The sequence below is a fragment of the Halomonas sp. AOP7-B1-5 genome, assembly GCF_052353045.1.
Lineage (GTDB): Bacteria > Pseudomonadota > Gammaproteobacteria > Pseudomonadales > Halomonadaceae > Vreelandella > Vreelandella colorata.
Window position 1 is genome coordinate 1 of sequence record NZ_JBQTDC010000027.1, and the last position, 55,763, is coordinate 55,763.

61 protein-coding genes (1 of these 61 running past the window's edge) are annotated in these 55,763 nt (G+C 55.1%); 19 read left to right on the plus strand and 42 right to left on the minus strand.

The features are described 5' to 3' along the window. Positions 1-96: 96 nt before the first annotated feature. Positions 97-216, minus strand: coding sequence for a hypothetical protein (locus ACT3XD_RS13355; protein ID WP_412767947.1), 120 nt, complete (start codon positions 214-216; stop codon positions 97-99). Then, positions 204-494, minus strand: a complete 291-nt coding sequence (locus ACT3XD_RS13360; RefSeq protein WP_192538494.1) for a hypothetical protein — start codon at positions 492-494, stop codon at positions 204-206. The genes ACT3XD_RS13355 and ACT3XD_RS13360 overlap by 13 nt, the downstream gene beginning before the upstream one ends. Before the next feature lie 2 nt (positions 495-496). Here ACT3XD_RS13360 and ACT3XD_RS13365 point away from each other — a divergent pair, with 2 nt between their 5' ends. Then, positions 497-628 (plus strand): hypothetical protein, encoded by a 132-nt coding sequence (locus ACT3XD_RS13365; RefSeq protein ID WP_263974109.1) that lies wholly within the window; start codon positions 497-499, stop codon positions 626-628. 75 nt (positions 629-703) lie between these two features. On the opposite strand, the gene ACT3XD_RS13370 is transcribed toward ACT3XD_RS13365, so the two are convergent. Genes ACT3XD_RS13370 through ACT3XD_RS13380 form a run of 3 tightly spaced genes read right to left on the minus strand, consistent with a single transcriptional unit; the run spans position 704 to position 2,509 of the window. Next, complete coding sequence (locus ACT3XD_RS13370; protein ID WP_192538386.1) at positions 704-1,303, minus strand: glutathione S-transferase family protein; 600 nt, start codon at positions 1,301-1,303, stop codon at positions 704-706. 2 nt (positions 1,304-1,305) lie between these two features. Beyond that, positions 1,306-1,902, minus strand: a complete 597-nt coding sequence (locus tag ACT3XD_RS13375) for an MFS transporter (protein ID WP_263974110.1) — start codon at positions 1,900-1,902, stop codon at positions 1,306-1,308. A gap of 25 nt (positions 1,903-1,927) precedes the next feature. Then, positions 1,928-2,509 (minus strand): MFS transporter, encoded by a 582-nt coding sequence (locus ACT3XD_RS13380; protein ID WP_263974111.1) that lies wholly within the window; start codon positions 2,507-2,509, stop codon positions 1,928-1,930. A 167-nt stretch (positions 2,510-2,676) separates the two neighbouring features. Between ACT3XD_RS13380 and ACT3XD_RS13385 the strand changes: the two genes are divergently transcribed. Further along, a complete protein-coding gene (locus tag ACT3XD_RS13385) occupies positions 2,677-3,570 on the plus strand; it encodes a LysR family transcriptional regulator (protein WP_192538388.1) in 894 nt (297 codons plus the stop codon). A gap of 51 nt (positions 3,571-3,621) precedes the next feature. Here the strand turns inward: ACT3XD_RS13385 and ACT3XD_RS13390 are convergent, their stop codons facing one another. Next, the gene (locus ACT3XD_RS13390; protein ID WP_192538390.1) at positions 3,622-3,957 is read right to left on the minus strand and encodes a zinc ribbon domain-containing protein YjdM; all 336 of its coding nucleotides are present in this window, start codon (positions 3,955-3,957) and stop codon (positions 3,622-3,624) included. Positions 3,958-4,290: 333 nt separating this feature from the next. Continuing rightward, positions 4,291-5,541 carry an MFS transporter gene (locus ACT3XD_RS13395; protein ID WP_225736188.1) on the minus strand — a complete coding sequence of 417 codons (1,251 nt, stop codon included), beginning with the start codon at positions 5,539-5,541 and terminating at the stop codon, positions 4,291-4,293. Between the two features lie 61 nt (positions 5,542-5,602). On the opposite strand from ACT3XD_RS13395, the gene ACT3XD_RS13400 reads away from it, so the two are divergent. Then, positions 5,603-6,601: an AraC family transcriptional regulator gene (locus tag ACT3XD_RS13400; protein WP_192538392.1), complete on the plus strand. Its 999-nt coding sequence runs from the start codon at positions 5,603-5,605 to the stop codon at positions 6,599-6,601. Positions 6,602-6,625: 24 nt separating this feature from the next. On the opposite strand, the gene ACT3XD_RS13405 is transcribed toward ACT3XD_RS13400, so the two are convergent. Continuing rightward, positions 6,626-7,975 (minus strand): carboxylesterase family protein, encoded by a 1,350-nt coding sequence (locus ACT3XD_RS13405; protein ID WP_192538394.1) that lies wholly within the window; start codon positions 7,973-7,975, stop codon positions 6,626-6,628. 110 nt (positions 7,976-8,085) lie between these two features. Then, positions 8,086-8,655 carry a pyridoxamine 5'-phosphate oxidase family protein gene (locus ACT3XD_RS13410; RefSeq protein ID WP_192538396.1) on the minus strand — a complete coding sequence of 190 codons (570 nt, stop codon included), beginning with the start codon at positions 8,653-8,655 and terminating at the stop codon, positions 8,086-8,088. 196 nt (positions 8,656-8,851) lie between these two features. On the opposite strand from ACT3XD_RS13410, the gene ACT3XD_RS13415 reads away from it, so the two are divergent. After that, positions 8,852-9,820: a zinc-binding metallopeptidase family protein gene (locus ACT3XD_RS13415; protein WP_192538487.1), complete on the plus strand. Its 969-nt coding sequence runs from the start codon at positions 8,852-8,854 to the stop codon at positions 9,818-9,820. A gap of 133 nt (positions 9,821-9,953) precedes the next feature. Here the strand turns inward: ACT3XD_RS13415 and ACT3XD_RS13420 are convergent, their stop codons facing one another. From ACT3XD_RS13420 to trpB, 9 genes are all read right to left on the minus strand, one after another. Further along, positions 9,954-10,742, minus strand: coding sequence for a hypothetical protein (locus ACT3XD_RS13420; protein ID WP_192538398.1), 789 nt, complete (start codon positions 10,740-10,742; stop codon positions 9,954-9,956). A 98-nt stretch (positions 10,743-10,840) separates the two neighbouring features. After that, on the minus strand, positions 10,841-11,341 hold the full coding sequence (locus tag ACT3XD_RS13425) for a GNAT family N-acetyltransferase (protein WP_417421587.1): 501 nt from the start codon (positions 11,339-11,341) through the stop codon (positions 10,841-10,843). A gap of 128 nt (positions 11,342-11,469) precedes the next feature. After that, positions 11,470-11,784: a hypothetical protein gene (locus ACT3XD_RS13430; protein WP_018918674.1), complete on the minus strand. Its 315-nt coding sequence runs from the start codon at positions 11,782-11,784 to the stop codon at positions 11,470-11,472. Between the two features lie 92 nt (positions 11,785-11,876). Further along, positions 11,877-12,161 (minus strand): type II toxin-antitoxin system RelE family toxin, encoded by a 285-nt coding sequence (locus ACT3XD_RS13435; RefSeq protein ID WP_192538400.1) that lies wholly within the window; start codon positions 12,159-12,161, stop codon positions 11,877-11,879. Then, on the minus strand, positions 12,151-12,402 hold the full coding sequence (locus ACT3XD_RS13440; RefSeq protein ID WP_192538402.1) for a type II toxin-antitoxin system Phd/YefM family antitoxin: 252 nt from the start codon (positions 12,400-12,402) through the stop codon (positions 12,151-12,153). The genes ACT3XD_RS13435 and ACT3XD_RS13440 overlap by 11 nt, the downstream gene beginning before the upstream one ends. Before the next feature lie 53 nt (positions 12,403-12,455). Then, on the minus strand, positions 12,456-13,211 hold the full coding sequence (locus ACT3XD_RS13445) for a carbon-nitrogen hydrolase family protein (RefSeq protein WP_192538404.1): 756 nt from the start codon (positions 13,209-13,211) through the stop codon (positions 12,456-12,458). A 36-nt stretch (positions 13,212-13,247) separates the two neighbouring features. Continuing rightward, entirely contained in the window at positions 13,248-13,868 is a 621-nt protein-coding gene (locus ACT3XD_RS13450; protein ID WP_192538406.1) for a LysE family translocator, read from the minus strand. A gap of 611 nt (positions 13,869-14,479) precedes the next feature. Next, positions 14,480-15,319 carry a tryptophan synthase subunit alpha gene (gene trpA, locus ACT3XD_RS13455; RefSeq protein ID WP_192538489.1) on the minus strand — a complete coding sequence of 280 codons (840 nt, stop codon included), beginning with the start codon at positions 15,317-15,319 and terminating at the stop codon, positions 14,480-14,482. A 32-nt stretch (positions 15,320-15,351) separates the two neighbouring features. Continuing rightward, positions 15,352-16,557 (minus strand): tryptophan synthase subunit beta, encoded by a 1,206-nt coding sequence (gene trpB, locus ACT3XD_RS13460; RefSeq protein ID WP_192538408.1) that lies wholly within the window; start codon positions 16,555-16,557, stop codon positions 15,352-15,354. Positions 16,558-16,663: 106 nt separating this feature from the next. On the opposite strand from trpB, the gene ACT3XD_RS13465 reads away from it, so the two are divergent. Then, positions 16,664-17,566: a LysR family transcriptional regulator gene (locus tag ACT3XD_RS13465; RefSeq protein ID WP_192538410.1), complete on the plus strand. Its 903-nt coding sequence runs from the start codon at positions 16,664-16,666 to the stop codon at positions 17,564-17,566. Between the two features lie 30 nt (positions 17,567-17,596). Here ACT3XD_RS13465 and mmuM read toward each other — a convergent pair whose 3' ends face one another. Further along, positions 17,597-18,556, minus strand: coding sequence for a homocysteine S-methyltransferase (gene mmuM / locus ACT3XD_RS13470; RefSeq protein ID WP_225736190.1), 960 nt, complete (start codon positions 18,554-18,556; stop codon positions 17,597-17,599). Beyond that, positions 18,553-19,983, minus strand: coding sequence for an amino acid permease (locus tag ACT3XD_RS13475; protein WP_192538411.1), 1,431 nt, complete (start codon positions 19,981-19,983; stop codon positions 18,553-18,555). Before ACT3XD_RS13475 ends, mmuM begins: the two co-directional genes overlap by 4 nt. 330 nt (positions 19,984-20,313) lie before the next feature. On the opposite strand from ACT3XD_RS13475, the gene ACT3XD_RS13480 reads away from it, so the two are divergent. Then, positions 20,314-20,874, plus strand: coding sequence for a hypothetical protein (locus tag ACT3XD_RS13480; RefSeq protein ID WP_192538413.1), 561 nt, complete (start codon positions 20,314-20,316; stop codon positions 20,872-20,874). A gap of 72 nt (positions 20,875-20,946) precedes the next feature. Here ACT3XD_RS13480 and ACT3XD_RS13485 read toward each other — a convergent pair whose 3' ends face one another. After that, a complete protein-coding gene (locus ACT3XD_RS13485; RefSeq protein WP_318782760.1) occupies positions 20,947-21,984 on the minus strand; it encodes a DUF2235 domain-containing protein in 1,038 nt (345 codons plus the stop codon). 43 nt (positions 21,985-22,027) lie between these two features. After that, on the minus strand, positions 22,028-22,657 hold the full coding sequence (locus ACT3XD_RS13490; RefSeq protein ID WP_192538415.1) for a LysE family translocator: 630 nt from the start codon (positions 22,655-22,657) through the stop codon (positions 22,028-22,030). A gap of 129 nt (positions 22,658-22,786) precedes the next feature. Here ACT3XD_RS13490 and ACT3XD_RS13495 point away from each other — a divergent pair, with 129 nt between their 5' ends. Beyond that, positions 22,787-23,353: an adenylate kinase gene (locus tag ACT3XD_RS13495; RefSeq protein ID WP_192538417.1), complete on the plus strand. Its 567-nt coding sequence runs from the start codon at positions 22,787-22,789 to the stop codon at positions 23,351-23,353. A gap of 98 nt (positions 23,354-23,451) precedes the next feature. Further along, complete coding sequence (locus ACT3XD_RS13500) at positions 23,452-24,387, plus strand: glycerophosphodiester phosphodiesterase (protein ID WP_192538419.1); 936 nt, start codon at positions 23,452-23,454, stop codon at positions 24,385-24,387. A 23-nt stretch (positions 24,388-24,410) separates the two neighbouring features. On the opposite strand, the gene ACT3XD_RS13505 is transcribed toward ACT3XD_RS13500, so the two are convergent. Genes ACT3XD_RS13505 through ACT3XD_RS13515 form a run of 3 tightly spaced genes read right to left on the minus strand, consistent with a single transcriptional unit; the run spans position 24,411 to position 27,083 of the window. Continuing rightward, positions 24,411-25,304: a dihydrodipicolinate synthase family protein gene (locus ACT3XD_RS13505; RefSeq protein ID WP_192538421.1), complete on the minus strand. Its 894-nt coding sequence runs from the start codon at positions 25,302-25,304 to the stop codon at positions 24,411-24,413. A gap of 50 nt (positions 25,305-25,354) precedes the next feature. Then, a complete protein-coding gene (locus ACT3XD_RS13510) occupies positions 25,355-26,236 on the minus strand; it encodes an SMP-30/gluconolactonase/LRE family protein (protein WP_192538423.1) in 882 nt (293 codons plus the stop codon). Further along, positions 26,226-27,083 (minus strand): SDR family NAD(P)-dependent oxidoreductase, encoded by an 858-nt coding sequence (locus tag ACT3XD_RS13515; protein WP_192538425.1) that lies wholly within the window; start codon positions 27,081-27,083, stop codon positions 26,226-26,228. The genes ACT3XD_RS13510 and ACT3XD_RS13515 overlap by 11 nt, the downstream gene beginning before the upstream one ends. A 172-nt stretch (positions 27,084-27,255) precedes the next feature. Between ACT3XD_RS13515 and ACT3XD_RS13520 the strand changes: the two genes are divergently transcribed. Then, complete coding sequence (locus tag ACT3XD_RS13520; RefSeq protein WP_192538427.1) at positions 27,256-28,200, plus strand: LysR substrate-binding domain-containing protein; 945 nt, start codon at positions 27,256-27,258, stop codon at positions 28,198-28,200. A 6-nt stretch (positions 28,201-28,206) separates the two neighbouring features. Here the strand turns inward: ACT3XD_RS13520 and ACT3XD_RS13525 are convergent, their stop codons facing one another. Beyond that, positions 28,207-29,253 (minus strand): SDR family oxidoreductase, encoded by a 1,047-nt coding sequence (locus ACT3XD_RS13525; protein WP_318782761.1) that lies wholly within the window; start codon positions 29,251-29,253, stop codon positions 28,207-28,209. A 227-nt stretch (positions 29,254-29,480) separates the two neighbouring features. On the opposite strand from ACT3XD_RS13525, the gene ACT3XD_RS13530 reads away from it, so the two are divergent. From ACT3XD_RS13530 to ACT3XD_RS13550, 5 genes are all read left to right on the plus strand, one after another. Further along, a complete protein-coding gene (locus ACT3XD_RS13530) occupies positions 29,481-30,314 on the plus strand; it encodes an AraC family transcriptional regulator (RefSeq protein WP_192538428.1) in 834 nt (277 codons plus the stop codon). A 14-nt stretch (positions 30,315-30,328) separates the two neighbouring features. Next, the gene (locus ACT3XD_RS13535; RefSeq protein ID WP_192538430.1) at positions 30,329-30,937 is read left to right on the plus strand and encodes a LysE family translocator; all 609 of its coding nucleotides are present in this window, start codon (positions 30,329-30,331) and stop codon (positions 30,935-30,937) included. A gap of 211 nt (positions 30,938-31,148) precedes the next feature. After that, positions 31,149-31,331 carry a type II toxin-antitoxin system HicA family toxin gene (locus ACT3XD_RS13540; protein ID WP_192538432.1) on the plus strand — a complete coding sequence of 61 codons (183 nt, stop codon included), beginning with the start codon at positions 31,149-31,151 and terminating at the stop codon, positions 31,329-31,331. A gap of 38 nt (positions 31,332-31,369) precedes the next feature. Beyond that, positions 31,370-31,789, plus strand: a complete 420-nt coding sequence (locus ACT3XD_RS13545; RefSeq protein WP_192538434.1) for a type II toxin-antitoxin system HicB family antitoxin — start codon at positions 31,370-31,372, stop codon at positions 31,787-31,789. Positions 31,790-32,027: 238 nt separating this feature from the next. Beyond that, positions 32,028-32,339 carry a hypothetical protein gene (locus ACT3XD_RS13550; protein WP_192538435.1) on the plus strand — a complete coding sequence of 104 codons (312 nt, stop codon included), beginning with the start codon at positions 32,028-32,030 and terminating at the stop codon, positions 32,337-32,339. 141 nt (positions 32,340-32,480) lie between these two features. Here ACT3XD_RS13550 and ACT3XD_RS13555 read toward each other — a convergent pair whose 3' ends face one another. Continuing rightward, positions 32,481-32,762, minus strand: coding sequence for an addiction module antidote protein (locus ACT3XD_RS13555; RefSeq protein ID WP_192538437.1), 282 nt, complete (start codon positions 32,760-32,762; stop codon positions 32,481-32,483). Continuing rightward, positions 32,759-33,115 carry a type II toxin-antitoxin system RelE/ParE family toxin gene (locus tag ACT3XD_RS13560; protein ID WP_444280597.1) on the minus strand — a complete coding sequence of 119 codons (357 nt, stop codon included), beginning with the start codon at positions 33,113-33,115 and terminating at the stop codon, positions 32,759-32,761. The genes ACT3XD_RS13555 and ACT3XD_RS13560 overlap by 4 nt, the downstream gene beginning before the upstream one ends. Before the next feature lie 123 nt (positions 33,116-33,238). Between ACT3XD_RS13560 and ACT3XD_RS13565 the strand changes: the two genes are divergently transcribed. Together ACT3XD_RS13565 and ACT3XD_RS13570 are read left to right on the plus strand one after the other, a co-directional pair. Then, the gene (locus ACT3XD_RS13565; protein ID WP_225736191.1) at positions 33,239-34,429 is read left to right on the plus strand and encodes an alpha/beta fold hydrolase; all 1,191 of its coding nucleotides are present in this window, start codon (positions 33,239-33,241) and stop codon (positions 34,427-34,429) included. A gap of 30 nt (positions 34,430-34,459) precedes the next feature. Beyond that, the gene (locus tag ACT3XD_RS13570; RefSeq protein WP_318782762.1) at positions 34,460-34,765 is read left to right on the plus strand and encodes an alpha/beta hydrolase; all 306 of its coding nucleotides are present in this window, start codon (positions 34,460-34,462) and stop codon (positions 34,763-34,765) included. A 756-nt stretch (positions 34,766-35,521) separates the two neighbouring features. Here ACT3XD_RS13570 and ACT3XD_RS13575 read toward each other — a convergent pair. Continuing rightward, entirely contained in the window at positions 35,522-35,821 is a 300-nt protein-coding gene (locus ACT3XD_RS13575) for a hypothetical protein (RefSeq protein WP_192538439.1), read from the minus strand. A gap of 101 nt (positions 35,822-35,922) precedes the next feature. Here ACT3XD_RS13575 and dusA point away from each other — a divergent pair, with 101 nt between their 5' ends. Continuing rightward, entirely contained in the window at positions 35,923-37,002 is a 1,080-nt protein-coding gene (gene dusA, locus ACT3XD_RS13580; RefSeq protein ID WP_192538441.1) for a tRNA dihydrouridine(20/20a) synthase DusA, read from the plus strand. A 43-nt stretch (positions 37,003-37,045) separates the two neighbouring features. Here the strand turns inward: dusA and ACT3XD_RS13585 are convergent, their stop codons facing one another. Next, positions 37,046-38,500, minus strand: a complete 1,455-nt coding sequence (locus tag ACT3XD_RS13585; RefSeq protein ID WP_192538443.1) for a catalase — start codon at positions 38,498-38,500, stop codon at positions 37,046-37,048. A gap of 215 nt (positions 38,501-38,715) precedes the next feature. Further along, the gene (locus ACT3XD_RS13590; protein ID WP_192538445.1) at positions 38,716-39,747 is read right to left on the minus strand and encodes a succinylglutamate desuccinylase/aspartoacylase family protein; all 1,032 of its coding nucleotides are present in this window, start codon (positions 39,745-39,747) and stop codon (positions 38,716-38,718) included. Positions 39,748-39,982: 235 nt separating this feature from the next. Here ACT3XD_RS13590 and ACT3XD_RS13595 point away from each other — a divergent pair, with 235 nt between their 5' ends. After that, a complete protein-coding gene (locus ACT3XD_RS13595) occupies positions 39,983-40,594 on the plus strand; it encodes a TetR family transcriptional regulator (RefSeq protein WP_192538447.1) in 612 nt (203 codons plus the stop codon). Between the two features lie 67 nt (positions 40,595-40,661). Then, a complete protein-coding gene (locus ACT3XD_RS13600) occupies positions 40,662-41,600 on the plus strand; it encodes an alpha/beta fold hydrolase (RefSeq protein ID WP_192538449.1) in 939 nt (312 codons plus the stop codon). Between the two features lie 9 nt (positions 41,601-41,609). Here ACT3XD_RS13600 and ACT3XD_RS13605 read toward each other — a convergent pair whose 3' ends face one another. The 11 genes from ACT3XD_RS13605 to ACT3XD_RS13655 all read right to left on the minus strand — a co-directional run. Next, on the minus strand, positions 41,610-42,284 hold the full coding sequence (locus tag ACT3XD_RS13605; RefSeq protein WP_192538451.1) for a hypothetical protein: 675 nt from the start codon (positions 42,282-42,284) through the stop codon (positions 41,610-41,612). 212 nt (positions 42,285-42,496) lie between these two features. Beyond that, positions 42,497-45,682 (minus strand): efflux RND transporter permease subunit, encoded by a 3,186-nt coding sequence (locus tag ACT3XD_RS13610; protein ID WP_192538453.1) that lies wholly within the window; start codon positions 45,680-45,682, stop codon positions 42,497-42,499. Next, positions 45,682-46,959, minus strand: a complete 1,278-nt coding sequence (locus ACT3XD_RS13615) for an efflux RND transporter periplasmic adaptor subunit (RefSeq protein ID WP_192538455.1) — start codon at positions 46,957-46,959, stop codon at positions 45,682-45,684. Before ACT3XD_RS13615 ends, ACT3XD_RS13610 begins: the two co-directional genes overlap by 1 nt. 114 nt (positions 46,960-47,073) lie before the next feature. Further along, complete coding sequence (locus tag ACT3XD_RS13620; RefSeq protein WP_192538457.1) at positions 47,074-48,546, minus strand: TolC family outer membrane protein; 1,473 nt, start codon at positions 48,544-48,546, stop codon at positions 47,074-47,076. A 242-nt stretch (positions 48,547-48,788) separates the two neighbouring features. After that, the gene (locus ACT3XD_RS13625) at positions 48,789-49,634 is read right to left on the minus strand and encodes a fructosamine kinase family protein (protein ID WP_192538459.1); all 846 of its coding nucleotides are present in this window, start codon (positions 49,632-49,634) and stop codon (positions 48,789-48,791) included. A gap of 127 nt (positions 49,635-49,761) precedes the next feature. Continuing rightward, positions 49,762-51,249, minus strand: coding sequence for a xylulokinase (gene xylB, locus ACT3XD_RS13630; protein ID WP_192538461.1), 1,488 nt, complete (start codon positions 51,247-51,249; stop codon positions 49,762-49,764). Continuing rightward, positions 51,249-52,736, minus strand: a complete 1,488-nt coding sequence (locus ACT3XD_RS13635; RefSeq protein ID WP_192538463.1) for a mannitol dehydrogenase family protein — start codon at positions 52,734-52,736, stop codon at positions 51,249-51,251. The genes xylB and ACT3XD_RS13635 overlap by 1 nt, the downstream gene beginning before the upstream one ends. A 115-nt stretch (positions 52,737-52,851) precedes the next feature. After that, positions 52,852-53,529: an HAD family hydrolase gene (locus tag ACT3XD_RS13640; RefSeq protein ID WP_192538465.1), complete on the minus strand. Its 678-nt coding sequence runs from the start codon at positions 53,527-53,529 to the stop codon at positions 52,852-52,854. Further along, positions 53,526-54,674, minus strand: coding sequence for an ABC transporter ATP-binding protein (locus tag ACT3XD_RS13645; protein WP_192538467.1), 1,149 nt, complete (start codon positions 54,672-54,674; stop codon positions 53,526-53,528). Before ACT3XD_RS13645 ends, ACT3XD_RS13640 begins: the two co-directional genes overlap by 4 nt. Positions 54,675-54,685: 11 nt before the next feature. Further along, complete coding sequence (locus tag ACT3XD_RS13650) at positions 54,686-55,567, minus strand: carbohydrate ABC transporter permease (protein ID WP_192538469.1); 882 nt, start codon at positions 55,565-55,567, stop codon at positions 54,686-54,688. 29 nt (positions 55,568-55,596) lie between these two features. After that, a protein-coding gene (locus tag ACT3XD_RS13655) for a carbohydrate ABC transporter permease (protein WP_192538471.1) crosses the window boundary here: on the minus strand, positions 55,597-55,763 show its 3' end. Its footprint extends 724 nt past the window's final position; only the last 167 of its 891 coding nucleotides appear in the window; its start codon lies off the right edge, out of view; its stop codon occupies positions 55,597-55,599.

Below are 55,763 nucleotides of genomic sequence, written 5' to 3' on the forward strand. Positions count from 1 at the left end.
CCCTTCAGGGCCTTTCAGCAATCATCAAATGAGCCGCCGCGTCCCCGCCAGATGAATAGCCGAACAGGGTGACATTTCCAGGGTCGCTCATAGCCGCTATGTGGTGTTGATCCAGCGCAGGGCTAAAATAATATTCAGCAGGCCCAGTTTGATAGGCCGGTTAGCGTAACCGTCCAGAAAACCTAACAGGCCGAGCAAGTAATTCACAGTGACCATGATGACATTTTGTTCAAGCGATAGCGTGCGCACGTCGAACACGGTGAGACCCCCTCGCCAAATGCGTAGGAGCTGCCATGTATCCACATCATCACAGGCCGCGGCACCTTGAAGAGGCTTTCCAGCACGGTAACCGGCAAATGTAGCTCACCTTCGCAGGCGTGAAATACCTGGGCGGTAATGCCGAGCGCTTCATTCAGTTCAGGAATAGTGTTTTGCGGTAAGGCTGGCGACCACTTGGTGGCGTAGATGGGCGCTGTGGCTGGAGGTTCATCCATCGGTGGGCAGAAGCTTAGAGGATGCCCGTGGCGCGGATAGCACCGCGATTCCGCCAGCCGATTACCTCGCCTGCTGGGGTGGTAAAACACGGGGCTTCCTGCTCAACCGGCTCGGCGTGGCGCAACTACTGTAGGCTGGGCGTATTCGGGTAGGAGCTCACGATCACGGTGGCCTTTATTTGTAGTTACAGGCGTGTACAAGAACCCACCTAAACGAACGCAGTCTGCTGAAAACTTACGCGTGAAATTACGCCCGCCTGCCAAGCTTGAAGCTGCGGATAATCTGCCCTCCACGCCAACTTTGGCAACCTAAAAGCAAGATAATCCAGTGCCACCGCGACGGCGATTTCGCCAAGATTGATGGCGTCCACAGACGCTTCACCAAGCTCACTATTTAACTGGTTCAGTAGCCGCTGAATCGCCCGCAAGCGCCGCGCTCCCAGCACGCTATTGTCGGCCTCATTGCCATTGTGCTTTCTGGCAATCACCGTCGTAAACGCCGCCTCCATGAGGTTTTGACCCAACCCCGCTAAGTGCAATACCTCGCCCATACAGTTGACGGGCAGCACGGGCTTCTCGGGGTAAGCGCTATCCAGATAAATAGCTATCAGCATTGATTCGCTGAGCGTGGTGCCTTTCTCGGTGACTAGCGCAGGGATACGCCCGGCGGGGTTGGCTTTTAATAGCGCGGGGTCGTCGGCCCAGGGGTCGCACCAGTTCAGCGTGACGGCGTTTATTAGCCCTTTTTCGATTAACACGATGCGCACCAGGCGCGCATAGGGTGAAGTGGTGTTTAGGTAGAGTTGCATGGTTATCTCCTGTGTTGTGCCGCGAGAGGAAGGTTACGTAATTGCGCGCCACGGCTAAGCAGTACCAACACAAAGCCAGCCACAAGCATAAGGCCGCTGATGGCAAAAAGCGGAGTATAGGTGCCGAAGGAGCCATAAAGCGCTGACATAGCGTAACCCGCCGCCGCCTGAGCGGCGGCGAAGGCAGCGGTGGCTTGCCCCCAGATTTTCTTGTGAGTCGTTGGCCCTACCAATTCGGCAAGGCGCCCCGATGTAAGCGCAACAATACCGGGGATCATCGCCCCTACCATGAACGAGGAAACGGATTGGCTAATCAGGGCTAGCGAGAATACCGGCAACAAAACAGCTGCGGCCTTTGCCACAAACGCCAGCGTTAAACCGTAATGCCAGCCGACTCGCTTCGCCAATGTGCCAACCATTAACGGCCCGCACACCGCCCCTAAGCCAAAGATGCCCCATTGAAATGAAGCCGCGTGGTTACCCAGGGCATTTTCCCTGGCAAGATAATCCACCCAGAACACCGTATGCGGTACAAATCCGACCGCATCCAGGGCATACGCACCGATAACCAGCAGCACGGCCAGCTTCACACCCGGCATACGTCTACCGCTCTCGTTGCTTGGGCTAGCCGTTGCAGGTGACGCCAAAGACTTCAGGCCACCATACAATACCGGCGGCAACACAAAGTAGCCCAAGCGCACTCCAGGTAATCGCCATATTGAATTCAAGCAGTAAAGGGACTGCCAGTGCTGAAAGCAGCGCCCCTATACCGATACCGGTAAATACCATAGCGCCTACCTGGGCACGTCTTTCAGGCGGCGTGGCCGCTAACGCGACGGATGGCCCAACCACCATTAGTATGGCGCCAGCCATACCTGAAGCGAGTCGCCAGAAGAAAAACCACGCGAAATGGCCGCTCCATGCACAAAGCGTAAAACTAAGCACGATACACGCAAAGCTTGCCCCCATTACCTGACGAGAGGAAAAGCGTTCACTCAAAGAGTGGGCTGCGAGCGCACCCATAAAGTAGCCCAGCAGGTTGGCAGCGCCCAGGTAGGCGCCCTGGCTTGCAGTGAACCACCCCTGCTCAATAATCGCAGGCAATAGCGGCGTGTAAGCAAAGCGTGCGATGCCAATACCCGCAAGCGTCGCCGTGATACCGGTCATTAGCGCGGGTAGATCCTGAGAAGTGCGTTGGCGATTCATGAGGTTGCGTCCTTAGCGTGTCACCCATTGGGCGGTTTGGGCGGCTCGTGCTAATAGACAGCCTAGTTGCTGGCGATTGTTTTATAGAAACGATTAGTTTTGATCGCTACTATCTCTTTTTGAGATAGCGCATATTGAAATAACGCTGGCGTGAGGGGAAGGCAAGTATGCAGCTTAAATCGCTACGCTTATTCATGGCGGTGGCCGAGACAGGCAGCTTCGTGGCAGCGGCAAAACGCTTGCACACGGTGCAATCCAACGTGACGACTCACATCAAGAAACTTGAGGAGGAGTTAGGCGTACAGCTTATTCATCGTGCGGGACGTGTTCGCCCTACAAGCGCTGGTTTGGCGCTGGTGGAGTACGCTGAGCGCATGTTGACTGCCCATGATGAAGCGGTATCGCTGTTCAAGGGTCAGGAGAAGGCGTGTGGGCGGCTACGGATAGGCGCCATGGAGACCACAACGGCATTGCGCCTTCCCCCAATACTAGCGGCGTATCACGCAGCGCAGCCTGATGTTGATATCCAGCTCAAGACCGGGCCAACGGCTGAGCTGGTCGAGCTGCTGCTAAACGGGCAGGTAGACTGTGCCTTCGTGGCTGGGCGGCTTGAGCATAGCCGCTCCCACGTGCTTAAAGCATTTAGCGAGGAACTTGTGTTAGTGGGTTCGATGCCCATGACGACGATGCCCTCTTCACAAGCGCTGCTGGCGTCTGCCTTCATGGCGTTTCGCCAAGGGTGCAGCTACCGCCAGCGTATCGAGCTATTGCTGGCGTCCTATGGTGTCAATGCGGGCCGGATATTCGAGTTCGGCTCGCTGGATGCGATGTTGGGCTGTGTCGCTGCTGGGATGGGCTACACGGTGCTACCGCGTGGAACGGTAGACGCTCACAAGCACCGGTTCGGGATTCACACGCTGGCTCTGCCCGCTTCTATTGCCCACATTGATACCTATTTTGTCGCCCCCGAACCGGCAACCTGGACACCGGCCCTGGCAAGCTTTGCGGATATGTTGTGTGACGCAGTGGTGGTGGATGAACTTAATCTTACTGCGTCGTAATGTGGATAGCGGTCTGATTAGTGACGTTGACCAACAACTTCCAGGCGTGGTTCAGGCCTTTTTCACAAAATGAGCGGTTACCATCATGTCGCCAACGCCGTCGACCTTGCAGTCCAGTTGATGATCCTTGCTGTCTTTGAGCCGCTTGATAACGGCTTTGGTGCCTACCTTGAGTACCAGCGAGCTGCCTTTGACTTTGAGGTCTTTGATCATCGTTACCTTATCGCCTTCCGCTAACAGCGTGCCGTTGGCATCGTTGACCGTCACAGCGTCTTCCGACTCTGTTTCAGAAGGGTTCCATTCGTGGGCGCACTCGGGGCAAATGAACAGGCTTTGATCCTGATAGACGAATTCGGATTGGCAGTTTGGGCAAGGTGGGCACGACATGAATGATGACTTCTGTGGCTTGGTTTAGGCTGCTTATGATACTGAGCCAGTATGACCTTGGCGAATATTGCGGGACTGGGCTGTGGGAAACTAACGCCAGCCTTTGTGAGGACGCTGACCGGGAGGATGTTCAGGCTTCGGTTCTTCTATTCTCTTCTCTTTCTTGAGCAAGCGAGGGCCAGCGCTCTCACGGCCATAGGCGGATACGATAAGCGCGGCGTCAGCTCATAGCGCTCGCAGGCGTTGGCCGTATCTCAACATTCAGTGTGCTGCTCCGGGTGGTGCCAGTAATGCCTGTCCCCTCCCCGGAACAAACCTGGGTTAAAAAGTCATTCAAACATGTATTCCGGCGCCGGTGGTTGCACCGTGCTGCGGTAGTTCGACCCGGACGCGCAGAGCAATCACGAGTGCGGCGAGCAACATCACCGCGCCTGCGGTAATGAAAACGCCGGTGACGCCACTAAAGCCGAAAACAAGGCCACCCAATGCAGCGCCGGTGGCGATGGATGATTGCACCGCCGCGACGACCATTCCACCGGCGGTCTCCGCTTGATCGGGCACGGCGCGCGCAACCCAGTTGGACCAAGCCACCGGTACACCGCCGAAGGCCATGCCCCACAGCGCGACCAGGAGCATCAGCGCGGTTCCCTGGACGGGTAGCAAGATCATGCCGAACGCTGCCACACCTACCAGTGCCGGCATCAGCACCAAGGTCGCGCGCAGGCTACGTTCCATCAGCCAGCCGGCCAGCAGCGTACCGACGAAGTTGGCGAAACCGAACCCCAGAAGCATCAGCGCCAAACCGTCGACATCAATGTCACCCACGCTTTCAAGCGCCGGTCGAATATAGGTAAACAAGGCATATTGGCCCGTATGGGCAAGTACGCAGCCCATCATGCCAATCGCAATACCCGGGCGGCGGAGCAGTTCAAGCACCGATGCGGTATGCGTCATTTTGCGCGGCGCCATACGCGGTAGCGTGCACCATTGAAAGACCAGCGTAATCCCGCCAACAGCTGCAGCGGCGATAAAGGCACTGCGCCAGCCATAGAGCCCACCCAGGTAGCTCCCCAGTGGCACGGACACCACCGTTCCGATCGCGATGCCGCTGAAGATGATGGAGAGTGCTCGCGGCACCAAATTGGCGGGCACTAGCCGCATGGCCACGGCTGCCGCCATGCTCCAGAAGCCCCCCAACGCGATGCCTAATAGAATGCGCATCACCAGCAGCACGGTCAGGTTGGAGGAAAGCGCTACGAGCAGGTTGGAGGCGATCATTAGGATGGTAAACGCCAGCAAGACCACGCGCCGATCGAAACTGCGCGTTAACCTGGGCACCAGCAGCCCGGCAAACAGAGCCATCACCGCCGTCACCGTCACCGCTTGACCCGCGAGTGCCTCCGACACGCCGAGGTCTGTTGCCATCGGCGTCAACAGACTGGCGGGTAAGTACTCCGCCGTCAGCAACCCGAACACGCCCATTGCTAGTGAAAACACCGCCATCCACGCCGGTGCAGCAGGTTCACTGCTGGCCGCACCGCCTGTATCGGCCATTTTTCCAGCATCAAAAACGTCATTACTCATTTCGAAACTTCTCTAGAAACTTTTGAAGCTGAAAGTCTAGAGCTGTAAACCTGGATGATCTATGATCATAAATCTCATTTTTTTGATCGAAACGCCTAAAATGACCAATAAAGATAAATTTGCCCTGTCATCTGATCTCATCAGCGAACTGCTGACCGGCATGCGCCTGCGTGGCGTCCAATACCGCCGCATTCAGACAGGCCCATCTTTCGGTTTAGGCTTCGAAGACAAGCCAGGACACGCTTACTTCCACTTTCTGGCGGTTGGTACTGCCTTTTTACGTACAGATGATGGTGAGTTGCATGAACTGTCCGCTGGAAGCGCTGTGTTTATACCTCAAGGGGGGAGGCATCAGCTTCTATCGGATGCGAAGGTTTCATTTCAGAGCATCGACACATTCGATGCTGCGCCCCTTGGCGAAGCCGTCAGCGGGGTAGACACATGCCCCAGTACTCACCCGACACCCAGTGCCGTCATTTTCTACGGTTGCATGGAGTTCGATCTAGGCGGCATGCAGGGGCTTGGTAAATTGATGCCAACCGTCATGGTGGCTGACACGCTGGGGGATCGCTACCCTGGCTTGCTGCCTATGCTTGATTCAATGAAACGGGAAATCTGCGCCGGTCGTATCGGTTTCGCGGGTATTCTGGCTCGGCTCGCGGAGGTTGCGGCAGCCATGATGGTGCGCGGCTGGATCGAGTCCGGCTGTGAAAACGCCTCTGGTCTCGTTGCGGCATTGCGTGACCCACGTCTTGCTCGTGCCATACTGGCGCTGCACCGCCAGCCTGGCCGTGAATGGACAGTGGCAGAGTTGGCTGCGGAGTCGCATGTCTCTCGCTCAGTTTTCGCACAACGCTTTCAAACCACCATCGGAGTGCCACCCCTACGCTATGCAACGGAACTGCGGATGCGTCTTGCCAATCAATGGCTCACTCAAGAAAGAGTATCTATCGACGTGGTCGCCCAACGACTCGGCTATACGTCTCAAGCGGCATTCAGTCGTGCTTTCAAGCGCGTCATCGGCAAGCCTCCTGGGGCCAGTCGGCAAATGCATTCATGATAATGAGAATGCGCTTGTCGCTAACTAGCTGGCCTGCCACCACTGCACTATTTGCGGTTCAAGCTGACCAGTGGGCGGCAGTTGCCCGTTTCGCGCGAAATCTGCCCATAGCTCGCGCAGGCGTTGGCCGTGCTCAAGCAGATCGGTTTGTTCCACGTCTTTAACGATATCGGCATATTGCCAGCTGGCGGGCTCGCCCAACAGTAGCGGAAGCTCAATGGTATGGGAGGCGCCAAACGGATAGTGGCCCTTGCCCCAATCCAGCCGATAAACGTAAGCGTTGCCACCGGCTTTCGCGTGGCGGCGGGCAAACATGAGGGCATCGCGCTTGTATATTTTGCGCGTGGTGGCAGCCACCATCGCCCTGGTGGCCCGCTCACCTATTAATGGAAACTGGCGTAGCCGCGAAAGGTTGCGAGACATCACTAGAAACAGCGCGGTTTCCTCTAAGGTGTAGCCAATAAAAATGTCGAATTTCGGCGCAGCGCGGCGCCAGGCAGCGTCTACCTCGGCCTCAATGGGCAGCGGGTAGTGGCCGTACTGGGTGCCAAACGGCATGGCGGATCTCAGCCCAAACCCTTGGGCGGCTTTAACCACCTGCTCTTGTGCGCACAGAACCTCCTCCAAGGGCGTATCGTCTTTTACATCAGCGGCCTTTCGGCTCATCTTGCCGTGCATCTTCGCCCGGTTGCGGCTGATGCCGAGCGGCGCGCTCTGGATGATGGCGCGCTGAAAAAGCCCATCAATGCCCTCGGCAATCATTAGATGGGCCGCCGCATCGCCTCCGGCGGAATGCCCAAACAGAGTAACGTTGTTAGGGTCGCCGCCCATGGCCGCAATGTTGGTGTTGACCCAGCGCAGCGCCGAAATGAGATCGAGCAGGCCCAAGTTGGCCGGGCGATTGGCGTAGCCGCCCAGAAAACCCAGCAGGCCGAGCCGGTAATTCACAGCCACCACGATGACGTTTTGCTCAAGCGCCAGCGGGCGTACGTCGTATACCGCGAGGTCTGCCGCGCCGAATACGTAAGAGCCACCGTGAATCCAGACCATCACCGGGCGCGGCGCCGTGGCGGGACTATCCGGAATGGCCACCGACAGATGCAGCTCACCTTCGCAGTAGGCCGCCTCCTGGGGGGTAATGCCCAAAGCCTCATCCAGCTCAGGAATACTGTTTTGTGGCAAAGCGGGGGACCACTGAGTGGCCTGAATGGGCATGGTGGCGGGCGGCTCATCCTCTGGGGCGCAGAAGCGCTCTGCGCGGGCGTAGCGGATACCCGTGGCACGGATAACGCCGCGATCCCGCCAACCGATTATCTCACCGGCGGGGGTGGTGAAGCGTGGAGCATCCTGCTCGGTAGGCTCAGCGTGGGGCATGGGGTTCCTTGGAATTTGAAAGTCGTCGCGACCGAGTAGCCTACATCGTCGTGGGCTGAAGCCGACTCCTACAAAAAAGTGCTCGCGATTTGCGTTAGCCGACGCGCCCATTACGGCACCAGCCACTGCCCTGCCCAATTATCCGCCCGCTTGAACACCGCGCGGCGGTGGTGGTGGCCCAGGTGCAGCGCTTCTATCGCTTGAATGTCGAGCCACAGCACCGCGAAAGCGCTTTCGGCCGGGGTCTTGGTGTAGTCCAGTGAATCCGCAATCGGCTCGCCCGGCGCGGGGCCGCGGCTGTAGGCGGTGCGGGCGTGTTCGGGTATTCGCTGCCAGCGCTCGCTGACCTCGTCGCCATTCAAGATGGTGACGTTGGCTTCGATGCGACATTGCAGCATTTGCTCGGCATCCCATACGTGCAGCGCGGCCACGGGGTTGGCGCGCAGGGCAGCGATTTTATCGGAGTGAATATCGGTGTAGGTGGCAAGCGTGGCCGCCTGCTTGTCGGCTTCACGCAGCACGACCGTGCGCGCCTGGGGCATACCATTGGCGCTTACAGTGGCCAAGGTGGGATGACGTGCCGCAGCGTGGTGGGCGTTGACGCCTTGAGTCAGGCATGCCCAGAGGTGAGCATAGAGTCGCGGCAACTCTTCTACCCAGCGGGGTTCGCTTATCGCCATGGGGCACCTTTCGAGAGAATATTAAGCAGACGTGTTATTCGTATGCGGTTATTTATAACACGCTGAAATCGTTGCGGGCTAAAGCCTTCGCCTACAGCGTATGCAGACGATAAGCGTCGATCTTTATTGAAGGCATTGGACGTAGCCGCGCATCCCTGCCTAGACTCAAGGCTCCTTTCTTATGAGTACCCGGCCCATGCGCGTTTTCTCCAACCCGGTCGGAGCCGGTTCGTTGTGGTTTGATAACCTGGTAACCGCCGATAGCGTCCCGGTGGCCTACGACCCCCAGGCGCGGGCGTTTATTCCCATGCCGCCCTTCTGCGCCAACCGCGACGTGATTGGCTGCAATTGGATTGCGCCTAACGAGGGTGAGTTCTGTCGCGCCTGTGCGATGACCGCTCTGGCGCCGGACCCAGAGATTCCCGACGCCATTCCCAACTGGGCACTGACCGAGGCCGCCAAGCGCTGGGTGATCGATAACCTGGGCCGCTGGCACTGGTTTCGGCCGGAAGATCCCGGCACGCCGCCCACCTTTCATATGCTGGCCGAAGGCGCCACGCCGGTGCCCATGGGCCATGTGGGTGGCGTGGTCACGATCAGCGTGGCCGAGGCGGACCCGGTACTAAGTACCACGCGCCGCGAAGCGCTGGAGGAGCCTTACCGCACTATGATTGGCCATATGCGCCATGAAATTGCGCATATGCTGTGGTGGCGATTAAGCTTGCGAGAAGATTTTTTGAATGCCTTTCGCGAGGCGTTTGGCGATGAGCGTGCCGATTACACCGAGGCGCTTAAGCATCACTACCATGAAGGCCCGCCAGAGGACTGGCGTGCGCACTATGTCTCGACTTACGCCTCGGCCCATCCGCATGAAGATTGGGCGGAGACCGTCTCGCACCTTCTGCACCTGACCGATATCACCGACAGCTTCGTGGCATCGGGCATGGATTTGCCCGAGCTGCCCCGCGATCAAAAATGGGATGCCTACGCCGAACCGGATGCCGAGCGCCTGATTCATATCGCCACGGCAGTGGTGGCCGGGGTCAATAACGTTAACCGTTCCATGGGGCTTTCCGATGTGTACCCGTTCGTGCTGACAGAAGTGACGCTACAAAAGCTGGACTTCGTACACGGCTGGCTGCGCCGGGGGGCGCTGGGGCTTTAAGACTTACAGGTTCGATATACATTAAGCGGGACGTTAGCCGCATGGGTTAGCCGGGCACGCAAACGGCTTGTAGTCTTTCATGCGGTGCGACTGTTGGAATGCACCTCCCCCCATGAACCTTACATAAAGTTGCTTAAGGCCAAGGGGCAGGAATATTTCCCTCTGATGCGGACGCAAGCTCGGCATGAAACGCAGGCTCTTCTAGTAACGCTTTTGCCTGTTCCATGATGTTAGCGGCTTCAGTAGCGCGTCCATTCACTACGAGTATTGCTACCAGCGTGGCTGCTTTATTCCGAAATGAGTTAATTGAAAATTCAGCACGGGCAGTAGATCCATCAGAGCCTCCAGCTTCCAGCATGCCTAGTTCATAGTTATGCTTCATTAAAAGAAAGTCCCGCCTGGGGGCTACATATTTCCCATACAAAACGTATTCTTTATCTTTAATCAGTGCAGAATTCGCAAAATTAAAGGCTCTACGGGCTGCTTCCGGGTTTGTTGCATCAAGATGTTTAAACGCTTCTACGGTTAGCGACTCTTCGTCTAGGACACTATTGATGGCAACCAGATCGTGAAATGCACCTGAGTCATATCCTTCATCATTTATTCTGGTAAAAAGCTCGCCTCTTATCTGGCGAAGCTTATCCATAGCAGGTTGATATTCCTGCCCAAGCCTCAACCAGTCAAAGAGTGCAAATGATCGGCGTACGCCGGACATGCCCTCATCTATTGCTACGGCATTGTTGTGAAACCAGATGTGTTTTTCTAACGCTACCTCATACCGGCCAGCCATTGCATCTAAACGCGCCTCGTTGAGAATGTCATGCAAATCAGGATCTGCAGGAGGCGCCCAGTCATCAGCCGCCGTTTCAGTCACTAAACTAAGGCACAGTAAACAAACCAGTACTGCTCGGTATAAAGGCATGTTGGCTCCTGTTGAATAGGCTCACTGGTATTTCGTTAGGGATCGCAATCTAATCCCACGCAAGCTTTTACGCTACCACTCACTTCAAAACTAAAACCTCAATTCGCACAGGATGCGCCGTCAAGAATAAACGAGTGAAGTTCGATATCGGTACGAAACTCCCAGCCCAGGCGCTTCCAGAAGCGCTTGCCAGCATCGTTATCCACCAGCAACATCAAATGCGATTTCTGAATGCCTTCATTCTTTAGCGCGTTCATGCAGCGGCAGACCAGCTCGGAGCCAATACCCTGCTTTCGGCAAACCGCCGCGACCGCTAGATGCTGCACAAAACCGCGATGGCCGTCATGGCCGGCCATGATAGTGCCCACCACTTCGCCCTGCTGCTCTGCCACGAAGCTCAAGCCGGGGTTTCGCTTCAGGTATTTATCGATGCCTTCGCGGGAGTCCGCATCGCGTAGGCGCACGCCTTCCGTGCTCAGCCAAAGCGCCACGGCGGCGTCGTAATCTTCAATTTTCATGGGGCGGTAGTGCATCAGATGGTTCTCAATAAGTAGCAACATCACCCAGATCGTTCTGCTGGGCAGGGTTGGCAAAGTCATCCTTCTGCTCTGCCTACTTCAGCAAGGCATCCAGCGCCGGAAAGAGGGTTTCCCCCCATTCGGTGAAGCGAAAGCTTGATCTCAATATACTGCCAGGCGCACGGCTGAGCGCGTGTTGTTTTTTGCTTTTAGAAGCCGATGCCCAAACGTAGCGCTTGCAGGCCATCAAGCCTGACGCTTACCTCATCCGAAAACACAGGGTGGCCTTCCACGGTTAAATCCAGGTCAGCCTGTGTTCCGCGGTAGGTAACGCTGACGGTAAGGTTCGCAGAGGTGCTAATCGGCGCCAACACACCGTACTCGACGTTATCAACGCTGACCGCAGAAAGGCCACGGTTATCCAACTGTTGCTGAACTTCCTGCTTAACGGCATGGCCGTAATAGAAGTACACCCCGGTATAGCCCAACGCGACCAGCACAATCAGTGAAATAAGCTTTCCCATTACGTCCTCTTGATTACAAAATTGGGTAGTTGCCACCATGGCAATGCCATGATTTTTTCATTCATATGGAACAGTAAGTTCGGGTGGTGGAGTCACATGCGCCGTTTAAGCGAGCTATATACTTTACCTTTATCGCGTTTGCCTACGGCCAGCACGTAGACAAATAACTCGTTATCAACAATCTCGTAAACCAAACGGTACCCTGCTGAACGCAGTTTTATCTTATAAACCGCGTCGTATCCACTTAACTTGTCTGCGGGTAATCTGGGATTCTCCAACCGTTCAGCCAACTTCTTTTTGAATTGATCTCGAACGGGAGCACCGAGTTTTTCCCATTCTTTCAACGCCGCCGGTACAAATTTTAGCCTATAGGTCATCTAGCGATACCGTCACCGCTTTACTCTTGTCATCACGACGCGCCTCTACAAGCTTGGCAAGTTCGTAATCTTCCAGCATTTCCATCATGGCTTCATAGGTTTCAGCAGGCACGAGGTAAGCCGCAGGCTTATTATGGTTCAGTACTGCTATGGGTGAGCCACTGACCTGCGAAAGCAGCGCCGAAGGGTTCTTCTTCAGCTCAGAGATACTGACTGAAAAATCGGCTAGTATCTGATGCATCACGACCTCCAAAAAAGCTCTATTTTAAGCACCAATTTTAGGACTTATTTTATTTATCTGCTATCTATTTTCTTTTGTGTAAGCGCCCCTTGGCTCACATGACACAACACGATAGTGGGATCACTCCCTTCGGCAGAAATAACCAACTCCCCTGACGCCTTCCAGCCACCGCTTTTACCGCAAGTTTGCCAGCCACCCGTTAGAGAAATATGGTTGGAAAGCAGTACGGGAAATTGATGGCGTTTGGCGATACCCGCAAGCAATTGGGTATCTGCTTCATAGCCTGCTTTTGAAATCAGCGCGCTGGCGATATATACGTCCGCTTGTTGCGCGGCTGCCGCTTCTGCGTGGGCGGGGTTGGCGAAATCTGCGCAAATAGCCAGGGCGATCCGTATGCCGTTTACCGTCAATAGATAGCTGTCGCTGCCAGCCGAGCAATAAATGTCTTCGCCTTTATGCAAGTGCTGCTTTGCGTAGAAGTCACGCTGGCCGCTGGGGAAACAGATTACTGCGCCTATCTGCGGCTTATTGCCTTCACTGATCAACGGGAAGCCAGCGATGATTACGATGTTATTCGCAGTAGCGGCGGCAGAAAGCGCGATGAATGTATCCGCGCTTTTCGGCATCGCGAGCTGCTCTAGCAGTTCAAGCTCGTAACCGGTTAGTGAAAGCTCTGGAAATACCACCACATCCGCCCCCATAGCGGCGGCGCGCTTAATGTATTTAAGATGGGTTGCTAAATTCTCTGCGACAGCAGCTTTTACAATGGGCAGCTGGGACAGGCCGATCGTGATATCACTTGTCTGCATTTAAGCTTTATTCCAGATGGATTACTCAAAGAACCTCTACTCTTTTTTAGCGAGCAATAACCCTATGCCTGCACTGGCTAACAAGCCCGCGCATAGGCGGTTGAATAATTGACGCCGCTTGGGTTGTGAAAACCAGTTGCCCAGAAAACTGCCTGCGTAGGCGTAACCGGCAATTGCCACCCATTCCAGTAACAGAAAGAGCGCTCCTAACACCATAAACTGCTGTACGACATTACCATCAGGCTCAACAAACTGGGGTAGAAAAGCAGTAAAAATCAGGATGGCCTTGGGATTGCCCGCCGCAAGCCAGAACTCTTGCCAGGCCAAGCCAAATAGGCTTTTTTGTGAAGCTTCATCAGCGCTCTGCGCTTCCGTTCTTGCGCTCCATAACTGATACGCCAGCCAGAGCAGGTAGAGACCGCCAAGGGTTTTAATTACCAAAAATATCGTCTCGGAGGTATACAGAACGGTTGCCAACCCCGTTGCGGCTAACGTAATCATCCCCACAAAAGCGATCAACCTACCAATACCCGCCAAGCAAGCCGTTTTAATGTCATAACGCTTAGCATTGGTAAGCGAGAGCAAATTGTTGGGGCCTGGTGCCATATTCAAGGCAAAGCAAGCGGGTATAAACAGCAGAAGCATAGTGAGAGTCATCATTGATCCCTTTAGTATTCTCAAATCATTTTTAAGAAGTAAAGTGCTAAAGCGACTTGATCATAGCGTCTCACAAATATTACTTAGCGAATATACCCCCATCCTCATCAAACATCCCGACCACCCAGTCAATGTATACCCTCACACGAGGAGATAACTGGCGATTTGGGATACAGAATGGAAACGGGTGAGTCTGTAGGCGGATTGGCAGGCAGGACTTCGATCAGTCGGACGGCTCGCAGGTCATCTTCTGCATGGTAGCGCGGCACCTGAAGGTACCGCTATTTCCTGCTCCATAAACATAATGCGCGTGACGGGGCGTATGCGCGCAGGACACACGGGTGGACATACCCCTAAGGCTAAGTGCTCATGAAGGTACGCATAGCCTATAGGTTTCATCTCAAAGCGCCTCAAACCAAAATATTTTGTTCACTTCAGCAAGAAAATATTCAGTAGGCAACCTAAACAAGATTTTTTATTAACCTGGCACAGCCCATGTTGCTAATTTTAATTAGCCAACCGTTCATCAGAAAGCTAGCACGTCGGCACATTATAAGGGCAGGCCCAACGGCCTGCCCTTTATGCATGCGTTTACTGCGTTACTACATCAGTTAGCTAACTTGCGGCTCGTGCACCTCGCGGCACTCTTTAACGCTTTCAGCCAGTGCACGTGCAAGGTTATGCACGCCGTTGACAGCTTCGTCGGGGGTTGCTGCGTTCTCGATGCAATCTACCAACGCGGAGCCAACGACTACCGCATCGCTGAATCGGCCAATGATGGCGGCCTGTTCGGGCGTGCGAATACCAAAGCCAACAGCGATGGGAAGCTGGGTATGTTCGCGTAGCTGGCTGACGGAGCGCTCGAGTTTTTCGGGCGTGGGAGCGCTGCCGCCGGTAACGCCCGCCACCGAAACGTAGTAGACAAACCCGGAGGCGTTACCCAGCACCTTGGGCAGGCGCTTGGTGTCCGTGGTGGGCGTGGCCAGGCGGATAAAATCGATACCGTGCTGGGCGGCGGGCTGACAAAGCTCGTCGTCATGCTCAGGCGGTATATCGACCACGATCAGGCCATCTACGCCGGCGCTGGCAGCGTCGGTCAAAAAGCGCTCAACGCCATAGCGGTAGATGGGGTTGTAGTAACCCATCAGCACGATGGGCGTGGTGGTGTCTTTCTCGCGAAAGGCGCGCACCATTTCCAGAGTCTTGGCCTGGGTCTGGCCTTCTTTGAGGGCACGTAGGGCGGCTTTTTGAATCGCGGGGCCATCGGCCATGGGGTCGCTGAACGGCATGCCCAGCTCAATCACATCCACACCGGCGGCGGGTAGGCCGTCCAGAATGCGTTGCGATGTCGCCATATCCGGATCGCCCGCCGTTACGTAGCTCACCAGCGCCGGGCGGTTTTCGGTTTTGAGCGCGGCAAAGCGTGCTGCAAGGCGCGCGTTGGGATTCATGGCGTCGTTCATAACAGTATCCTTCAGTGCGCTCATTTGAACTTGTCTCCCAGGTAGTGGGCCACGCTCATCATGTCTTTGTCGCCGCGACCGCTCAGGTTAACCACCATCAAGTGGTCGCTGGGGAGTTTCGGCGCCCGCTTGGCGACTTGGGCCAGCGCGTGAGCGGTTTCAAGGGCGGGGATAATCCCTTCCCAGCGGCAGCAGGTTTGGAAGGCTTCAAGCGCTTCGTCGTCGGTAGCCGATACATACTCAACGCGCCCCTGCTCGTGCAACCAGGCGTGTTCGGGGCCGATACCGGGGTAATCAAGGCCTGCAGAAATCGAGTGGGCGTCGATAATCTGGCCGTCCTCATCCTGCAGCAGATAGGTGCGGTTGCCGTGAAGCACGCCCGGCGCGCCGCCATTGAGGCTTGCCGCGTGCTGGCCACTCTCAACGCCCTTGCCGCCCGCTTCAACACCAATCATCTCGACCGAGGCATCGTTCAGGAATGGGTGGAACAGCCCCATGGCGTTGGAGCCACCGCCAATACAGGCCACTAGCGAATCCGGCAGGCGGCCCTCTTTTTCCTGCATTTGCGCGCGGGTTTCGTGGCCAATTACCGCCTGGAAGTCGCGCACCATGGCGGGATACGGGTGCGGCCCCGCCACAGTGCCGATGATGTAGAAAGTGTCATCCACGTTGGTGACCCAGTCGCGCAGCGCTTCGTTCATGGCGTCTTTTAGCGTACCGGTGCCGGAAGTCACCGGGATCACTTCAGCTCCCAGCAGTTTCATACGAAATACGTTGGGCTGCTGGCGCTCGATATCCGTTGAGCCCATGTAAATCACGCAGGGCAAACCAAACCGCGCTGCGACGGTAGCGGTGGCTACGCCGTGCATGCCAGCGCCGGTTTCAGCGATGATGCGCTTTTTGCCCATGCGCTTGGCCAGCAGCACTTGGCCGATGCAGTTATTAATTTTGTGTGCGCCGGTATGGTTAAGCTCTTCACGCTTGAGAAAAATCTTCGCGCCGCCAAAATGCTCGGTCAGACGCTCGGCAAAATACAGCGGATTAGGGCGCCCTACGTAGTCGCTCTGAAAATAGGCGAGCTGGCGCTGGAATTCGGGGTCATCTTTGGCGGTATCGTATTCGGCTTGCAGCTCAAGAATCAGCGGCATCAGCGTTTCGGCCACAAAACGGCCGCCGAATTGGCCAAACAGGCCGTTGATATCAGGCTGGATCGCAGGTTGGTTCATGATGGCCTCTCAAAGCGGGGTAAACAGTTGCATTGAAAGTAGCGCAAGCAGACGGAGATAAAAATCGATAAGATGTCATCAATATGTGAGCTGGAGTCAACAGTCGATGCAACAAAGCATGCCACCCTTAAGCGCCCTGCGCGCCTTTGAAGCCACCGCCCGGCTAGGCAGTGTTACCGCCGCTGCCGATGAGCTAAGCGTGACCCACGGCGCGGTTAGCCGCCAGCTGCGCAGCCTGGATGAACATTTCGGCGTGGCGCTATTTGCCAAAGCAGGCCGGGGCATTGAGCTGACTCACCACGGCGAAAGGCTTTATCACGGCATTGGCGAGGCGTTTACCCGGCTGCGTGATAGTTGCGCGGACCTCAAGCGTGATGTGGAAGAAGCGCCGTTTACGCTGGCCTGCCCCGGCAGCCTGCTGGCGCGCTGGTTGATTCCGCGGCTGGACCGCCTTCAACGTGACCTGCCCCAGCTCAAACTGCAGGTCGTGGTCAGCGAAAGTGAACTGCCCGCCAAGCAGGAAAATGTCAGCGCTACCCTGGCCTTTTCCGAGCCGCCCTGGCCCGCCGAGGTAGACGTTGTCGAGCTAATGACAGAGCAAATTTGCGCGGTGGTAAGCCCTCGTTTGGAAGCAAAGCTCGACCCAGCGCAGCCGGATACACTTTTTTCCGGCAAGCTTTTACACACCGCCTCGCGCCCCCAGGCCTGGCCACAGTGGGCCACCGCGCAAGGGCTTGAGCTTGCGCACCTTGAAGAGGCCTTACGCCAAGGCCAGGGGTTTGATCATCTCTACTATTTAATGGAAGCCGCTGTGGCGGGCTTAGGCGTAGCGATTGCGCCAAAACTGCTGGTGGAAGATGACCTGAAAAGCGGACGGCTCACCGCGCCCTGGGGGTTTATCGAAACCCCCGCCAAGCTCTGCCTGTGGCTACCCCGCCACCACAACAGCCAGCGTAGCGCACAGCTTGCCGCGTGGCTTAAGCGGGAGTTGGGCGCTTCAGTTCAATAAGCGAGAAAAGAATAAAAGCGCCCATGCGAGCTAGCGTGACTGCCGCCACTGGGCCAGTGCCCGTATATCATCAGGCGTTGTGCGGCAGCAGCCACCGATACCCGACGCCCCTGCCGCCAACCAATGCTCAGCCCCTTGAACCAAGCCTGAAGGGCCAGTGACGGTGTGATCACACGGGGCCGAGTGCCAGGTTTTAGTCACCGGGTCATATTGCTCCCCCGAGTTGGGATACACCAATACGGGTAGGCCGCACCGGCGTTTGATCGCCGCAATCAATGATTCGATATGTGCAAGTGCGGTGCAGTTTACGCCAATCGCCGCCACGCCAGGGCAGTTGGCCAGCGCTGCGGCACACTCTTCAATCGGCGTTCCATCGCTGATGTGCTCGCCATCCTTGGCCGAGAATGTAATCCAGGCCTGAGCGCCCGGATGTTCAGCCAGAAGGTCGGTGATCGCCAGCGCCTCTTCAAGTGAGGGCAGGGTTTCTACCGCCAGCAGATCAGCGCCCGCAGCCAGCAGAAGTTCAACCCGCTCGCGATGAAACTCAACCAGCCCGGCGCGATCCAGATCATAGCCGCCGCGGTACTCGCTGCCATCCGCTAGATAAGCGCCATACGGGCCAACCGATGCGGCCACCAGCGGCTTGGGGCGGTCGGTTTGCCCCGGCTGCCACACCGCATCGCGAGCCTGCTGCGCCAACGTGACCGATAGCTGAATCAGCTCACGGGCCTGCTGGGCCGTCATTCCCGCCTGCATAAAACCGGGCACCGTGGCCTGGTAGCTTGCGGTAATCGCGCAGTCGGCACCGGCTTCAAAATACGCCTGATGCACCTGGCGAATCTTCTCCGGCGCCTGAGCCAGCAGGCGCGCCGACCACAGGGCATCGTTGAGATCACAGCCGAGCGTTTCAAGCTCGGTGGCCAACGCCCCGTCGATGACCATAAAAGGCGCTTCCGCCAGCAGGGTCTTGATCGGGTTCAACGCACTCATACGGTCTTCTCCTCAGCGGCAATGTTTGGGTGGTCGGAACGTTGAGTGACCGCGCGATGGCTCACAAAATGCACCAGGTAACAGAGCGCCATGAACGGCACTCCGAAATAGAGCGCTACTCGCTGCTGCGGATCAAAAGCGATGCCAATGCATGCAGCCAGACAGGCCGCAAACGCGATCAGAGGCACCCACGGGTAGCACGGGGTGCGATATACCAGATCTTTCAGCCGCCCGCCTTCACGCAGGTACTGGCGTCGGAAGTTGAGTTGGCTGAGCGTAATCGCCATCCACACCACCACCACGGCCAAACCGGAGATCGAGACCAGCACTAGGTAGACGGTTTCTGGCGCATACACGCTTGAAAACAGCGCGCCGAAGCCGCCGATCATGCTGAGCAGCAGCGCGTTCATGGGAATGCCGCGCTTGTTAAGCCGACCAAGCGACTTGGGCAAAGTGCCTTGATCTGAAAGCGTCCAGAGCATGCGCGATGAGGCATAAAGCCCGGAATTGGCCGCCGAAAGCAGCGCGGTGATGATCACGAAGTTCATGATATCCGCCGCGCCCGGTACGCCCAGGCGCTGGAATACCGCGACGAACGGGCTTTGGCTAAGCCCGGCCTGGCTTTGGGGCAACAATGCCGCAATTACAATGATGGTACCCACAAAAAATAGAATCAGCCGCCACAGCGTGGCGCGGATCGCCTTGGGCACATTGCGCGCCGGGTCCACGGTTTCCCCGGCGGCAATGCCAATAAGCTCCGTGCCGGAAAACGCAAACATCACCGCCAGCAAGGTAGTACCGATGGCCAGGAGGCTAGGCGACATGGCGCCCTCGCCCCAAAAGGCCGAAAGCCCGGGCGATGCCAACGCGGCGCCGCTTGAATCCTGCAGCGGCACCCAGCCGATGATCGCGCCCGCGCCGACGATCACGAACACTACCACCGCGATCACCTTAATCAGCGATAGCCAGAACTCGGACTCGGCAAAGAAGCGTGAGGTAAAGGCGTTGACGCCAAACACGATGGCCGCGAACAGCCCGCTCCAGTACCAGCCGGGGATATCAGGAAACCAGCGCCCCATAAACACCGCCGCGGCGGTAAACTCCGAGCCCAGCGCCACCGTCCAGGTCAGCCAGTACATCCAGGCCACCATGTAGCCGGTACCAGGGCCGATATAGCGGCTGGCGTGGGCGCTGAACGCGCCGGAGTCCGGCATATGCACGGCAAGCTCACCCAGGCACATCATCACCAACCAGGCGACGATACCCCCCACCAGATAGGCCAATACGGCGCCCGTTGGCCCGGCCTGCTGCACGGTATAGCCGGAACTTAAAAACAGCCCGGTCCCAATCACGCCCCCTAATGAGAGCATCACTAAGTGGCGCGTCTGCATACTGCGCTTGAAGTGCGCGCCCTGTTGCTCGCTCATAGTACGTCCTAGGTTTTTCTTGAGGCTCTTGATGCCCTGTAATTCAACTCGTTGGGCGCACTATATTAGTGCAAATAAAACCCGCCAAAAAGGAATAAAAACAAGATCTCTTATTCTTATTTAAAATAATCGAATGCCATGGCACCACTCCCGCTGGCTTTGCCTGACGATTTCTCGCATTGAGGGCCTAGCTATCGTGCTGGCCTGCCATTCGGTAAACTTAACAATGTGTATCTGTTCCCAAGGAAGCTCTTCGAGGTCAGTCACATTGAGGATTCAAATACTTGGTTATAAAGGGCCTAAGCCAATGCTAATTACCAAGGACGCTAAATGAAGGTAAAAAGCGTAGCCAAGTTATGTACCGCCAGCGTATTCGCCCTGACACTATCTGGCTGCGCGGGATTTATCGGTGGCGATTTGAAGAATACACGAGGTGTTTATTTGCCTGGCATGGCGCAATGCTCATCGGGTGACTATCGCTATCAGTTGACCGTGAAGAGTAGCGTTGTCGAAGACGGTAGCTATTTGGATCCGGCTCAATTCATTGCCGGTTGGACACTCGGTCTGATACCACTCTACTGGTTATCATTCGAGAATAGTCTCGTTGAAGTCGTTGATACTCAACCATCGGATCAAACTAAAGCCGATGAGCCGACGCTGGTTTTTTCGCGTGATTATAACGTCAGGGTTCATAAATATTACGGCATCATTTGGCCTATGGTCTTGAATACCAATAGTATCAACGCGCTCAAGGCCGATGAAGGCCACGGGCTTCGTGTCGCCCCGGGGATGGACGCGCGCGCAGCCAGCAAGGCATTGAGCGAACTCCCCGGTGACTTTCCAAGGGATCAGCTCTGCTACGAGTCGGGCAAACGCTCACGCTTTAAATAACGCTGCAGCCCACGCCTGAACCGCCGCTTGAATCAGCCGAACACGGTTGGCCTCAGGCAGCGGTGGATACGATCAGCGGTCCAGCTCGATACCTACCCAGCCGCGCTCCTCTACCAGCGCCTTCAGAGTGGGCGGCCGGTAGCTTTCATCACGCTGGTAGCGCTCTTTGACGCTTTGATGAATCAACGTCGGCTTGCCTTCGTTGACCAGTGAACGGTCGAGCTTGCCTCTTAACCGGTACACATGTCGCCGGGAATGATGCAGCTCGCCCCGCGCACCGTTGGTCAGGTTACCGTAAAGATGGGGTGCGATGGCCAGACCCGCGGCACTGGCCTCGTTTAGCATCCACTCAAGGGGTGTATCGGAAGCTTGAATACCGTTCTCATCCGGCGCTTTGCCACCGCCAACATCGCTGTGTACGCCGGCAAACCATACCTGTTTCAAATCAACGCCTTCACGGGCCTCCCACAAGGTAGGCTCGAAGTCTTCGCGTTTCTCATCGATGGCGAGCGCATGGCGCGCGGTGGCAATATTGCTGCCCATCTTGGTGTCGTAAAACTCGTTCTCATTATTGAACAGCCCGCCCAACAGGCTTAGCGGTATACCCAGCGCACCTACGGTATCCCACACACCGATGAAGTGAATGCGCTGCGAAGGGTGGCAATAGGCCTTCCGAAATGCCCTGGCCGTTTGACCGCCCGGCCAGTTTTCGTCCGCGTGATCTCGATACATATCCCAGGCCTGGGTGATCCGGCCAGCCTCCGAGCGCTTGAGAATGCCGCAGTTATTGATGAGTCCGCTCAAGGCGCGCACGGTGTAAGCACCACGGCTAAAACCGAACAGATAGATGTCGTCGTCTGGGGTGTAATTGTGAACGATATAGCGGTAGCCATCGATGATGTTCTTTTCGATCCCGGCGCCGGTTAATGCACCAATGATCTGATTACGATACGAACCGACTCCCCACCCATAAGAGACGTGTTGGCGCATCTCACCCGCAAAGGGAGAAATGGCTCGCGCCAGCTTCAATACGTTGGTGGGGTAATCTTCCTCCAGGTCTTCTTCCGGTTGGTTCCAGGTGCCATCGGCACATACTATGATATTCGCCACTGAGTCTCTCCTTGACGCTGGGCGTTGAAAGCAATGGTTCTCTCTAATGATTGGACGCCATTAACGTTCCGCCAGCGGCAATAAACAAGCTGCCGGTGGCACGATTGAAACGCTTATAGCGGCGCGGACTTTGAAACCAGCGGTTGATACTGGAACCAAGCCCTGCGTAAGTCGACATTAGGGTGAAATCGATCACCAGCCACGTCACTGCCAGAATCACGAACTGAATCAGTTGAGGCTGGCTCACATCGATAAAGTTGGGAAACAGCGCGGCGAAGAACAGCAGATCCTTGGGATTGCTGATGCCCACCATAAAACCACGCCGGAAGAGCGTTTTCATCGGTACACGCTGATGGCTGGCGGCTGAAGGGCTGTGAATATCAATGCTGGAAGAATCCCGCCAGGCCGCGATGCCCAAGTAAATCAGGTAGGCACCGCCAACCAGTTTCAGAATATAAAAGGCACTTTCCGAAGCGGCCAGGATAGCGCCCAGTCCCAGCGAGGAAACTACCATTAACACCAGCGAAGACAAGGCGCCGCCCAGCACGGTGGCGGTCGTATGCTTTCGGCCAAACTTTAGCCCGTGGCTTGTGCAAAGTAGCGCCACCGGCCCTGGAAAAATGATCAAGGCAAAGATGACGCCCACGTAGGTCAGCCAAGTCAACGTATCCACACTGAGCTCCTTTTAAGTAAAAATAGCAATCAGCAACTACTTTACGTTTTTATGCTTTAGGCGTCGTGTCTATTTGCCCAAAGGTTGTCACCTACGTAAACTAGCGCGCCGCTTGAACAGGGCTACATCATGAAAATCAATGTTGTCGGCAGCAGCGGCAGCGGTAAAAGCACGCTCTCTAAGCAATTATCCCACGCCCTGGACGTTCCCTATATTCAGCTTGACCAGCTTTTCTGGCGTGCTAACTGGCAAGGCACACCGGACGATGAATTTTTCGTCGCGCTGGAAGCCGCTTTAAGCGCAGCCCCGGGCGGCTGGGTGCTGGACGGCAACTTTAACCGTACCCGCGATATCAAGTGGCGCGAGGTCGATATGATCATCTGGCTGGATTACGGGTTCTGGCGCGTTTTCCGCCAATCCCTCTGCCGCGCAATTGTGCGCATCATTAGCCGCAAAGAACTTTGGCCCGGTACGGGCAATCGCGAATCGTTTCGCAAGACCTTTATGAGCCGAGACTCGATTCTCTGGTGGATGCTGACCAGTTGGCGCTCCAACCAGCGGCGCTATCTTGCCGATTTGATTGACACCCGTTATCGCCATATTCGTATCGTGCGCCTTACTCACCCTCGCGAGGCCGATGCGCTTGTTAAGCACTTGGCACAAAGCCGCACTGGCGTTAACACACCCAGCACATGAAGCTTGGTGCAGAGCACAAGTTTACACACAGCGTCATTTGGAATGAGGTAATAAACGAAGTAGGGTAATTGGCTGAGCATTCACTAAAAGGAACGTTTATGAGCCATTCTTCGTTATTTACTGCCGTGTCATTAGGTCTTTTCGCTGGTGTTACCGCCTCTGCTGCATTAGCAGAAACGTCTCCGCTGGAGCAACAGCTAAAGGATCTAGATTCGTTTCAGGTGATTGCTCATCGCGGCGCCAGCGGCCACGCTCCCGAAAGCAGCATGGCCGCACTCGAGCTGGCCCATGAATGGGGAGCAGACTATCTGGAACTGGATATCCAGATGACCTCTGACGGTGAGTTGGTCGCCTTTCATGACGACACTCTTGAGCGCACCAGCAATGGCGAAGGCCATATCAACGACTATACGCTTGCCGAACTTAAAGACCTGGATACGGGGTCATGGTTTAACGACGCCTATCCTGATCAGGTGGATGACGCTTTCGTCGGCGCCGAGATATTAACGCTTGAAGAGATCTTTAACCGCTTTGGTCAGGATGCCCGCTACTACCTGGAAACCAAGTCACCCCAGTTGAACCCGGGCGTTGAAGCGGCGCTTGTTAAGCGCTTGGAAGCGTTTGATATGATCGACACTGGGCGCGTGCTGATTCAGTCGTTTGCGCAGGAGAGCCTGCTGACAATTCATGAGCTCAACGACAAGATTCCGCTGATTCAGCTGGTGTGGTATTACCCAAGCGAAGAAGACGACGAACGCCTGGTTGAGTGGACAGGCGTGACACCGGGGCCGCAGGAAATCACCGATGAGGATTTTCAGGCAGTCGCTGAATATGCGGTAGGCATGGGCACCAACTTTATCTATGAAGGTGAAGAAGTCATCGATGCTGCGTTTATTCAAAAGGCTCAGGAAAACGGCCTGCCGGTACATATCTACACTATTAACGAAACCGATGAGATGCAGCGTTTATTGGATTGGGGCGTGAGCGGTTTGTTTACCGACTATCCGGATCGGCTGATCAAGCTAACCGAATAACGCCACTTCACGCTCACTTCCGCCTACCGTAGATCAAGCTGCTCAATGACCTGTTCTACCCTGTTTCGCTGGTTGCCCTGCAAAGTGTTGAGCGGCAGCGGCAAACAGGGTGTGCTGACCTTGCCCAGTATTTCCGCTACGGTGGCGATAACCCGCAAGCTTCCCCCGAATTCACGGTAAAGCACCCAGAACGGCTCAAGCCGGTCAGAAAGACGCTGAACCGTTTGGGCGTCGCCCGCTTGGGCTGCCCGCGTTATCGCCAGCGCCGTTTCAGGAAATAACCCGCCCACCACGGAATACCAGCTGTCGCACCCCGCGATTAGACCGGTGGATGCGACGGCGTCACCGCTTATCCCCATGGTGACATCCTCTGGAATCAAGGCACGTAAACGTGCAATCCGCTCGCGGGCAGCATTGATATCCGTACTGACCGGCGGAACCTTGATTGAGCGCACTTGAGGCAAATGGGCAATACGGCCATGCAGCTCGTCGCTGAACGTAAAGTGGGTCGTGCCCGGATTATCGTACACACACAGCGGTACGCTTAATGAACGGCAGACCGTTTCATAGTGGCTAAACACTTCGTCATCGGTCAGCTTTTGATAAGAAACCGGCGCTAGCAATACACCACTGGCACCTGCTTTCTGGGCGTCTTCGGCCAGCGCCAGTACGTCCCGCGTGCGCAATGCGCCAATGCCAATAATCACCGGCACGTTACCTGCGCTGCTTACCGCCAACTGGGTAACGCGAGTCCGCGCCTCTCGGGAGAGATAAGCATAGCTACCGGTTGAGCCCAGCACGCCGATAGAGTCCACCTGCGCCTTGGCCAAGCGTTCCACTAAATTGGAAAACTCGTCCTCACGAACCCCCTGCTCGTTCATGGGCGTTAATGGAAATGCGCTTAGGCCGGTAAACATGGATAGCTATCCTTTGTATTAAAAGAGAAGGGCCGGGTAGGCAGGCTCCGCTACCCTGGTTTGAAACGATGGCGCGGGCTGCCCGCCACCGACAGGCGTACCGCAAATAGGCCGCCAGCGTCAGGGTAGCGCTCAAGCTCATCCGCGCGCATGCCAAATCGCGCAGAGGTAATGAAAAGCGTCTTCATATCGACACCACCAAAGCAACAGCTGGTGGGCCTAGGCACGGGAACCGAGAGCTGCTCGATTAGTTCACCATAAGCGTTATAGCGCAGCAAGCAAGCGCCATTGAATTGGCACACCCAGATACCGCCTTCCACATCCATGGCTAGCCCATCAGGCCTTCCCAAGTGGGCAGGGGTCTCTGTGAACATAGTTATATTGCTTAGGGTACCGGCGGCCAGCGAATAGTCCGCTTTTAAGATCTGTCGTGCTACCGAGTCTACAAAGTAGAGGCAATTACCCTCATGATTCCACACCAAGCCGTTAGGTAATCCCATGCGGCCATATAACAGCGTAGGTGCTAGCTGGGTGTCAAAGCTGAAAAGTTGCCCACTCTCAGGGCGATGGCTTTCATCCATCAAACCCGTAACGAAACGACCTCTGGGGTCGCAGGCGCCGTCGTTGAAGCGGTAATGCGGCTCTGCGCTGATCGCAGCAGACATTTGTACGATCTGCCGCGTTTTCAGATCAAACACCGTTACCCGCGCACCTTCGGCGAATATTAAATTGCCCGCCTGGGTGAGCGCCAGCGCGCCGATGGTGTGGTTCGATTCATACAGCGTATAAGACACTGCGTTACCCTGGAGTGCGTGTATCTTGCCATCGGTGATATCGACAAAGTAGAGCGTGCCGGTGCGCTCATCCCAAACGGGGCTTTCACCAAGCTCGATCTTGACGCTTGCCCACTTGTCTATCGCATTAGCGCACATGGCCGTGTTCCTTGATGACTTCCCACTGAGCGGCCATCTCGTCAACGCTTGCCGCATAAATACGATTTAAATCGCGCGGGTAGTCGATGCCAGGATTCTCCTCGAAACGAGTGGCGCTAAACTGGCCGTTGCTGGCACGCAAGATATAGCCGCTCTCATTGCATAAGTAGCTTGCCAAGTACATCGTCCCCGGCGTCACCCACTCCGGTTTGAGATCCGAGGGCGTGCCGGTTTCGCCCCACATGCGCGTTCTGGCCACAGGCGATACCGCGTTTACCCGAATGCCGTGTTCATACCCTTCCAGCGCCAAGGCATTCATAAGGCCAATCTGAGCCATCTTGCCGGCCGCATAAGCCGCAAGCCCCTTCTGACCGTAGCAGGCATACATGGCACGGTCAGAGGTAGTCAACACGATGCGCGGTGCTGTCGAGGACTTAAGGTGCGGCCAGGCATACTTGGCAAGCCACATCGGCGCCCAGACGTTCACTGCCAATGAGCGCTCAAGGAAATCCGCCTGGGCATTATCGATGGCCTGGTAGCCGACCCAGCCCGCGTTATGGATGATGATATCCAGCCCTTGAAACTCAGAGATGGCGCGTACGATCAGCGCGTGGCACTCGGACTCATCTTCCAGATCTCCGCTGTGCGCGATAGCCCGATGTCCCCGCTCTCTCAGCGCTGCCGCCGCTTTATCGCTAATGCTGCTTTCCATGCCTACCCCATCCCGGTCGGCACCGCTGTCGCTGATCACGATATTCGCGCCTGCTTCGGCAAGCGCAACGGCGTAGGTCCAGCCAAGCCCTCTGGCGCCGCCAGTAATTAGGGCTGTTCGATTCTTGAATAACATTCGCTGTTTCCTTTCTGTCTGGATAAACAAGTGTTATTCAAGGTACGCGTTTAATTCTTTTTATCTAATATTAATGAGCAACAAGTTTGATATGCACAGCGTATTACTGAAATACTTTTTAATGGTTTAAAGTATTTAAAGCGCCCTATCGATTCATACACCGAGGCCACCTATGGTCGAAACCCGCTTGCTCAAGCAGTTCATTGCCGTAGCGGAAGAGCTGCACTTTCACCGCGCCGCTGCTCGGCTCAACATGGCTCAGCCTCCCTTAAGCCAAGCCATCGCCCGGCTTGAAGACCGCCTCGGCTTTCAACTCTTTATCCGTAGCAAGCGCGAAGTAGCATTAACCCTCGCCGGTAGCGCTTTTTTAGAAACGGCCTACACCACGCTTCACCATTTGGAAACAGGTATTCAGCGGGCACGTGATGTGGCTGGTGGCGTCGCAGGGCGGCTGACGGTGACTACCGTATCTTTGGCGTATTACGAACCGGTATTGGATGCGCTGCGCCAGTTCCGAAAAAGTTTGCCGAACGTTGAGCTAGTGATCCAGGAGATGCCTTCTTCGCACCAGGTTAAAGCGCTGATGACTGGCAATTCGGACGTAGCGTTTATGCGCCACATGCCCATTCCAAACTCCATGCGCTCAAGAAAGGTGCTTGAAGAGAGTATCTTGTTGGCACTCCCCATTGATCACCCAAGCGTTAACAAGGGGTCGTTGGATTTAAGCGATTTTGCTCAGGAGGATTTCGTCTTTACACCCCAGGCACTGGGGCCCGGGTATTATCATCAGCTTATGTCGCTATGCGAAACGGCAGGCTTTTACCCGAGGATCAAGCAGGAGGCCGCTCAGTTGCATACCCTAGTCGGCCTTGTAGCTAGCGGATTCGGCATTGCGCTATTACCGGAGTGCATGGCAAATGCCGTATTAAATCATAAAGTCGCTTTTTGTCCGCTGCGCCCGATTGGCGATGATTCAGACGCGGTGCTTGGCTTATATATGAACTGGCACCATGACAACGCATCGCCCTTGCTTACCAAGTTTATTGGCATGATAGAAACCCATTGTGAACGGCATTCGGCCCAAGCCTGCCAATTGGATTGGACCGATAGCACTTAATCAAGCTTATGGATGACCATTACCACCGCCAGCGCCATAAATGTTACCCGTGGTAAAGCTGGATTCTTGCGAGGCCAAGAGCACGTAGGCACCGGCGAGCTCTGCCGGCTGGCCTGGGCGCCCCAGAGGACCGTCTTCACCGAAGCTTTGTACGGCTTCTTGCGGCTGGCCACCGCTGGGCTGAAGCGGGGTCCAGAACGGGCCGGGGGCCACGCCATTAACGCGAATGCCCTGCTCGGCAAGCTGCTTGGCCAGCGCCTTGGTAAACGCGATGATCGCTGCTTTGGTCATTGAGTAATCCAGCAGGATTTTAGGCGGATCGTAGGCCACCACCGAGGTAGTGTTGATAATCGCAGCACCTGCTTCCAGATGAGGCATCGCCGCCTGGGTTATCCAGTACATGGCGTAAAGATTGGTTTTCATTGTGGCATCGAAGCCATCATGGCTAAGCTCTGTAATCGATGGCTTCCACTGCTGGCGGGCGGCGTTATTGACCAGAATATCCAACCCACCCAGTTGCTGTACTGCCGTCTCGACCAGTTCACTGCAAAATGCTTCATCACGGATATCACCGGGGATGGCAACCGCAGTGCGCCCTTCGGCCTCAATTAACTCAATCACTTCCCGGGCATCAGATTCCTCTTCAGGCAGGTAGTTGATTGCTACATCAGCACCCTCGCGCGCATAAGCAATGGCGGCTGCCCGGCCGATACCGGAATCCCCACCCGTGATTAGGGCCTTGCGGCCTTCCAGACGCCCGCTGCCACGGTAGCTCTCTTCACCGTGGTCAGGCCGTGGGTCCATTTCACTGGCAAGCCCCGGCCACTCCTGCGGCTGTTCAGAAAACGGCGGTGCGGGATATTGACTGGTCGGGTCCTGCTTTTGTGGCATAAAGCCTCCTGTAGAGCTTGCGCCAGCCGCGCCAGTGCTGGCAGTGGGCTGTGAAGTGGATGATTGAGCGAAAGCGGGTGCGGCAATAGCGGCGGCCATACCGGTCGCTAAACCACCGACTACCTGGCGGCGTGAAGGATCGAACGAGTTGATCGGTTTCACCGTAACCTCCTTGTCATTAGCCGTACTGGGATTCAACGTTTACCGATCTAGCGTAGCAGCCAGTACCCAGAACTAAATCAAAGCTCGCCTGACTTTATGATTCATTAAGAAGATTACCGGCCGTTCAAAATGGGCAGTCAACGCCCATAAAGCGCAATTTTGTACAAGCTGAGGCAAGTCGCAAGCGTTAAACTAGCGCCATATCATTTTGATAAGGGGGCTTAGCAATGGGGCAATCGTCAAGCCGCTTTCAGTTCACTAAAAGTCAGCACATACCCACACTGAAAGTGCTACAGGCAGCGATGTTCGATTTTCGCTATGACCCTCACGCGCATGAAGAGTACGCCTTTGGGGTGACGCTTTCTGGGCGTCAGGACTTTTTCAGCGGTGGGCAATATCACCGCAGCCCGCCAGGCAACGTGATCATCTTTAACCCGGACGACGTTCATGACGGCCAACCAGGCGGCGACCGTACGCTTGATTACGTCATGCTGTATGTTCACCCAGATCAGGTGAAAGCCCTATTTGAAGGCGCCTTGGGTCAGGAAACGGCGTCCCACTTTCGATTCGACAGCACATTAGTGCAGGACACCACGCTACGCGAGCGGATAACAAGCGCGGCTCAGCTTATTACCACGACAACCGGCAGTCAGATTGATCAGGAAAATTCCCTCTACCAAGTCGTTGAGCGGATCACCCAACTAGGCGGCGCCTACCAGCCAGGGCATACCTCTACCCGGCCTGATGCGCTACTCGGCTTGGCCAAGGAGTATATTCACGCGCACTTGGATACCGACCTATCGCTTGAAGCGATTAGCCAGGCCGCGCATCTTTCCAAGTTTCATTTCCTGCGGCTTTTCCGTCAGCAGTTAGGCATCACGCCCTACCAGTACGTAATCAACTGCCGGGTTAATGCGGCGTGTAGTGCACTTGAGCAAGGCGCTTCGCTTAGCGAGGTAACGTTTCGCTACGGCTTTACCGATCTTAGCCATTTCAACCGACGCTTTAAGCGCATATACGGCGTAACGCCCTACCAATATCAGCGCCATCTTATCTGCTGAATAGAGAGATCTTTATGTTAGCCATTATTGCTTACGCCTTAGGCGTAATGTATTCGCCTGGGCCGGTGAATTTTCTAGGGCTGAATGCCGGTATGAACGGGCAGACAAAAACCTCGCTAGGCTACTGTATGGGCGTAGGCACGGCGATGCTGCTACTGTTTTTACTCTTTGGCTGGGCCGGTGCCGCCTGGATCAACGGCCAGCTACTGATAGCGGTGAGCGTTATCGGCTGTGCCTATATTATTTACTTGGCGATACACATCGCTAAAGCGCGCGTGGATCTCGATTCAATCACTCAGCCACCGCTGACGTTACGCTATCGCGATGGGCTGGTTCTTCAGCTGCTAAACCCTAAAGGCATTGTGGCAACTTTACCCATCGCCACCCTGCAGTTTCCGGCTGCCGGTATTCAAGGGATCAGTTTAGTGGCTTGGTCGCTGGGATTAGCATTACTTGCCGCAGGCGCCCCCGGAAGCTACATCTGGGTTGGCAGCTTAGTGGGTGGCCGGATAAAAAACCCTGCCTTTTTCAGACGCTTTAATCAGCTGATGGCGTTGCTGCTGGCGGGCGTTGCATTATCTATTGGTTATGAGCATGTTTGGGTGCCTTTAGTAAGCACGTAGCGTGATCGTTATACTTACTTTTTCTGACCATGGGGCGAGTAAATAGGCTGCTAGAGCCACCACTAATGGCAAGAATTACAGGTCGTAGGCTGTTAATACGAACGCAGGCCCGAATAGCCTCAACGACCAAAGGGGTTATCAGAGTTATAAAATTGACCAACCCTTTTTTTGGGGTTACAGTAACTCCAGGATTAAAATAAAGGGGCAGGAGGTGAATAGCAGAGAGCTGATTAAAGAACTGGAAACGGGTGGCTGGGAACTTGTCAGAGTAAAAGGCAGCCATCACCATTTCAGGCACCCAACCAAGCCCGGCACAGTGACCGTGCCACACCCCAAAAAGGATTTAAAAATCGGGCTGGTTAAAGGAATCAGAAAAAGCGCTGGCCTTGAATAAGGTTGGCCACTGCTGCCCCTACTAACGGAGGTCAACGCATGTTGTTTCCCATTGCCATTGAACGTGGCGACAATGATCACGCCTATGGCGTGACAGTACCCGATTTGCTCGGCTGCCACTCAGCAGGCGACAGCTTTGAAGAGGCGATGATTAACGCTAAGGAAGCTATCGAAGGCTGGTTGGAAGTGGCCGTGGAATACGGCGACCCCATTCCCGAAGCCACATCCATCGAACACCATATGGATAACCCTGATTTTGAGGGCTGGGTTTGGGCTGTGGTGGATATTGATCTAACCCCTTACCTCGGTAAAAGTCACAAAATAAACGTCACTCTTCCCGACCTACTGCTCAAGCAGATTGATGACTTTGTGGCCGGCCACCCTGGGGATAAAACGCGAAGTGGCTTTCTCGCACGCGTCGCTATGGCGGAACTAACCAGAGCACGTAAGGGCGCATAATCCCTATTGCACACACTCGGCCATCCGATGTGCCGAGTGTTTATGGTGCCCATCTCCTGCGTAAGGATACTGACGCGACGGTAAAACAAACATTGGCGTGGGTTGGATACATAGCACGAAAGTATCTGACGCTGCTTTTTTGCGCCTGCAGTTTTCAAAGAGCTGTTCTAGTCTATAAATAGAAAGAGCCAATTTGGCTTTTTCAAAGCGAATACCAGGCAAGCATAGGAGTAAAGCGATGAACCATGGACCGGATGAACAGCGTAACAAGGGCGAAGAAGCTCAAAAAGCTAAACAGACGATTGATAAAGACACGCCTCATGGTGCCAATGCCACGCAAAAAGCATCACAACATGAAGAGCCACGCCCTTATCGACCAGACGCCAACGTTGATAACCAGAAAAACGAAGAATCCCGTTCAGAGCCAGGCCACAATACGTCTGGCAAAGCAGCGCCCATTCCAGGCGCTCAGGTAGTCAAGGAAAAGCGCGCTCATAAAGACAATATTGATCAGAAGTCTGATGAAGCCGACCCTAAAGGGAGCGAGTAGTTTAGGCCTGCAACCTTAACGGCTCCAACATTATGCAAAGAACCCCGTAAATTGCACTGCACCCAAAAGTTAGATACTCATCCAGCGATCAGGGTGCAGTTCATTAAAAGGCGGGGCATATCATGATGCAGGTTGCCTGCTTTACGACGCTTTAGCATGCAACGAAATACCGAGGGCTTTCGTCACCGTCATGATCGTTGCAAAGCTCGGGTTCCCATCAGCGGAAAGCGCCTTGTACAACCCCTCACGGGTCAACCCAGTATCACGTGCTAGTTGTGACATACCACGGGCGCGCGCGATATCCCCAAGCGCGGCAGCTACCAGCGCGGGGTCGTCTTCCTCAAAGCAAGCCTCCAAGTATAGCGCCATATCCTCTTCAGTTTTTAGATGGTCAACGACATCCCATTTACGCAGTGTGCTCATGGCGCCTCCTTCAAATCGCGTGCTAATTGCTTCGCGATATCAATATCTTTTGCCTGAGTGGATTTATCACCACCTGCCAGCAAGATCACCAGCTCATACCCCTGCTGAACAAAATACACTCGGTAGCCAGGCCCGTAGTGAATCCTGAGTTCTGATACCCCTTCACCAACAGGTTCACAATCCCCGAAGTTCCCCAACTCAACGCGGCGCACTCTGGCCAAAATCTTTGCCTTGGCTCTGCTATCTCGCAACTTCACGAACCAAGTCGAGTAGGTCTCGGTGACGGTAATCATTTTCATAATCAAAATGTAAGCCACAGTTAACACTAAAGCAAGTAGTCTCTTCGGTGCCACCGGGCTCGTTATTCAGCAATATGGCGTTGATACTCTTACTTAGCGTTTACTCAACTATAGTGGGGCTACGGCACAGTATTTGCCGTCCTTCTCGCCAACACACAAAAGCAATGGAGAGATGTTATGCCCTCCACTAAGCATCAGGCCGTCGCTAGCCTATGCCTAATGGCTGCATTAGGTGCTGGAATAGCTCACGCACAAGACCAAGATGAAAACACCATCCCTCGGCTAGAAAGCACAACCTGTGCAACCCAAGCGCTAAAAGACCTCAATGCCAGTTGCTACACCTTCTACGGTCAGGAAAACTGGAACAATCCAAACGGGAGAACAATTGAGCTTCCTATAGGCGTTATCGATCCGGAAACTGAAAATGATGCCGATGCGGAAAGCGACCCCGTGGTCTTTTTTCCAGGCGGCCCAGGATACTCCATCCTCGGCAATGCTGATTACATTGAGCAACTGCGTAAGGATATTGGCAACCGCTCGCTAGTGGTGTTTGATCCTCGAGGCTTTAAACATGCCACCCCATCATTGGAGTGTCCTGGCTACGCGGGCGTGTCCCCCTACCACAACATTATCCACACCCCCGCTTTAACGGCTTCACTCGACCCTATGGAGCGGATGCAACACATCACTGACGAAGTCGCTGCTTGCTATCAAAAGCTTGAAGATGAAGCCGTTGAAATTGCCCAATATACGGAAAGCTCAACCTCACGCGATCTTGATGAGATTCGTAACCTGCTTGATTACGATAACGTGAATATTTTCGGCTCCTCTACAGGGAGTGGCACTGCGCTTTCTTATGTTCGTTATTATCCCGACAGTGTGAGAGCCGCCATTCTTGGTTGGCCCTGGTACACCAGCCTTCGCAATAGAGCGCCCTTGGATGAGTTTTACACCTTAAAACGTCGATTTACAGACGTTCTAGCCATGTGCGTTGAAGACAGCGAAGCTTGCCGAGAACAAGTCCCTGCATGGTTTTTAGCCATTGATAGAACGCGCCGCGCGCTGGACGACAAGCCCTATATTGCCCAAGTAGGATCAGAGGATGAACAGAAAACACTATACTTTGATGGTGCCGCCTTCCTCGACACGCTCTACCTGATGCTACCGCAATATTATGCTGAACTGCCTCGCATTGTTTCCCAGGTAACGGAGGGTGATTACTCGTCGCTGCATGACTTCTTCATGATTGACGATTACACCCCAGTGACTGAAGCACCTAACTATGCCATGGGCGCGTTCCTGGCTCAGGCCTGTAACGACATGGGAACCAATCGGCCCACGCCACAAGACTCATTAGCTGCGGTATAGCGCGAACCCGCCATTATTGGCTTTGAACCTATCTGGCTCTGTGCTTGGTGGGGCGGAGATGGTGACGTGCCACCCGAGCATAACGACATCGTAACGACAGAGACACCAGCCCTGGCGATCCATGGCCAGATGGACCCTTGTTGCGGTACTCGCTGGAGCGATGAGCTTACCGGCACCATGCCCAATCTCAAGGCTATCGAGATGCAGGCGCTGGGGCATAGCCCGGTCAATGAGTGTCGCTCCGCCGTAATTAAAGAATTTCTGGATGACCCACTGGCGCAGGTAGATACCAGCTGCCAAAACGAAGTGCCGCTTGCTGAATGGCAATTGGAGTAGTAAGCACGCTTTACCTTAAGTTGGAAAAATTCAGACCTGTGCTAACTCATAGTTACGCCAAAAGCCCGCAACCAGGCGGGCTTTTGCTTATGGATTCAAGAACAAGCGCCCTGACTAGAGGTAGAGGCAGTGACTTGGTACCTCAGCATAAAAGCCATTTTCAAATTTAAGTAGTGGTTTAGAAAGGTGAAGGGAGACCATACGGCTTTTTTCAATAAAACATAAAGATAACAAATATTTAAAACCCACTAACAGCTAAAAAAGTAAAGATACAATCCTAGCGGATTTTTTGTTAATAGGCATGGTGCTGGGCTTAGCCTGTCAATAACCTGTGGATGAAAAAATACCATATATGCTTGAATTGATTTTCCCATAGCCTATATATAGTATGCGTCGCGTCAGGCTAAGTTGATTAAGTTTAGGCTGACAAACGAAAAAAGCCCCAGTCGTGGGGACTAGGGCCTTTCGTAAGTATCAGGCGTTAGCGCGCCTTCAACATTTGGTAAAGGAGATTATCTGATGGAGAAAATTAACACATCTCGTGTAATTTTCAACATTAAGTTGAATAAATGGTTGACGATTAAGCCGGTCTACAATCCGTATATCGGGAGGTTAACACGATGAAAAGTATTGAAATCGTGTTGTATTTCTTTGACCTTACAATGAAGTTAACAGAGCTGACGTTAACGTTGTGGCCAAACTGGCCTACGTTGCTCTGATCAAATCAAGCCCGCTTCGGCGGGCTTTTGTGTCTGCTCACCGAAAACGCTGCACCTGCTCAATAGTGGCCCGCTTGCTACGGCCTGCTCCATCGGTAAATTCATGTAGGTAACGTTCGATGACATCATGTAAAGTAACGCCCTTCCATTTTGCAGTCAGCACGCCACTAGGCGCGGCCAATTCCAGCTCCCGACGCTTCGCCCACTCTTTAGCCATTGCCTTTCTAGGGAATGTTTTCGTTTCTGAGTGGTCAGGTTGACCATTACGGGCAATGCGGATCTGCACCATATATGAGAAACTGCCGTCCTTTTTCCGGCGCTTCCGAATCGTTGCCATTATTGCCTCTCAGATGTACCAAATCAAAAGCGGCTCAAGTACCAAATATGTACCAACGAACCATGTAAAACGTCGCACAACCACTGTAAATACGAACAGTTATGAATGATAACACAACCCAGCAAACCCGCATGAAGTCTGGCACCGCCCTCCCAGTACTGGATAGAACTTTCTCCGTCGCCCCCATGATGGACTGGACCACCCGGGACTACCGGGCGTTTGCGCGTACGTTAACCAAGCGGGCGCTGCTGTATACCGAGATGGTGACTACCGGGGCCGTTCTGCACGGCTCGCCGCGTGAGCGTTTTTTGGGTTACAGCGACGTGGAGCATCCGATCGCCCTGCAGCTGGGTGGTAGTGATTCAGGGGAGCTTGCCGAGTGCGCGGCGATTGCCGAGGCATGGGGCTATGACGAGGTCAATCTGAACGTGGGCTGCCCAAGTGATCGGGTACAGAACAACATGATTGGCGCCTGCCTGATGGGCTATCCAGAAAAAGTCGCCGATGCTGTGCGCGCTATGCAGGCCGCGGTGTCAATTCCGGTCACGGTGAAGTGTCGTATCGGGATTGATGACCAGGATGAAGATGCCGACCTGGCGCGCTTTATCGATATAGTCGCGGACGCCGGTTGTGAGACATTTACCGTGCATGCGCGCAAAGCGTGGCTTAAAGGTTTATCACCTAAAGAGAACCGCGATGTGCCGCCGCTTAACTACCCGCGCGTGCATCGTTTAAAGCAGGACCGCCCTGAGCTGCATATTGGCATCAACGGTGGGATTAAAACGCTTGAAGAGTGTCAGGCGCAGCTTGAACACGTAGATAGTGTGATGATTGGTCGTGAAGCCTACCAAAATCCCTGGTTACTCGCTGAGGTCGATGCGCTGCTTTACGGTGAGCCGGGGCCTGTCGCTAGCCGTGTAGAGGCGGCCCAGGCGTTTCGCCCGTATATTCAGCAGCGGTTGGATGAAGGCGCAAAGCTTAACCATATTACCCGTCATCTGTTGGGGCTTTTTCAGGGCTGCCCCGGCGGCCGGCGTTTTCGGCGTCTGCTATCGGAACACGCGCATAAAGAAGGCGCCGGGTTACGTTTGTTTGATGATGCTGTTGGGCTGGTTAGCGAGCTTTCTCAAGAACAGTCTCAAGAGCAGGCACAAAAACGCGAACAGCCCGCTACGACTTAACGTAGCGGGCTGTGGTGGGCGGTAATTAATCTACGTTTGCTGATTAGTTGCCGCGCACGCCTTTCTCGATACGCTCACCGACTTCCTGATCGATATTGCGCCAATATTCAAAGGCGCGCTCTAGAACCGGCTCAGTAACGCCATCCGAAAGGTGGCCAACTACGTTGGATACCAAGCGATCACGCGCAGCGTCGTCCATTACTTCACGCACCAACGTATGCGGCTGGCTCCAGTCATCATCGTCTTTACGCAAGGTATAGGCGGTACGCACAAACTCACCGCTTGTCGCCCATACGGCATCTTCCGGGAAGCGCTCGCCATCGGCTTTGGGGCCACCTTTGCTGTTCGGCGCATACACAGGGTCCGTTGCGTTATGCATTCGCATCGCCCCGCCCTGGGTATAGCTATTGACCGGACACTTGGGCGTATTGACCGGAATATGCTTGTAGTTCACTCCCAGGCGAGCCCGATGGGCATCGGCATAGGAGATTGAACGCGCCAGCAGCATCTTGTCGGGTGAAAGCCCGGTGCCAGGCACCATATTGTTAGGCTCGAAGGCAGCCTGATTGATTTGGCTATGGAAGTCGGTGGGATTTTCATTAAGGGTCAGCTTGCCCACTTCCATCAACGGATAGTCATCGTGGGGCCACACTTTGGTCAGGTCAAAGGGATTATAGCGATACGTTTTAGCATCCTCGAAGGGCATGATCTGCATCTGCAGTGTCCAGGTGGGATACTCGCCGCGCTTGATGGCTTCAAACAGGTCACGACGGTGATAATCCGCATCGTTACCGGCCATCTGGTCGGCCTGTTCCTGGGTCATGCACTTGATGCCCTGGTCGGTTTTGAAGTGGTACTTCACCCAGAACCGCTCACCCTCATCATTCACCCACATATAGGTATGGCTGGAGTAACCGTTCATGTGCCGCCACGTAGCGGGCACGCCACGATCGCCCATTAGCCACGCCACCTGGTGGGCAGACTCAGGCACCAGCGTCCAGAAATCCCACTGCATATCGTGATCACGCAGGCCATTATCCGCCCGGCGCTTTTGTGAATGGATAAAGTGCTGGAACTTCATCGGGTCACGGACAAAGAACACGGGGGTGTTGTTACCCACCAGGTCGAAGTTGCCTTCTTCGGTATAGAACTTTATCGCAAAGCCGCGCGGATCGCGCCAGGTATCCGGGCTACCGCTTTCCCCGGCAACGGTTGAGAAGCGAATCAGTAAATCGGTTTTAGTGCCTTTTTTCAGAAATTTGGCTTTGGTGTACTTACTGACATCATGAGTGACTTCAAAATGGCCGAAGGCGCCGCTACCCTTGGCGTGAGGCTGACGATCAGGAATCATCTCCCGGTTGAACGCCGCCATTTGCTCCATCAGAAAATGATCGTGTAGAACGATGGGTCCATCGGGTCCTACTGAAAGCGAATGCTCATCGCTTGAAACCGGAATACCGGCACCTGTCGTCGTATGTTTAGGATTACCGCTCGTCATTACCTTTCCTCCATGTCACGGCTGGCACGGCGCCTGGGCGCCGTTTTTTTTATAAAATCTATGTTTTTAATAAATTTTATGTACTGAGCAGTCGTTGTTATTTTTAATTTAAGCTAATAAGACTCACCAAAGGTATAGTCAAGCACGGAGGATTACGCCATTTATCTGACTGAATTGCTTATTTATTGAGCCGATAGGCTTTTTATATGACGCGATTAATAAAGCGCGTCAGGTAAAGGCGTAAGACTTGAGTGAAAGCTTTCAATCGCGGTTTCCGCCTCTTCAATCTCATCAAACCGGGCAATGTGATAAAGCGCTTCGCCTTCATTGGCAAGCGGCAAACGACTCATGCCGATCACAATGCCATCAGCCATCGATTTAACTTCATCTTCCTGATTGCCAAACGGATCGGCGACTTTTCCCAGCACCTCGCCTTTAGCCACCCGGGCGCCCAAACGCACCTGAGGTCTCAAGATACCGTCGATAGGCGCGCGCGCCCAGCTAGATCCATTGGCAAGCTCTGCTGGCGCCGTCGAGCGCCGACGCTGTTCGCCGGTTAGCATATCTAAGCGGCGCATCACACGTAGTACGCCCCGCACGCCCGGGGCGATGGCCCACTCGTCAAACCGTAGCGCTTCGCCCGCTTCATAGGTAAGCACAGGAATACCGCGTCCTTGCGCATAGTGGCGCAGGCTGCCCTCACGCAGCTCGGCATTGAGTATCACCGGTGCGCCAAAGGCATCCGCCATGCGCTCGGTTTCACTACCTGGGCTTAGCTGCGCGCGAATTTGCGGCAAGTTGGTCCGGTGGATGGCGCCTGTGTGCAGGTCGATAATATGCGTGGCCTTATCCACGATCTGCTCGCGAAACAGCGCGGCAATTCGCCCACCCAGGGAGCCTGTCTCACTCCCAGGAAAACAGCGGTTAAGGTCACGCCGGTCTGGCAAATAGCGGGTCTGCTGCAAAAAACCAAACACGTTGACTACAGGCACGGCTATTAACGTGCCGCGTAGGCTTTTGATAGCTTTTGAGCGCAGCAGGCGGCGGACGATTTCCACGCCATTGATTTCATCACCATGAATCCCGCCGCACACCAGCATAACGGGCCCCTCTTTGCGCCCGTGTACGACTTCAACCGTAATATGCAGGGGTGTATGGGTGTAAAGACGCGCAACCGGCACGTCGATTTGTGAACGTTGGCCGGGCTCTACGGTATGCCCAGCGAGCTGAAAAGCTGCTCGCGCCATCTTGAAATTCCTATTACCAGCGGTATTCCCACGCATGCACGATGGCATTCACCAAGTGATGCTATAAGCCTAAACGCCCATTCGCAGGGTTAGCGCCTGTGCGTTATGGAAGGCATACAAAGTTGATAACACATGTAATGCGTTTAATCATCTATCCATACAGTTTTGAATGTAAAAATCGTGGCGTATCAGATAAAATAAGACCATCTTGTGTCATTACTGAGGTTGCGTTTCCATGGCAAGAAAGACCAAAGCGGAAGCGGCTGCTACTCGTGAAGCGCTGCTGGATGCTGCCGAGGAGGTATTTTTTGCAAAGGGTGTCGCACGCACGTCTCTTGAGCAGATTGCTCGGCATGCAGGGTTAACCCGTGGCGCGGTCTACTGGCATTTTAAAAACAAGGGTGACCTGTTCATGGCGTTGGTGGAACGCGTACGCATGCCGTTCCAGTCGCTGATGGAAGCCGTCAGTAAAGCCGATGAAAAGCTTTCCCCGATGGAAGCCATTCGCCTTGCCTGCCATGCGGGCCTAGCACGTCTTGAGCAACCTTCTCATCAGCGTATCCTGTCGATTTTACTGCATCGCTGCGAATTTTTTAGCGATATCAATCCACTCGCCATGCAGGATGAGATCGGTGAAGAGTGTTTTTCCGAAATGCTGATCGTATTCAAGGAAGCCGAACACCAGCAGCTGCTGCGTGAAGATCTAACCCCTGAAGTCGCGACCCGCATGATGCAGTCGGTACTTGGTGGCCTTTTCCACGACTGGCTGCGCACTCCGCATGCGTTTTCCATACGCCAACGTGGCGGCGAACTGATTGACACCTTGATACGCATCATGCACCGCTAGCCCATGACATTCGCTGCAATGCAGCAATCTACCTATACTGGGATGACTGCAGGCTTTGGAGCATCCCATGGACGCCCTGGAATTTATCCGCGTACGCGAACTAGAAGTTGCCATACGTATTTGGAACCCTAACGCACCGCGCACGTTGGTAGCTTGGCACGGTTTAGCCCGCCACGGTGGCGACTTTAACGCCTTCGCCCGCGCACTGGGTGATGAATGGCGGGTTATTGCTCCCGATACGCCGGGCAGAGGGCTTTCCAGCTGGTCACTTTTTCCCTCCCACGATTATCTTTATAGCCACTACGTTAATGTTGCCATTGCGGTATTGGATCACTTCAAGCTTGAGCAAACCGACTGGCTGGGCACCTCCATGGGCGGCTTGCTAGGCATACAGTTGGCCGCCCACGCTGAGCACAGCAAGCGCATCTCGCGCCTCATACTTAACGATGTTGGGCCTGAGTTAAATAATAATGGGCTGATTGAGCTGGCAAGCTACTTCAGTACTCATCACCGCTTCACTACCTTGAGCGAATTGTATGCTGAGCTAAGAGAGCATTACGCAAGCTTTGGCATTCAGGAAGAAGCGACCTGGCGTGAGCTATTGCTAAGCAGTGCTCGCCGCCTGCCTGATGGCAGTTGGACCCACCATTTCGATCCGCGCATCAACAAGCAGTTTATTCACGATACTCCACGGGATATGTGGAAGGATTGGGCAGCTATTCGCTGCCCGGTCATGGTCATTCGTGGCGAGCACTCGACACTGCTGGATGCAGCCACTTTGCCACGTATGTCAAAAGATCAGCCTGAGCTGGTAACGCTGACCGCGCCCGGCTGCGGGCATGCGCCAATGTTAGATCGCTTAGAACAAGTGGCCCCCATTCGTCAGTTCCTTCAGCAGCCGCTACCCGCTCACTCAATATCTTCTCGACCATCCAGCACTACCGCCAATGACGCGTTACCCATAGGACGATGGCTAACAAGGCAGTGGCGGCGCTGGTTCAAGTAATGTGTAGCGTTAGGTCGAATATCCTGCGTCATGACCTTTATGGTTAAGGCGCAGTTTATTCAACCGTACCCGGGTATCCAGATATGTTTGCTCGGTGACACTGCGATAAGCGCTTTCATCGGCCAGGTATTTCACCAGTACACGGCGCTCGCCCTCTTGAGGGCAGTCGCCCTGCTTACAGTGTAGCCTTACGCGGCTATTCGGTTCATTTTCAATAACCGCGGTAGCAAATTCATTGCCTTCACGTTCAGATACCACCACCGTGGCACCTAACAGGCAGCGCCGTGTGAACGGCTTATAGCGATGCAAATTACGCTGCAGCATATGACACATCATGGCGGCAATGGGTGAGGCAATCGCAAACACTATCCATAAGACAAGTACACCCACCGGCACTCGCAGCATACCCAACGACAGCCAGCGTAATGCTAAAAGCTCAATGACTAATGAAAGCGCTCCCGCCACGACGATTAGAAACGTTAGGGCCAGCGTGGCTGGCACACCCGCAAACCCTAACGATACCAATGTGCTGGCCATATGGTCGTCGCGCAGGCTGTCACGCTCAAACAGCTCAAGCGGGGCGATTCGCACCAGCACTAATAACCAATAAAGCCCGACTAGAGCAAGCAGGAAAGTAAACACTATAGTGGGAAACTGCAGGGCAGCAGAAACAAACGGTTGCATGGCGTGTCCTCCTCCAGGCATATCGCCCGGTGTTGTTTTCGCTTGCGATGATTTTATTAGTTCAAGCTGAAAACGATTTACCTCTTTTAGGGTAGTCTAAACTATCCTTTTCTGCCGCTGAGTGTCTTGACGCGGGTCACCCCAACCTAAAAAAACGGGTGCTGCCCGAAGGCAACACCCGCTGATTAACCACTTAGCGTTTTAATCAAGCATCACTGTTGGTCGTGCTCCAGCGCTGGCTTTTGATTATCACGATTAGGGTGGCGTTTGCGATACAGCCAATCAGATACAGTGGCAATCATGGCGTAGAAACTGGGGATAAACAGACTGCCCAGAATCGCAACCGATGCCATGCCCACAGCAACCGTGGTGCCGATATGGTGGCTGCTGACGTCACTTGCGCCGGTAGCCAATGCCAGCGGTAAGGTACCGAAGATAAACGCAAGCGATGTCATAACGATCGGCCGGAAGCGTAGCTCCGCCGCGGTAATCGCTGCCTCACGAATCGACTTGCCCTGCTCTTTACGCTGCAGCTCGGCAAACTCTACAATCAAAATGGCGTTCTTCGCTGCTAGCCCCACGACCACCAGCATACCGATCTGGACATACACACTGGTATCGAGCCCGCGTAACGCAATACCCCCGATGCCGCCCAAGAAGGCAAACGGTGTGGCGGTCAGTACCGCCAGCGGCAGCGACCAGCTTTCGTACTGAGCAGCCAGGATTAGGAAGACCATCATGATACCAAACACGATGGCGAGCATCGCCGTATTACCCAGGTTGGCTTCCTGGTAGGCCGTACCGGTCCACCCCATGCCCCAGTTCGGGCCTAGTGTGTCCATAACCACCTGATCCATGGCTTCAATCGCCTGAGTCGAGCTATAACCAGGAGCCGCTCCCCCCTGGAACTGCGCACCGGTATATACCCCAAAGCGTGAAACGACCGAGGGACCCACCTGACGCTCCAGCGTGACAAACTCAGACAGCGGAATACGTTCGCCATTGCCGCCACGCACAAAGACGCTACTCACGTCATCCGGCGTTTTACGGAAGGTATCCTCGTTTTGCAGGTACACCTGGAAGTTACGGTTTTGATAACTGAAGAAGTTAACAAATCCATTACCGAAGGTGTTAGCAAGCGCTGAGTTGATATTTTCCAGCGCCACGCCATAGCTTAGGGCTTTTTGCTGATCAATTTCAGCCCGGTACGAAGGCACGTTAACGTTAAACGTAGAGAACACCTGATTTAACGCCGGATGCTGGTTTGCCGCCCCCATGATCTGCAGCGAGGCTTCGTAAAGCTCGCGAGGTGAAGCACCATCAAACGATTGCAGGTAGCCGGTGAAACCGCCCGTCGTTGAAAGCCCCATAATCGGCGGAACGTTAAAGGCCATAGCCGAACCGCCGTCAATACTCGCCCCAAGCTGCATGATCTGCCCGACCAAAGAGCCGGCCGTCAGGTCACGATCGCCCCAGGGCACCATGTTAACGAAGATAATCCCACGCGCTGTATTCACCGCGCTTGCCAAAATGTCATAGCCCGCTATCGCTGAGGAATACTGCACGCCAGGAATATCTTCAATAGCGGAGCTTAGCTTCGCCATATACGTTTGGGTACGATCAAGCGAAGCCGCATCGGGTAGCGATACGCTGACCAGCACAATCCCCTGATCGGTTTCCGGCACAAGCGTTGAAGGTGTATTAACGAACAGCCAGTAAGAACCCGCTCCGACCGCAATCGTCAACGCCAACGCCAATACCCAAAAGCGCACCAGTTTTACCACAAACCACATGTAAACTGCGGTGATGCCAGCAAACAAGCGGTCAAACAGGCGCAGCGGCGTCGTAATTGCCCGCTTGAAAGCCGATTGACGCGTTTGGTGCAGGTTGTGCTTGATAAAGATGGCCGAAAGCGCAGGCGTAAACGTCAACGCCATCAAGGCTGACAGGGCCACCGAAATCGCCACAGTAATCGCGAACTGTTGATAAATCTGCCCGGTAAAACCACCCAGGAAGGCAACCGGCACGAAGACCGCAGCCATAATCAGGGAGGTAGCAATAACCGGCCCACCGACTTCTTTCATGGCACGAATCGTGGCGTCATGAACAGAAATATCATCTTCTTCACTCAGCACACGCTCGACGTTTTCCACAACGAGTATCGCGTCATCCACCACGATCCCTATCGAAAGTACCAGGGCAAACAGCGTGAGCAGGTTGATCGAGAAGTCGAACAGGTAAAAGCCTGCAAAGGTACCGATGACCGAGACAGGAACCACCGACATGGCAATAACGGTGAAACGCCAGTTCTGCAGAAAGATAAACAGAATAACGATAACGATCAGGAAGGCTTCGATAAAGGTATGAAATACCGTTTCTACCGATGCATCGATAAACTGCGTGGTGTCATAGGGCGTTACATACTCAAGCCCAGGCGGGAAACGCCCGGCCAGATCATTCATTGTCGCCCGCACCGCATCGGCGGTTGCCAAAGCATTGGCGCCCGGCTGCTGGTTAATGATGATAGGCGTCATGGTGGAGCCATTCAGCCGTGCATCGATCCCATAAAACGAGGCGCCCAATTCGATACGCGCTACGTCCTGAAGACGCAGTGATGAGCCATCGGGATTAGTGCGCAGATAGATATTGCGGAAGTCATCCGTATTGGAAAGACGACCGCCAGCGGTGATCGTGTAGGTATAGGCACGCGGCTCACCCTGCGGGGTTGCCGCCAGGTTACCTGCCGGGATTTCAGTGTTTTGCGAGCGAATGGCGCTGGCGACTTCACTCGGGGTCAAGTCGTACTGGGCCAGCTTATCGGGATCCATCCAGATACGCATGGCGAACTCGCCGCCACCCAACACCTCGGCGTTACCTACGCCAGGCACCTGGCGCAGTTCATCAAGAACGTTAAGGGTGGCGTAGTTCTGCATGTAAACGTTGTTGTAGTCGCCGCTGGGTGACGTCAGGGCGATCAACATCAAGATAGAGTCAGAGCGCAGTTCAACGGTTACACCCTGAGACTGCACCTGCTCAGGCAGCTGCGAAAGCGCTCCCTGTACACGGTTATTGACGTTGATGGTATTGATATCACCATCGGTGCCGATATTGAACGCCACGCTCAGGCTCATGATGCCGTTATCAGCGCTGTTAGAGGTCATGTATAGCATGTCCTCTACACCGTTGATCGCCTCAGCGAGCGGCGCCGCCACCGTTTGCGCAACGGTTTCAGCATCCGCACCAGGGAACTGAGCCTGCACCGATACGGTGGGCGGCACCACGCTGGGATACTGCTCGATCGGCAGTATCCGCATGGCCATAGTGCCTACCAGTGTCAGGATAATCGCCAGTACCGTGGCGAAAATCGGACGACTGATAAAGAAGTTAGAGAGATTCATTATTGTGCACCCTCTTCCCCTTCACCTGGCGGCGTTGCGCCAGCGCCGTCGGTCATTTCTGACGCGGCTTCAGCCTGTTGCTGCTGTTCTTTCGCTTCGGCTTCTTCAACCCTTTCCACCAGCTCATCGGCATTGCCGTTAAAGGGCTGCGGATCAATCGCCATGCCGGGTTCTAGACCCGCTGGGTCACCCACTACTACACGGTCGCCCTCTTCCAGACCACCGGCAATCAGCTGCCAGGGACCAGCCACTTCGCCTAGCTGTATGGTGCGCTCGCGTGCCAGATCCTCTTCATCCAGCACAAATACTCGCGGCCCCATCAAGCCTTGGGTGACCGCAATTTCCGGCACGGCAAACACGTTAAAGCGCCTTAAACCGTCAAGGCTCACGCGTACGAACTGACCGGGCAGGATAGCGCCATCAGGGTTATCAAACGTGGCAGACGCCTGAACCGTACTGGTTCCACCATCCACCCGCGAGCCCAAAAACTCTAAACGCCCTTCCAGTTCAGAGTCGTCTGAACCGCTTAAGCCTGGCACACGCAGGCGCGCAGTAATATTGGAAGCATCACCGGCTTCGTTTAACTGACGACGCAGCTCAAAGGCATCGCGCTGGGGCATCTGGAAGCGTACTTCCAGCGGATCCAGTGGTGTGATGGTGGCAAGTTCTGTTCCGGAGTTAACGAAGTTGCCCACGTTGATCTGGCTCAAGCTGATCATGCCGGAGACAGGCGCTGATACGTTGGCATAGCCAAGGTCTAGATTGGCACTGGTCAAGGCAGCTTCTGCCTGGGCAACATTGGCTTGCGCCACGCGCTGCTCTGCCTGCGCTTGATCGTACTGCTGGCGGCTTACCGAGTTCTGGCCTAACAGCTGCTCAAAGCGCTGGGCATCGCGCTGGGCACGAGAATATTCGGCACGTGCACTTTGCAGATCGGCTTCGCGCTGGTTGACCGTTGCCTGATAAAGATCAGGTTCGATGGTATAAAGCGAATCACCTTCTTCCACCATCTGGCCCGGCTCAAAATGACGCTCCTCCAGATAGCCACTTACCCGGGCCACCAGGGTCACTTCGCTATCACTGCGTAACAACGATGGGTAGGATTTGTTAAGCGGAATATCCTGGCGCGCCATTTCGGCCACTTCTACCTTATGAGGCGGCGCTTCTTGCTGAGCGCCCTGTTCCTCTGGAGGCTGTTCTTGGCCACAGGCCGTCAGCGCTAGCGCAGCAATCAGCGTTACTAGACTCGCTCGGCCTGAGTGAATCACCTTTCTCATACTTGATATCCCTTGATCTTTCGAAACGTTGACTAACGGCGCCACGCTGCTTTTAAGCGACGCTAAACTTATAAAGCTTGGTCGCTAGTCTGAAGCCATGTCTATTAATATTTGTTACATACCGGGAGTGGGCGGAGCCCCAATATCCATGGCACGCTGATAATTGTCTTCACCGCCATCGGGCAGGGTAAAGCTTACCTGTTCGCCGGTTAGCCAGGCGTTAACTTCTTCGATTGCCGGTACGTCAAGCAGGCCTGACTGCTGGCGCAGTGAGAGAAGATTCACCACATAGTCGTAACGGGCTTCCGCATAGTTGGCGATAGCGTTGTAGTAGTTCTGCTCGGCATTTAATACGTCAACAATATTACGCGTACCGACTTCATAGCCTGCCCGCGTGGCTTCCAGTGCACTTTGTGTAGATACAATGGCCTGTTGACGCGCTTCCACCGTTTCGACGTTGTTACTTACCTGGGTATAGAGCGAACGTACCTGCTGGATGGTGGTGCGGCGCTGCGACTCAAACTCGTACTGCGTGCTTTCTAGCTGGTAAGTCCCCTGGCGAATGCTCGCACTGGTACTACCGCCGGTGTAGATAGGCAGGTTGGCAGATACGCCAATCTGGCTTGAGGCGTCATAGCCGCTGACAGCATCAAGGTCACTGTCGGCATGCTGGTAGTTAGCAAATGCCTGGAAGGTCGGCAGACGGCCAGCACGAGCGATATCAACACCCACACGGGAAATTTCGATTCCCGCCTGCTGAGCAAGCACTTGCGGGTTACGCTGGATGGCTTGCTCGACCCAGTAATCACGGTCGTTGGTGGGTACGCCAACCGGCATATCGCCCAGCGAGTCGATATCGGCATAACGCTGGCCGGTTAACTGCTCAAGTACTTCAAAAGCCACCTGAAGATTGCTTTCTGCCGCAATACGATCGGCACGCGACTGGTCAAAGCTTGCCCGCGCTTCTTCCACTTCGGTAATCGCAATCAAGCCCACTTCAAACTGTTCGCTGGCCTGCTCTAACTGGCGCCCGATAGCACGCTCTTGAGCCTGCCTGGCTTCTAGCACCTCGTTGGCCCGCAGAATATCGAAATAAGCGCTCGCCACATCAATCAGTAACTGCTGCTCAGTCGCGGCCAGCAAATACACCTGCTGGTCAATCTGGCGCTCGGCTTGGGTTACCTGCTGGCGCGTGACTTCGTTAAACAGTATCTGGGTGGCTTCCAAGGTAAGCGACAGGCTGTTGTAGCGGTCTTCACCACCACCGACACCCACGCCTGCACCGGTTCCCGCGTCGGTTCCGGCTCCTGGAGCTCTGGCGGACGACTGGCTTTCAAACTGTTCGTGATGTACCACGTTGCCTGATGCATTTACCTGGGGCAGCAACCCGCCACGCGCGACATCCCGCGCGGCTTCCACACCAGAATACTGGGCGCGCGCCGAGTTCAATGCAGCATTATTGCTCAATGCATCGCGGGTAATGGTGATAAGGTCAGCCGCCTGTGCGGGCAGCACAACAGACGCGGTAAGAACAGCCAATAATAAGGGTCGTAAAGGGGCATTGACTGCCCAGTGTGCCAGTCGCATGGAAGTGCCTCTAGGTGTCAACGAAGGGTGGTGCTGCAAGTAAGCCATTTATAAAGAATGGCATTATAGTTACATTCATGTATGTATGCTAGACTTGAAGTCTGCCTAATTGTATGTACACAGCATTGTCAAGGCGTCCCCCTTTACCCTAGACCAAAGCATCGTATGAAGGCACTTTTTTAGCGCTATTGAGGCTTAAGATTTTCTGCAATCATTCTGCGCGTTGGTGCTAAGCCGCTGGCTTACCTTGAATAAGACTCCAGTACTGCCACGCAGCGCTCTACTCCGCTGCGGTAGCTAGCACCAAAGAGTAGTAAATGATTAATCAATGGATACAGCTGAAAAAGCGCTTCTCGCCTTGGCCAATCAGCCGGGGCGTCCCCTTCCCAATAGGCATCAAAAAACGCCCTTCCCGGGGAACCAAACAGCGTCAGCATAGCTAAGTCGACCTCTGGATAATGGCGGTAAACAGCAGGGTCGATCACGGCAGGGCCACGTGTTGTGACTAGCACATTGCCAGACCATAAGTCTCCATGCAGAAGGCTTGCAGGTGTGCCTGGCAGCCAATCTTCAAGCTGGAAGGCGATATGCTCGATACGTGTGCGTAGTGCCTGCTCAATCAAACCGTGCTGAAAGCAGGCATCACTAAGCGGCAACAGACGCCGTTCACGTTGAAAAGCACGCCCATCCTTAAGCGGCGCATTGGGCTGTGGCGTTCGCCCGCAAGCATTATCCTGATGCCAACCATGGGCTTCACCGATAGCGCTATGCAGCTCACGCAGACCTTCCCCCAACACGCTATCGCTGGCGGGTTCACTGGGTTGAGTAGGCAGTGATTCAAGTAGCAGCCACTCTTCATACAGGCCTAATACCTCGGGGACGATAAGCGTTTTACACGCCCCTTTAAGAGCGCATAACCCTTCAGCCTCACCGCGCAGCCGCTCGGCCTTGTCATGCTTGACAATCACTTGACCCTGGGAAGTTTCAAGCGCATACACCGCAGCGCTATCCCCGCCGCTGAGAGGCCTTAGCTGGCCGGTAGGTCGTATTGCCTGGGCTTCAAGTAGTTCACGCAGGGTGGCATTCATGAACATCTCCGCTGGGTAGCTGGGCTTCCCAGTGTGCCTGTTACTCCCTGCGTGCGTCGATGCTCTGAATGCCTGAGCGCCTGAAAGACTGAGTACCTGAAAGACTGAGCGTCTTAAAGAATGAAAGCTATACGCCTTGGTGGCGCTGCTTCAGCGCCTGGGTGTAGCGAGTATAAACATCCTGATAGGCTTCAACGCGGGCCAGGTTGGGCTCGGCAAGCGATTGGGCATCAAGGTGAACCATACGCTGACACAACGATTCCAGGGTAACGCCCTGAGAACGCTGATCACACCAGGCGGCCTGAATCGCCGCGCCTAATGCAGCGGCGTCGGTAATCTCAGGGCAAATCACTTCGGTGCCAGTAATATCGGCCACCATTTGCCGCCATATTGGGCTATTGGCACCACCGCCGATCAGACGAATCTGGCTCGCGCCCGCCGTTAAATCACCCAGCAGTTCAAGCCCATAGCGCAGCCCAAACGTTGCCCCTTCCACCACCGCGCGGCAAAGGTTTTCCTGGGTGGTATTTAAACTGGTCAAGCCCAGAAAATCCGCCGAGGCTTCCGGCAGCATTGGCACGCGTTCGCCGTTGAAAAATGGCAGCACGGTAACCCCTTCAGCGCCCACCGGGGCGCTGGCTACCTGCTCGCTAAACGCGGCCAGATCCAAACCAAATAGTTCGCGTATCCGGGTAGTCGCCGAGGTAACGTTCATGGTGCAAATAAGTGGCAGCCAGCCACCGGTGCTCGAGCAAAAGTTCGCCACCATAGCGTTATCGCAGATAACCGGCTCAGGCGAGTAGGCGCATACAGTACCGGACGTCCCCAGGCTTAGCGTTATTAGCCCTGGGGTGATATTGCCGGTGCCTATGGCGCCCAGCATATTATCGCCACCTCCGGAGGACACTACCACGTCATCGCCAAGCCCTAGCTCGCGGGCGGCAAGCGGGCGCACAACCCCGGCAGGCTCATGGGCTTCCAACAGCCGCGGCAGTACGCGCTGCGGATCAAGTTCCGGGGCTATCTCCGCGAATACATCTAACTGCCAGCGCCGCGTTCGGGTATCAAAATAGCCGGTACCTGAAGCGTCGCCCGCTTCGGTCACGCGCTCGCCGGTCAGCCAAAAATTCAGGTAGTCGTGGGGCAATAACAAGCTATCGATGCGCCGATAGGCATCCGGCTGATGTTCTCGTAGCCAAGCGATTTTGGAGGCGGTATAGCCGGTTTGCAGTACAAGGCCGAGCTTTTCCAGGCAGCCAGCCTCGCCGCCCAAGCGGGCAACAAGCTCACTGTTCTGCACACTGGTTTCGGTATCGCACCAAAGCTTGGCGGGATAGACCGGCGCGCCGTCAGCATCGAGTGCCACCATGCCGTGCTGCTGGCCGGAAACGCCGATACCCCGCACCTGCTCGGCGCTTATCCCTGCGCGCTCCAGGGCGCTAAAAAAAGCCCCTTTTAAAGCAGCAAGCCATTCAGACGGCGCCTGTTCGCGCCGCCCGTTTTCGCCCTCATCCAGCCGGTGTGGCCGGCTTGCCTCGCCAAGAATTGCGCCCCGTTCGACATCAACCACCACGACCTTGGTACTTTGCGTACCGCAATCCACTCCGATATACATCACAGCGTTCCTTTGGAGGCCACAAGTGCTTGCAGCGTAACCCGTGCGCCGAGCTTATGCAGCGAGTTAAGCGTTTGCACATAGGCCTCATGAAAGCGCGGGTGGTCGGCTAAGTCGCCAAACAGTTCACGGTTGTCGATAAATGTACTCGGCCGGGTACGGTTTTCGGCGGCAATCGCGGTGAGCGTGTCTTTTAAGCGGTCCACTATTTCGATAGGTTCGCCCTGCTCGTCGATACCTTCAGCGTAGCGTGCCCAGCTGGCCACTACCGCAGCACTGCGCTTGACCTCACCACCGTGGGCCAGCTGGTGATGAATCACCGGCACCAGCCACTTGGGAATACGGTCTGAGCTTTCCGCACACAGCCGCGCCAACGTGTCCTTGATTTCCGGATTGGCGAAACGCTCAATCAGGGTTAAGCGGTAAGTCTCCAGATCCACGCCCGGTACCGGAGCCAGCGTGGGCGAGCCCTCTTCGCGCATATAGCCCAGCAAAAAGTCCACAAATAGCGGATCCTGGCAAACCTCGTGGGCATAGCGATAGCCCGCTAAATAACCAAAATAGGTGAGCGCCTGATGGCTGGCATTTAAAAGCCGCAGCTTCATCAATTCATAAGGCTCGACATCCTCAACCACCTGCACGCCTACCTGCTCAACCGGCGGGCGGCCCAGCGGGAAATGGTCTTCCAGCACCCATTGGGTAAACGGCTCACACACCACGGGCCAGGCATCCTCAATACCAAAGCGATGCGCCAGCTCGTCGATATCCGCCTGTGCGGTAACGGGCGTGATGCGGTCCACCATGGCGTTGGGAAACGCGACTTCTGCAGCAAGCCACTCGCCCAGTTGGCTATCACGGGCGCGGGCGTAGGCTGTGAACATGCGCTTGGCCACATCGCCATTGCCTTGAATGTTGTCACACGACATCACGGTAAACGGCGCGATACCACGCTCGCGGCGGCGTACCAGCGCCTCAACGACCAAGCCAAAACTGGTCGAGGGTTTTTCAGGGTGGGCCAGGTCATCGCGCACCTGGGGGTTTTCAAGATTGAACTCGCCGGTCACCGAGTGAAAGTTGTAGCCCCCTTCAGTCACGGTGAGCGACACAATCCGAATCGCCGGGTCGGCCATCTGCTCAATGACCGCCTCGGGGTCTTCCGGGGCAAACAGGTAATCCACCATACTACCGATAACCCGCGGCGCGTACTCGCCGCCAGGGTGCTTGACCACCAGGGTATACAGATGATCCTGCGCGGCGAGCACCTGCTGCATGCGTCTATCACCCGGCATGACGCCAACCCCGACGATTCCCCAGTCAAGCGCCAGCCCCTGATTCATCAACGCATCAAGATACATCGCCTGATGAGCACGGTGGAAACCGCCCACGCCAATATGCACGATGCCCGGCGTTATCGTGCTCCGGTCATAAAGGGGAGTGCCAATGGGGGAGCCTAGTTTGCCCACATTGTGATTATTAAGCTGGGTCATCATCGCTCTCCTGGTAAGGAACTGGCTAAAAAGACGGCGCCGCCGGTAACCATCGCCACTTTATGGGTTAGCTTCATTGCCGCCCCGCTATTATCGAATGCTGATAGCCACCGGATCAGCTGGCGGCACGTACCTGCCACTCATTCACCAGCGCGCCAAGCCCCTGCATATGCTCCAAAATGCGCCAGGCGCCCGCTTGTTGAAGTCGCCCAGGCTGTTCGGCATCCACATGGCTTGCGCCGACAAAGCCAATCACGCACATACCGGCGGCGCGGGCAGCGGTAACACCGGCCACGCTGTCTTCTATCACCAGGCAATCACTGGGTAGGCAACCCAGCTCAGCGGCGGCGAGCAGATAAAGCGCTGGATCAGGCTTTGGGTTAGCGACCTGATCGGCGGTAAAAATGGATGTGCCCTTGCCAAACGCATCGGCTAGCTGGGTGCTGGAAAGCGATGCCACTACCCGTTTGCGGCGGCTGTTGGACACCACTGCCTTGGCCAGGGGAATCGCAAGCACGGCGTCATAGGCGCCCGCCATGGGATTAAGCTCGCGCGCCAAGCGCTCCTCGATAGCCGTATCCATCAGTTCGGTGGCATTATCAGGTAACGTATACGCGCTGTGCTGCTCAAGATATTTAAGGATATCGCCCGTGGTCATCCCCAGCGCCTGGCTTAACCGCTCGGCAACGTTTACATCCGGCAGCCACTGGCCGAGATACTCTTCCAGCACGCCTTCCGCCAGCGCTTCGCTATCTACCAGCACGCCATCGCAATCAAAAATAACCACCTTCATACCGGGGCCTCGGCGGCACCTGGGGTACGGTTATCCTGACGGGTCAGCCCTGCCAACGGATGCTGGGTAAGGCTTGTCAGCGCACGGCCGTCGCTATCAAACAGATGCGCGCGCTCCGGGGCGAAGCTAAAGCGCACGGTTTCATGCACCCGGTAGCCCACATCGCCATCGGCCATCAGGGTTACCAGCAGTTCCCCCATACGCACATACAGCGATGTTTGCCCGCCCAGACGTTCAAGCACTTCAATTTGACCGCTTAACGCGCCCGCCTCATCCAGCACCAGGTGTTCTGGCCGGACACCCAGTTCTAGCGTTGCGTGCTGCTCAAGGGTCTGACCATCGGCGGGCACTGTGCACTCTCCTCCACCAGGCAAGCGAACGTGGACACCCTCAGGCGATACGCTTAACAAGTCGACATTAAAGAAATTCATCTTGGGCGAGCCGATAAAGCCCGCTACAAAGCGGTTAGCCGGGTGATGATAGAGCGCCATGGGTGAGCCTACCTGCTCAACCACGCCGTCATGCAGCACGACAATCTTGTCGGCCATGGTCATGGCTTCGATCTGGTCGTGGGTGACGTAGATCATGGTGGCATTGAGCTTGTCGTGCAGGCGGGCAAGCTCGATACGCATCTGCACGCGCAGCGCGGCATCCAGATTGGAGAGCGGCTCATCAAACAGGAAAATACTCGGATTGCGCACTATCGCCCGGCCAATGGCAACCCGCTGGCGCTGGCCACCGGAAAGCGCTTTGGGCTTACGATCCAGCAGCGGCTCAAGCTGGAGCACTTTGGCCGCTTCCAGCACCTTGGCGCGGCGCTCCTCTTTAGGCACGCCGGCCAGGCGCATACTAAAGCCCATGTTGCCTTCCACGGTCATGTGCGGATACAGGGCGTAGCTTTGAAACACCATGGCCAGGCCGCGGTCGGCCGGGCCGACCTCGTTCATGCGCTGGCCATCAATCACAATGTCACCGTCGGTGGCGCTTTCCAGCCCCGCGATAATACGCATTAGCGTTGATTTACCGCACCCCGAAGGCCCGACAAAGACCACAAACTCCTGATCATTCACGTCAAGATCGATGCCCTTGAGTACCGAGGTGTCGCCAAAGCGCTTAGTAATATTGTTAAGTTGTAAGGTTGCCATGCAGAACTCCTTTACTTGACGGCGCCAAAGGTCAGGCCACGTACCATTTGTTTTTGGGTCATCCAGCCAAGAATAAGGATGGGGGCAATGGCCATGGTGGAAGCCGCCGAGAGCTTGGCCCAGAAAAGTCCTTCAGGACTTGAAAATGAGGCGATGTACGCAGTTAACGGTGCGGCCTTGGAAGACGTGAGATTGAGGCTCCAAAACGCTTCGTTCCAACTCAAGATCACTGACAGCAGCCCGGTAGATGCGATGCCGGGCAGAGTGAGCGGCAAGAGCAAAAAGAACACTTCCTGCAGGGTCGACGCTCCGTCCATACGCCCGGCTTCCAGGATGTCCTTGGGCATATCCTTGAAAAAGGTGTAGAGCATCCACACCACGATAGGCAGGTTCATTAAGGTGTAAATAATGATCAGCCCGGTGCGCGTATCGAGTAATCCGACATCACGGAAAATCAGGTAAATCGGCACCAGCACGCCCACGGGTGGCAACATCTTGGTGGAGAGCATCCACAGCAACGTACCCTTGGTGCGTCTGGTGGGTAAAAACGCCATGGAGTAGGCAGAAGGAATGGCAATCAATAGCGCCAGAAAAGTCGAGCCAAACGCGACGGCGACACTGTTGAGCGCAAAGCGCGCATAGCCTGAACGCGCCTGAACGGCTTCATAGCTTTCAAGCGTGGGCGAAAAAATAAAGCTTGGGTCGGCAATCGCGGCGGCTTCGGTTTTAAAACCGGTCAGCACCATCCATAGAATCGGAAAGAAAATCACCAGAGCAACCGTCCAGCCCAGCACGGTGATCAACAGCGTTTTCATGCCGGCTGACCCACGGCCCGCGCTGGCACTCGTACTGGAAATGGCCTGCGCTGGCGTATTGGAACGTAGTAGTGTCATTTGTATTCTCCAAGTGCCCAGGGCGCTCGCTAGTCTTCCAGGTTTTTGGCAACCATTCGCACCAGGAAAATCGCCACAATGTTGGCCAGGATAATCGCGATCACCCCACCGGCTGAGGCGACACCCACATCAAAATCAAGTAGTGCCCGCATGTAGATTAGATAGGCCAAATTCGTGGTCGCAAGTCCAGGTCCGC

Coding starts and splice junctions, on each gene's coding strand:
- ACT3XD_RS13505 (WP_192538421.1), bottom strand. CDS start 25,304: ATGTTTACCGGCCTAAGCGCATTTCCATTAACGCCCATGAACGAGCAG.
- ACT3XD_RS13530 (WP_192538428.1), top strand. CDS start 29,481: ATGGGGCAATCGTCAAGCCGCTTTCAGTTCACTAAAAGTCAGCACATA.
- ACT3XD_RS13585 (WP_192538443.1), bottom strand. CDS start 38,500: ATGACGAGCGGTAATCCTAAACATACGACGACAGGTGCCGGTATTCCG.
- ACT3XD_RS13575 (WP_192538439.1), bottom strand. CDS start 35,821: ATGGCAACGATTCGGAAGCGCCGGAAAAAGGACGGCAGTTTCTCATAT.
- ACT3XD_RS13370 (WP_192538386.1), bottom strand. CDS start 1,303: ATGCAACTCTACCTAAACACCACTTCACCCTATGCGCGCCTGGTGCGC.
- ACT3XD_RS13520 (WP_192538427.1), top strand. CDS start 27,256: ATGGTCGAAACCCGCTTGCTCAAGCAGTTCATTGCCGTAGCGGAAGAG.
- ACT3XD_RS13650 (WP_192538469.1), bottom strand. CDS start 55,567: ATGACACTACTACGTTCCAATACGCCAGCGCAGGCCATTTCCAGTACG.
- ACT3XD_RS13565 (WP_225736191.1), top strand. CDS start 33,239: ATGCCCTCCACTAAGCATCAGGCCGTCGCTAGCCTATGCCTAATGGCT.
- ACT3XD_RS13410 (WP_192538396.1), bottom strand. CDS start 8,655: ATGGCGATAAGCGAACCCCGCTGGGTAGAAGAGTTGCCGCGACTCTAT.
- ACT3XD_RS13600 (WP_192538449.1), top strand. CDS start 40,662: ATGGACGCCCTGGAATTTATCCGCGTACGCGAACTAGAAGTTGCCATA.
- ACT3XD_RS13385 (WP_192538388.1), top strand. CDS start 2,677: ATGCAGCTTAAATCGCTACGCTTATTCATGGCGGTGGCCGAGACAGGC.
- ACT3XD_RS13440 (WP_192538402.1), bottom strand. CDS start 12,402: ATGCATCAGATACTAGCCGATTTTTCAGTCAGTATCTCTGAGCTGAAG.
- ACT3XD_RS13640 (WP_192538465.1), bottom strand. CDS start 53,529: ATGAAGGTGGTTATTTTTGATTGCGATGGCGTGCTGGTAGATAGCGAA.
- ACT3XD_RS13465 (WP_192538410.1), top strand. CDS start 16,664: ATGCAACAAAGCATGCCACCCTTAAGCGCCCTGCGCGCCTTTGAAGCC.
- ACT3XD_RS13400 (WP_192538392.1), top strand. CDS start 5,603: ATGATCATAAATCTCATTTTTTTGATCGAAACGCCTAAAATGACCAAT.
- ACT3XD_RS13605 (WP_192538451.1), bottom strand. CDS start 42,284: ATGCAACCGTTTGTTTCTGCTGCCCTGCAGTTTCCCACTATAGTGTTT.
- ACT3XD_RS13375 (WP_263974110.1), bottom strand. CDS start 1,902: ATGCCGGGTGTGAAGCTGGCCGTGCTGCTGGTTATCGGTGCGTATGCC.
- ACT3XD_RS13500 (WP_192538419.1), top strand. CDS start 23,452: ATGAGCCATTCTTCGTTATTTACTGCCGTGTCATTAGGTCTTTTCGCT.
- ACT3XD_RS13555 (WP_192538437.1), bottom strand. CDS start 32,762: ATGAGCACACTGCGTAAATGGGATGTCGTTGACCATCTAAAAACTGAA.
- ACT3XD_RS13360 (WP_192538494.1), bottom strand. CDS start 494: ATGGATGAACCTCCAGCCACAGCGCCCATCTACGCCACCAAGTGGTCG.
- ACT3XD_RS13515 (WP_192538425.1), bottom strand. CDS start 27,083: ATGTTATTCAAGAATCGAACAGCCCTAATTACTGGCGGCGCCAGAGGG.
- ACT3XD_RS13590 (WP_192538445.1), bottom strand. CDS start 39,747: ATGGCGCGAGCAGCTTTTCAGCTCGCTGGGCATACCGTAGAGCCCGGC.
- ACT3XD_RS13445 (WP_192538404.1), bottom strand. CDS start 13,211: ATGCAGACAAGTGATATCACGATCGGCCTGTCCCAGCTGCCCATTGTA.
- xylB (WP_192538461.1), bottom strand. CDS start 51,249: ATGTATATCGGAGTGGATTGCGGTACGCAAAGTACCAAGGTCGTGGTG.
- ACT3XD_RS13355 (WP_412767947.1), bottom strand. CDS start 216: ATGGTCACTGTGAATTACTTGCTCGGCCTGTTAGGTTTTCTGGACGGT.
- ACT3XD_RS13475 (WP_192538411.1), bottom strand. CDS start 19,983: ATGAGCGAGCAACAGGGCGCGCACTTCAAGCGCAGTATGCAGACGCGC.
- ACT3XD_RS13510 (WP_192538423.1), bottom strand. CDS start 26,236: ATGTGCGCTAATGCGATAGACAAGTGGGCAAGCGTCAAGATCGAGCTT.
- trpA (WP_192538489.1), bottom strand. CDS start 15,319: ATGAATCCCAACGCGCGCCTTGCAGCACGCTTTGCCGCGCTCAAAACC.
- ACT3XD_RS13550 (WP_192538435.1), top strand. CDS start 32,028: ATGAACCATGGACCGGATGAACAGCGTAACAAGGGCGAAGAAGCTCAA.
- ACT3XD_RS13635 (WP_192538463.1), bottom strand. CDS start 52,736: ATGACCCAGCTTAATAATCACAATGTGGGCAAACTAGGCTCCCCCATT.
- ACT3XD_RS13595 (WP_192538447.1), top strand. CDS start 39,983: ATGGCAAGAAAGACCAAAGCGGAAGCGGCTGCTACTCGTGAAGCGCTG.
- trpB (WP_192538408.1), bottom strand. CDS start 16,557: ATGAACCAACCTGCGATCCAGCCTGATATCAACGGCCTGTTTGGCCAA.
- ACT3XD_RS13450 (WP_192538406.1), bottom strand. CDS start 13,868: ATGACTCTCACTATGCTTCTGCTGTTTATACCCGCTTGCTTTGCCTTG.
- ACT3XD_RS13380 (WP_263974111.1), bottom strand. CDS start 2,509: ATGAATCGCCAACGCACTTCTCAGGATCTACCCGCGCTAATGACCGGT.
- ACT3XD_RS13395 (WP_225736188.1), bottom strand. CDS start 5,541: ATGAGTAATGACGTTTTTGATGCTGGAAAAATGGCCGATACAGGCGGT.
- ACT3XD_RS13415 (WP_192538487.1), top strand. CDS start 8,852: ATGCGCGTTTTCTCCAACCCGGTCGGAGCCGGTTCGTTGTGGTTTGAT.
- ACT3XD_RS13435 (WP_192538400.1), bottom strand. CDS start 12,161: ATGACCTATAGGCTAAAATTTGTACCGGCGGCGTTGAAAGAATGGGAA.
- ACT3XD_RS13535 (WP_192538430.1), top strand. CDS start 30,329: ATGTTAGCCATTATTGCTTACGCCTTAGGCGTAATGTATTCGCCTGGG.
- ACT3XD_RS13390 (WP_192538390.1), bottom strand. CDS start 3,957: ATGTCGTGCCCACCTTGCCCAAACTGCCAATCCGAATTCGTCTATCAG.
- ACT3XD_RS13620 (WP_192538457.1), bottom strand. CDS start 48,546: ATGCGACTGGCACACTGGGCAGTCAATGCCCCTTTACGACCCTTATTA.
- ACT3XD_RS13430 (WP_018918674.1), bottom strand. CDS start 11,784: ATGGGAAAGCTTATTTCACTGATTGTGCTGGTCGCGTTGGGCTATACC.
- ACT3XD_RS13480 (WP_192538413.1), top strand. CDS start 20,314: ATGAAGGTAAAAAGCGTAGCCAAGTTATGTACCGCCAGCGTATTCGCC.
- mmuM (WP_225736190.1), bottom strand. CDS start 18,556: ATGAGTGCGTTGAACCCGATCAAGACCCTGCTGGCGGAAGCGCCTTTT.
- ACT3XD_RS13420 (WP_192538398.1), bottom strand. CDS start 10,742: ATGCCTTTATACCGAGCAGTACTGGTTTGTTTACTGTGCCTTAGTTTA.
- ACT3XD_RS13495 (WP_192538417.1), top strand. CDS start 22,787: ATGAAAATCAATGTTGTCGGCAGCAGCGGCAGCGGTAAAAGCACGCTC.
- ACT3XD_RS13545 (WP_192538434.1), top strand. CDS start 31,370: ATGTTGTTTCCCATTGCCATTGAACGTGGCGACAATGATCACGCCTAT.
- ACT3XD_RS13405 (WP_192538394.1), bottom strand. CDS start 7,975: ATGCCCCACGCTGAGCCTACCGAGCAGGATGCTCCACGCTTCACCACC.
- ACT3XD_RS13625 (WP_192538459.1), bottom strand. CDS start 49,634: ATGAATGCCACCCTGCGTGAACTACTTGAAGCCCAGGCAATACGACCT.
- ACT3XD_RS13610 (WP_192538453.1), bottom strand. CDS start 45,682: ATGAATCTCTCTAACTTCTTTATCAGTCGTCCGATTTTCGCCACGGTA.
- ACT3XD_RS13645 (WP_192538467.1), bottom strand. CDS start 54,674: ATGGCAACCTTACAACTTAACAATATTACTAAGCGCTTTGGCGACACC.
- dusA (WP_192538441.1), top strand. CDS start 35,923: ATGAATGATAACACAACCCAGCAAACCCGCATGAAGTCTGGCACCGCC.
- ACT3XD_RS13615 (WP_192538455.1), bottom strand. CDS start 46,959: ATGAGAAAGGTGATTCACTCAGGCCGAGCGAGTCTAGTAACGCTGATT.
- ACT3XD_RS13425 (WP_417421587.1), bottom strand. CDS start 11,341: ATGACTTTGCCAACCCTGCCCAGCAGAACGATCTGGGTGATGTTGCTA.